Origin of the sequence: Dyella ginsengisoli LA-4, from assembly GCF_000334915.1 — a bacterium.
Classification (GTDB): domain Bacteria; phylum Pseudomonadota; class Gammaproteobacteria; order Xanthomonadales; family Rhodanobacteraceae; genus Dyella_A; species Dyella_A ginsengisoli_A.
The window spans coordinates 55,879-112,399 of record NZ_AMSF01000016.1 but is presented as its reverse complement, the minus strand read 5'-3'; the positions used below and the strand labels follow the sequence as shown (position 1 = coordinate 112,399).

The following is a 56,521-nucleotide window of genomic DNA, read 5'->3' as shown; positions in this document are numbered from 1 at the left end:
TGCCGAGTTCGTGGAACGCCATGGTGTTCGACCTCGCGCTGCACGAGTACCTGGGGCAGCTGCAGTTCCGCTACTACAACCTCACCGGCAAGAACCCGCCGCCGCTGCCGCCGCTGTCGCTGGCACCCGTGCCGGCCGCGGCCGCCACGGTGGCGCCGGCCCGGTCGTCATCGGTGCCGGTGCAGGAGTGACGGGAGGGCCACGGCCTTGCGCCGTGGCCCGGTGGTACTCAGGCCGCGTCGCTCAGCGAGGCCAGGTCGATCACGAAGCGGTAGCGCACGTCGCTCCTGAGCATGCGCTCGTAGGCCTCGTTGATCTCCTGGATGCGGATCATCTCCACGTCGGAGACGATGCCGTGCTCGGCGCAGAAATCGAGCATCTCCTGGGTCTCGGCGATGCCGCCGATCAGCGAGCCGGCGATCGAACGGCGGCCGAAGATCACGTTGGCCGCGTGCACCGGCGGATCCATCGGCTCGACCAGGCCCACCAGGCAGTGCGTGCCGTTGAGGGCCAGCGTGGCCAGGTACGGGTTGAGGTCGTGCCTGGTCGGCACGGTGTCGAGGATGAAGTCGAAGCGGCGCGCCACGGCCTTCATCTGCGCCTCGTCGGTGGACAGCACCACGTGGTCGGCACCCAGCCGGCGCGCCTCCTCCTCCTTGCTCGGCGAGCGGGTGAACAGCGTGACCTCGGCGCCGAGCGCCTTGGCGAACTTCAGGCCCATGTGGCCCAGGCCACCCAGGCCGACCACCGCCACCTTGCTGCCCGGGCCGATGTTCCAGTGCTTGAGTGGCGACCAGGTGGTGATGCCGGCGCACAGCAGCGGCGCGGCGGCCTTGGCGTCCAGCCGCGGATCGATGCGCAGCACGAACTTGTCGTTGACCACGATGCGCTCGGAGTAACCGCCAAAGGTCGGCAGGCCGTCCTTTTTGTCGACGCTGTTGTAGGTGGCGACCATGCCCTCGACGCAGTACTGCTCCAGCCCCTGGTGGCAGGCCTCGCAGTGCTGGCACGAGTCGACCATGCAGCCTACGCCGACCAGGTCGCCGGCCTTGAAGCCCTTCACCTCGGCGCCGACCGAGGCGACCCGGCCGATGATCTCGTGGCCGGGCACCATCGGGTACAGGCTGCCGCCCCATTCGTCGCGGGCCTGGTGGATGTCGGAGTGGCAGACACCGCAGTAGAGGATGTCGATCACCACGTCGTCGGAGCGCGGCTCGCGGCGCTCGAAGCTGTGCGGGGCCAGCGGGGTGGTGGCGGACTGGGCGGCAAAGCCACGGATGTTCAGTGCCATGCGGATCTCCTTCGATGGGGGATGGTTCGGAGCAACCGGGAAATTATCGTCGCGGGGTCGGCCGGAGCCGTAGCCGGATCCTGCGCGATCCTTGCCTGTTTCTCCGGAGTCGGCGCGATGGTGCTCGATTCGGCGTGGAGAATTGGGCAAGATCGACGTTCCGATTTGGGTTGAAAAGACAGTGAAAACAGATGACAAGCCCGTGATCCGCCCCGGCCGCATGCATCTGGATCGCGAAGAATTGGCAAGCCGCATTGAACGATTCGCCAGCGCCGACGGAGCCTGCGGGCGGTTCCATCCGCGGCTGGCCTTCTTCCGGTCCGAGGCGCCGGAGCCGCGGCTGTCGATGGTCTACGACCCGGCGCTGGTGCTGGTCGCGCAGGGTGCCAAGCAGGTGATCCTCGGCGACGAGGTGCATCGTTACGACGAGTCGAACTACCTGCTAAGTGCCTTCGACCTGCCGGCGCACTGCCAGGTGGTGGAGGCTTCGCCCGGACGTCCGTACCTGTGCGTGAAGCTGTGCCTGGACATGGACCGCCTGCGCGAGTTGCTGGCCACGGCGCCGGCGGCGCTGCCCGGGCCGTCCGGGCGGGGCCTGGCGGTGAGTCCGCTCGATCCCGGCCTGCTCGACGCCGTGCTGCGGCTGGTGCGCCTGCTCGACGAACCCGCCGACCTGGCCGTGCTCGGGCCGCTGGTCGAGCGCGAGATCCTGTACCGGCTGCTGACCGGGCCGCAGGGCCAGCGCCTGCGCGAGCGGGCGGTGGCGGGCAGCCGCAGCCAGCAGGTCGCGCGGGCGATCGACTGGCTGCGCCGGCACTATCACCAGCCGCTGCGCATCGGCGAACTGGCCGCCGAGGTGGCGATGAGCACCTCCTCGCTGCACCACCATTTCCGCGCCGTCACCGCGATGAGTCCGCTGCAGTACCAGAAGCAGCTGCGCCTGCAGGAGGCGCGCCGGCTGCTGATGTCCGAGGCCGGGGATGTGGCGTCGGTGGCACATCGCGTGGGTTACGAGAGCCCGTCGCAGTTCAGCCGCGAATACAGCCGCCAGTTCGGCGCGCCGCCGTCACGCGATGTCGAGCAGCTGCGTCGCAGTTTCGGCCGGGCCGTCGCCACGGGCTGATCCGGCTCAGCCCTCGCGCATCACCATCAGGCGCAGCTCGGTCATGTCCTCGATGGCGTAGCGCACGCCCTCGCGGCCGAGACCTGAGAGTTTCACGCCGCCGTACGGCATGTTGTCGACGCGGAAGCTGGGCACGTCGTTGACCACCACGCCGCCTTGCTCCAGCTCATCCCAGGCGCGCATGGCGTGGTCGAGGCGGTTGGTGAAGATGCCGGCCTGCAGGCCGAAGTCGGAGTCGTCGACCATCGCCACTGCCTCGTCGAGCGTGCGGAACGGGGCGAGCAGGGCGAACGGGCCGAACGCTTCCAGCCGGTTGACCTTCGCCTCGGGCGGCACGTCCTCCATCAGCGTGGCCTCGAGCATCGCGCCGTCGCGCCGGCCGCCGCACAGCAGCTTCGCGCCGGCCTGGCGGGCCTCGGCGATCCAGCCGTGCAGGCGCTCGGCGGCGGCCTCGTCGATCATCGGTCCGAGGAACACGTCCTTTTTCTTCGGGTCACCCGCCTTGAGCTTCTTCACCGCGGCGACGAGCTTGCGCTTCAGCGCCTCGTAGACATCCACGTGCGCATAGATGCGCTGCACGCTGATGCAGCTCTGGCCGGACTGGTAGAACGCACCGAACACCAGCCGCTCGACCACGTGGTCGAGCCTGTCGCCCTGGTCGGCGTCGACGATGCAGGCGGCGTTGCCGCCCAGCTCCAGCGTGACCTTCTTGCGGCCGGCGCGCGCCTTCAGCTCCCAGCCGATCTGGCCGCCGGTGAAGGACAGCAGCTTGAAGCGCTCGTCCTCCACCAGCGGCCCGGCGTGGGCGCCGTCCAGCGGCAGGATCGAGAACGCGCCCTTCGGCAGGTCGGTCTCGGCCAGCACCTCGCCGATGATCAGCGCGCCGATCGGGGTTTTCTCCGAGGGCTTGAGCACGAACGGACAGCCGGCCGCGATCGCCGGGGCGACCTTGTGCGCGACCAGGTTGAGCGGGAAGTTGAACGGGGTGATGAAACTCACCGGCCCCAGCGGCACGCGACGCGTGTAGCCGTGGTAGCCGTCGAGCCGGGCGGCGATCTCCAGGTTGAGCGTCTCGCCGTTGATGCGCACGGCCTCTTCGGCGGCGATGCGGAACGTCTCGATCAGCCGGGTGACCTCGCCAGCCGCATCGTGGATCGGCTTGCCGGCCTCGATGCACAGCGCCCGGGCGAGCTCGTCCCGGCGCGCCTCGAAGCGTTCGGCGCAGTGCTGCAGCACCGCCTGGCGCTGCCACGGCTTGAACGCGCGCATCGCCGGCGCGGCCTTCACCGCAGCGGCGATCGCCTTCTCGGTGGCGCGGGCGTCGGGCACCGCCACGCGGGTGGCGAGCCGGCCGCTGAACTTGTCGCGGACCTCGAGCGTCTGCTTCGACGTCTGCGGACGGTTGGCGAGGTAGTAGGGATAAGACTTGGCGAGCATCGAGGTCTCCGGTGCGGACCGGTGGGGGAAGCCGACAGTGTCGTGCGTCCGGCGTGGTGCGGACGTGGATGCGCCGGTCAGTCGCCGGCGCGGGCGGCCAGTTCGCCCTCCGCCAGCCGGATGCGCAGCGCATCGCCGGGCTCGACCTGGGCCGGCGAGCGCAGCACCTTGCCGCGGGCGTCGAAGGCGATGGCGTAGCCGCGTTCCAGCGTGGCCAGCGGACTGACCGCATGCAGCGCGCGGGCGACCTGGGCGAGAGTGAGCCGCTTGCGCTCGAGCATGCGGGCAATGGCGCGGCGCAGACGCGGGTCGAGCTCGTCGAGCCTGCGGTGGAGCAGGGCGAGGCGGTGGCGTGGATGCTGCGCCAGCAGCCGGGCGAGCAGTTGTTCCAGCCGGCGTTCGCGGCGCGTGCTGCCGGCGCTCAGCGCCGCGTGCAGGCGGCGGTGCAGGTTCGTCAGCCGATCGCGGTCGCGGGCCAGTCGCGCCTGCGGCCGCTGCGCCTGCAGGCGCGCGAACAGCTGGTCGACGCGCTGGTCGAGGGTCTGCAGCTTGCGCCGTTCGACAGTGACCAGGCGCTGCTCGAGCAGGCGCAGCTGCCGCGCCATCTGGGCCGCGTCGGGCACCAGCAGTTCGGCCGCGGCCGAGGGCGTGGGGGCACGCAGGTCGGCGACGAAGTCGGCGATGCTGAAGTCGACCTCGTGGCCCACCGCGCTGACCACCGGCACCGCGCTGGCATGCACGGCGCGGGCGACGGCCTCGTCGTTGAACGCCCAGAGGTCTTCCAGCGAACCGCCGCCGCGGGTCAGCAGCAGGGCGTCGTAGCGGCCGCTGGCGGACGCCTTGCGCAGCATCGCCTCGATTGCCGGCGGTGCTTCCTTGCCCTGCACCGGCACCGGCAGCACGTCGACCTCGACCAGCGGCCAGCGCCGGCTGAGCACGCTCAGCACGTCGCGGATCGCCGCACCGGTGGCCGAGGTGATCACGCCGAGCCGGCGGATGTAGCGGGGCAGCGGCCGTTTGCGCGCGGCGTCGAACAGGCCCTCGGCATCGAGCCTGGCCTTGAGCTGGTCGAACGCGCGACGCAGCGCGCCTTCGCCGGAGGGCTCCATCGCCTCGGCGACCAGCTGGAACTCGCCGCGCGGCTCGTACAGGCCCACCTTCGCCCGCACCAGCACCTGCATGCCGTCCATCGGCTTGAAGGTAAGCCGGCTGCTTTTCATCTTGAACATGGCGCAGCGCACCTGGGCGCCGGCGTCCTTGAGCGTGAAGTACAGGTGCCCGGACGCGGGGCGGGCGACGTTGGACAGCTCGCCCTCGATCCACACCATCGGCAGCGCGTCTTCCAGCAGCCCGCGGACCAGCCGGTTCAGCGTGCTGGGGGTGAGGATGCGGCGCGGGGCGCCGGCGTCGGGTGCCGGGCCTCCGGGGAAGGGATCGAACGTGGACATGAGCGGCGCAGGTTAGCACGAAGGTTACGCAGGACATGTGCTTGCAGCCGGTCATGCATGCCAGTCCTCAGGCATGCGATGTAACTTCATGAATAAAGTCGTAAAAATGACGATTTCTAGTCGTCGATTTCCGACGCGCCCCGGTCCAGATGCGCCCGGCGGCTGCGCCAGGCCCGCACGCCGAGGTTCAGTGCGAACCAGGCGGCGAGCAGTGCCAGCGGCCAGGCCAGCATGGCCGGCCACAGAGCTCCGACGACGGCCAGCAGCGCCAGCACCGCGGTACCGGTGAGCAACGGGCCGGTATCCGTATCGCCGAGCACGCGACGGTCGGTCAGCACGGCGCCGACCGAGTTGGCCAGCCGCAGGGCGCTGGCGGCGGCCCGCCCGGAGCTGCCGCGTCCGCCGCGCGGCGGACGGGACGGTCGCGTGCGCGGCGGCGCCTCGTCGCTCGGCTGTACCCGTTCACCGCGACGACGGGGCCGCGGCGCGAGGACGATCTCGGTGGCATTGGCCAGGTCCTTCTCGTACTGCCCGGCGAGCTGGGCGGCGAACTCCTCGTCCTCCACCGCGACGTCGATCTCGCGGTTGCCCAGCCAACTGGCCATGTTGAGGTTGGACGAGCCGACACGCGCCCACTGGCCGTCGGCGACCGCGGTCTTGGCATGGATCATCGAGCCGTTCCACTCGAACACCCGCACGCCGGCCTTGAGCAGCGGCCGGTAACCGGAGCGTGACAAGCCGGCGACCACCGGAATGTCGCTGCTGCCCGGCACCAGCAGGCGCACGTCCACGCCGTCGCGGGCGGCGGCGGCGAGCGCCTGCACGTAGGGCGCCACGCCGACGAAGTAGGCGTCGGTCAGCCACAGTGTGCGGCGGGCCATCGCAGCGATCTGCTGGTCCAGCCGGTACAGCCCGGCGGTGGACGGCTCGGTGGCGATCACCCGCAGCGCTACCCGGCCTACGGCCTCGCTCGACACCGGCGACCAGGCGGGCAGGGTGCCCCCGGTGCCGGACCAGCTGCGGGTGAAGGCCGCCTCCACCTCGGCTACTGCCGGTCCGCGCAGCGATACGCCGGTGTCGCGCCAGGGCGCCACGCCGCGGGCGGCATCGCCCAGCCATTTTTCGCTGATGCATACGCCGGACAGGAAGCCCAGCTCGCCATCGACCACCAGCACCTTGCGGTGGTCGCGGCTGACCCAGCCGAACGGCTTGCCCAGCTGGGGCGGGTTGTACGTGCGCACCTGGCCGCCGGCCTCGCGCAGGGGTTTCCAGAACGCCGGCCCGGACTGGTTGAGGCATCCCATCCAGTCGTACAGCACGGCGACGAACACGCCCGAGAGCGCCCGTTCGACCAGCGCATCGCGGAACGCCCGGCCGATCGCGTCGTCGCGGATGATGTAGTTCTCCAGCAGCACCCGCGAACGCGCCTGGCGGATCGCCGCCAGCCAGCGCTGGTAGTGCACCGCGGCGTCGATCAGCAGCTCCACGGCATTGCCTGCCACCAGCGGCGCACCGGCTGCTCGGCTCAATGCCTGTGCGGCCAGCAGACGGTCGGGGCGGGTGGTTTCGAACGGGGAGGAGGCCATGCCGGCAGTCTAGGGCATGCTCCGCAATTCGGGCTTCTGGCATGATCCGGCCATGCCTCTCCAGCAACGCTTCACGGACACTTCCGCCTGTGCCCAGGTGATTGCCGACCGGCTCGGTCCCGACCTGCGCGTCGCGGCGCCGCTGGGTCTGGGCAAGCCGCACGGCCTGCTCAATGCGCTCTACGCCCTGATCAAGGCGCAGCCGGCGCGTTCGCTCACCCTCTATACCGCGTTGTCGCTGACCCGCCCGCGGCCCAGGCCCGGACTGGAGGCGCGCTTCCTCGAACCGTTCCTGGCGCGCCATTTCGGTGAGGACTGCGTCGACCCCGAATACGCGCTGGACCAGGCGCGCGACGCGCTGCCTGCGAACGTGGCAGTGCACGAGTTCTACATGCAGTCGGGCGTCATGCTGCATTCGGGCAGCGCCCAGCGCAGCTACATCAGCCAGAACTACACCCACGTGGCGCGCGACCTCGCCGTGCAGGACATCAACCTGCTGGTGCAACTGGTGGCGCGTCGCGAGACGCCCGACGGCGTGCGCTACAGCCTGTCGTGCAATCCCGATCTCACGCTGGATTTCCTCGAGCGCGCGGTAGCTTCAGGCAAGCCGCGGCCACTGTGCGTGGCGGTGGTCCATCCGGACCTGCCGTACCTGTCCGGGCATGCCGAGGTGCCGCAGGACTACTTCGACATCGAACTGGCGCCGCGGCACGCCGCGCCGCTTTTCGCACTGCCGCGACAGCCGGTGTCGGTGGCCGAGTATGCGTTGGGGCTGCATGCCAGCGCGCTGGTCAGGGACGGTGGCTGCCTGCAGATCGGCATCGGCGCGCTGTCCGATGCGCTGGTGCAATCGCTGCTGCTGCGCCAGCGTCACAACCTGGCCTGGCGCGCCGCGCTGGAGGCGCTGGATACCGGCTACGTCAGCCATACGCTGGCGCTGCAGATCGGTGGCATGGAGCCGCTCCGGCAGGGACTGTACGGCGCCAGCGAGATGGTGATGGATGGCTTCATGCACCTGCAGCGTGGCGGCATTCTCAAGCGCCGTTCGTGGGACAACCTGGCACTGGAGCGGGCCGCGGTAGCTGGCCGGCTGCCGGACGACGCGCCGGGTGGGCATTACCTGCGCGGCGCGTTCTTCCTTGGTTCGCGGGAGCTCTACCGCTGGCTCGACGAGACCGAGGCAGCCGATCCCGATGCGATCGACATGTGCCGGGTCTCCAACGTCAACCAGCTGTACGGCGACCACCAGGTGCTAGCCGCACTGCAGCGACGCGGCGCGCGCTTCTTCAACACCTGCATGATGGCCACGCTCACCGGGGCGGCCGTGTCCGATGGGCTGGAGGACGGCCACGTGGTCAGCGGCGTGGGCGGTCAGTACAACTTCGTGGCGATGGCGCACGAGCTGGCGGACGGGCGCTCGATCCTGCTGCTGCGCTCCACCCGCGACGGCCCGCACGGAGTCGAGACCAACATCCGCTTCAACTACGGCAACACCACGATTCCGCGGCACCTTCGCGACCTGTTCGTCACCGAGTACGGGGTGGCCGACCTGCGCGGCAAGACCGACGAAGAGTGCATCGAGGCGATGCTTTCGGTGTGCGATGCCCGTTTCGTCGACGCGCTGGCCGCCGAGGCCAAGGCCCACGGGAAGCTGCGCGCGGACTTCGCGATTCCCGACGCCTGGCGGAGTCATCGACCCGAGGCGCTGGCCGAGGCGCTGGCACCGCTCAAAGCCAGGGGACTGGCGCCGACCTTTCCGTTCGGCAGCGACTTCACCGAGGTGGAGCAGCGCCTGTTGCCGGCGCTGGGTTGGCTGCAGCGGGGCAGCCGGACCTGGCGCGGGCGGCTGGCCATCGCGCGCGCCTGGCTGCAGCCGGGAGCGGCCGTCGATGGCGAAGTCGAGGCCCTGGCGCGAATGGGCTTCGGGCAGGCGGCAACGCTGTCCGATCGTGTTCAGCGTCGCCTGCTGCAGGCCGCGTTGCGACAAGCCACGCGCTGATCCTGCTGGGGTGCGCGCGGGCGCATCGGGTATCCTTGCAGGCTTCCGCCGCGCCCTCGCGGCCACGTGTCCAAGCCCTCCCCATGAGCGAATCTTTCCAGCCCGCCCCGCGTCCCGCCGAAGCCGAACCGCGCCGCCCCAGCGTCGGCGTGCAGATCGGCAAGGTCACCGTCGGTGGCGGCGCGCCGATCGTCGTGCAGTCGATGACCAACACCGACACCGAGGATGCGGCCAGCACCGCCAAGCAGATCGCCGAGCTGGCCCGCGCCGGCTCGGAACTGGTGCGCATCACGGTCAACACGCCGGCGGCCGCTGCGGCGGTGCCGCGCATCGTCGAGCGGCTGCAGATGATGGGCGTCGATGTGCCGATCATCGGTGACTTCCACTACAACGGCCACCAGTTGCTGGAAGCCGAGCCGGCCTGCGCCGAGCTGCTGGCGAAGTACCGCATCAACCCCGGCAACGTCGGTTTCGGCAAGAAGAAGGACGCGCAGTTCGGCGCGATCATCGAGAAGGCCATCGAGTACGGCAAGCCGGTGCGCATCGGTGCCAACTGGGGCTCGCTGGACCAGGCCATGGTCGCCATGCTGATGGACGAGAACGCGAAGCGCGCGCAGCCGTGGGACGCTGCCCACGTGGCGCGCGAGGCGCTGATCCGCTCGGCGCTGGACTCGGCCGCCAAGGCCGAGGAAATCGGCCTGCCGCGCGAGCGCATCATCCTGTCGGCCAAGGTCTCCGGCGTGCAGGAGCTGATCGCGGTGTACCGCGACCTCGCCGCGCGCGGCAACTACGCGCTGCACCTGGGCCTGACCGAGGCCGGCATGGGTTCGAAGGGCATCACCGCCTCGGCTGCGGCGCTCGCCGTGCTGTTGCAGGAAGGCATCGGCGACACCATCCGCATCTCGCTCACACCGGAGCCCGGCGGCGCGCGCACCGGCGAGGTGATCGTGGCGCAGGAGCTGCTGCAGACCATGGGCCTGCGCGCGTTCACGCCGCTGGTCACCGCCTGTCCGGGCTGCGGCCGCACCACCAGCGAGTTCTTCCAGGAACTGGCCAAGACCGTGCAGGCCCACGTGCGCGAGCAGATGCCGCTGTGGCGGGTGAAGTACGACGGCGTGGAGAACCTCACCCTGGCGGTGATGGGCTGCGTGGTGAACGGGCCGGGCGAATCCAAGCACGCCAATCTCGGCATCTCCCTGCCGGGCAACGGCGAGGCGCCGGCGGCACCGGTGTTCATCGACGGCGAGAAGGCAATGACGCTGCGCGGCGACAACATCGCCAGCGAGTTCATCGGCATCCTCGACGACTACGTCGAAACCCACTACGCCAGCCGCGAGGCCTGAGCGGATGAGGGACGCGGAGGAGGCGATCCTGCGCGTCTGGCACGACAGCGCCGCGCCGTGGTCGCGGGCGGTCCGCGAGGGGCGCATCGCCAGCCGGCGCCGGGTCACCGACGCGGCCGTGCTGGCCGCGATCCATGCCCGTGCGCCCCGCAGCGTGATCGACCTGGGCTGTGGCGAGGGCTGGCTGAGTCGCGCGCTGGCCGGGCAGGGCATCGACGTACTCGGTGTCGACATGGTGCCAGCGCTGGTCGACGCCGCAAGCACGGCCGGGGCCGGGCGCTATCGCGTGATGGACTATGCGGCGGTCGCGGCCGGCGGACTGGGCGAGCGGGCCGACCTGGTGGTCTGCAATTTCTCGCTGCTTGGCGATGCTTCGGTGGACGCACTGCTGCGCGGCATGCCGGCCCTGCTGGCGCCGGGCGGTGCGCTGGTGATCCAGACCCTGCACCCGTGGAGCGCCGGCGGAGAGGCCCCGTATCGCGACGGCTGGCGCGAGGGCTCGTGGGCCGGCTGCGGCGAGGGCTTCGGCGCGGCGGCGCCGTGGTACTTCCGCACCTTGGCCGGCTGGCAGCGAAGCTTCCGCCTGGCGGGCCTGGCGCTCTGCGAAGTGGCCGAACCGCTGGATCCGGAGACCGGACGACCGGCCTCGATCCTGTTCACCCTGCAGGTGCCGGGCTGAGCTGTGCCAGCTCGGTCGCCGTCAATGGACTGACGTCAAGCCACGCCGCAGGATCCATCCGCTGCAGCACGAGCGGGCGCAGCGCTGTGATGAACTCCGCCCGCGGCATTTCCTCCGCACCCAGGCCGAGCAGGTGCGGGTTGCTGACCTGGGCATCCAGCAGCGGGCATCCCCATGCGTGCAGCAGTCGCGCCAGTGCCAGCAGCGCGACCTTGGAGCCGCCGCTCTCGCGGCTGAACATCGATTCCCCGCTGAACAGGCGTCCCGAGGCCACGCCGTAGATCCCGCCGACCAGACGGTTGCCGTCCCATACCTCCACGCTGTGCGCGTCGCCGCGGGCGTGCAGCGTCGCGTAGGCCTGGATCATCTCTTCGCTGATCCAGGTGCCGGGTTGTCCGTCGCGAGGTGCCGCGCAGCACCGCATCACGCCGGCGAAATCCCGGTCGACGGTGACACGCCAGCCGCAGCGCAGGAGCAGGCGGCGCAACGACCGGTTCGGCTGGCGCAGGCGCTCGGTGCGGAACACGCAGCGCGGGTCGGGTGACCACCACAGGATCGGTTCGCCCTCGTTGAACCAGGGAAAGACACCCTGTGCATAGGCCGCACGCAGGCGCTCCGGCGAGAGGTCGCCGCCGAACGCGAGCAGGCCCGGCGGATCGGCCAGCGCCTGCGACGGGTCGGGGAAGCGTTGCGGTGGCCAATGGTCGAGCAGCGGCAGGCGGATCATGCGCCGGGCTCCGGGGCGCGATCGCGGGCGTAGGGGCTGTGTGCGTGCAGTTCCTCCGCGTAGGCCCGCACCGAGGCGGTCTCGTGCACCAGTGCGTCGTGCACCGCGCGACGGAACTGCGGATGTGCCAGGTAATGGCGCGAGTGGGTGAAGGTCGGCAGGAAGCCGCGCGCCAGCTTGTGCTCGCCCTGGGCGCCGGGTTCGAAGCAGGTCAGGCCCCGCGCGATCGCGTGTTCGATGCCCTGGTAGTAGCAGAGCTCGAAATGGAGGCCCGGTACGTCCACCGCGCTGCCCCAATAGCGGCCGTAGAGCGTGCTCTGGCTCTGGATCAGCAAGGCCATGGCAACGATCCGCTCCGCGTCGTACGCCAGTGCGAGCTGCACCGCGTCGCCGAGAGTCTGGCCCAGCGCAAGGAAGAAGGCGCGGGTCAGCGCGGCGTGGTTGCCCTTGGCATCGAACGTGGCCTCGTACAGCGCGTGGACGTGCCGCCACTCGTCCGGCGACAGGCCAGCGCCGCTGCGGCGCTCGATGCGCAGGCCGCTGCGCGCCACCTGGGCGCGCTCCTGGCGGATGTTCTTGCGCTTCTTGTGGTTGAGCGAGGCGAGGAAGGCATCGAAGTCGGCGTAGCCGTGGTTGTGCCAGTGGAACTGCACGTCGGTGCGTGCCAGCCATACCTCATCGAAGGCAGGCAGGTCGTCCTCGGTGAGGAAGTTCGCGTGCAACGATGACAGCCCCAACCGGTCGACCTCGCCGCGCATCGCGGTGACCAGCGCCCGCCGCAGCGTCGGCGACCGTGCATCGCGTCCGGCCAGCAGCCGTGACCCGGATACCGGGGAGTAGGGCACCGCATTGAGCAGCTTGGGGTAGTACTCGCCGCCGGCCCGTTCCCACGCGCTGGCCCAGCTCCAGTCGAACACGAACTCCCCGTGCGAGTTGCCTTTCAGATACAGCGGCGCGACGGCGACCAGCCGATCGCCGTCATAAAGTCCCAGATGATGCGGCGCCCAGCCCCAGTCCTCGCGGATGCAGCCGGTGCGCTCCAGGGCGTGCAGGAAAGCATGCGAGAGGAAGGGACTGCCGTCCGGTCGCAGTGCGTCCCAGTCCGCGGCCGGAATCTCGTCGATCCGCGCATGGAATCGCGCTTGCAGCGCAGTGGCCGGTCCGCTCATGTCGCGTTTCGCCAGGCGGCGAGTTCGTGCAGCCGGTCCCGGTCTTCTTCCAGCGCGAGTTTCGCGTCGGCGAGCTGCAGTGCGCGCGAGGCCTGGGCACGCGCGGCATCGCGCAGGGCCGGGTTGCCCAGTGCGGCCAGCGTTGCCAGCGACTTGTGCAGGCGGATGGCGACTTCCAGCATGCCGGCGCTGTCGCGCGCCAGCGGCGTGAAGACGTCTTCGAGAAGCTCACGCGGATCGAGTGCGCGCAGTCTCACCCGCGGGTGGCGCGGTGCGGGCCGCGGCCGATGGCCGTCGCCGGCGGCGTGCCGCGCGGCTGACGCCCAGTCGCACAGCAGGCGGGTCACGGTGCCGAGCACGTCGATCGCGGTGCCCGGATCGTTCACCGCCGGCGAGAGCGCCCGCTGCGCGACCTCGGTCAGCACTACCAGACCAAAGCGCGGGTCCTGTTCGAAATCGCGCTGGTCGGTGATCACGAAGGCATCGAGAAACTGCTCGTGCACGCCGGGTTCCGGCCGCGGAGACAGGCGCGCGAGCGGCGCTTCGGGCGTGGCGAAGTGGCCGGCCACGGCCTCCACCCACACCGTCAGACCATGCTCATCGGCCAGAGATTGCAGCGTTGCCAGGTCGACGTGGGCGACGTAACCGACCTGTCCGCCGTGCAGCACGAAGGCGTCCGCGGGAGGCGGCTCCCAGTCGGCGGCGGACAGGTGGGGCGCTGCGGCGCGTTCGAGCAGCGCGTGCCGCGCGGCACGCTCGACGCGGTCGATGGTCTCGGCCACCCGGCCCAGCTTCGAGAGCTGCTCGATCCAGCGCAGCAGGGTTACCACGATGACCACGATCATCACGATCGTCACGCCGAACAGCACCACCCGGCCGCTGTCGCCGTAGATGCCGGTGCTGAGCGCGATCAGGCCGACCACGCTGAACAGGAACACGCCGATGAAGGTGGCCAGCGCACGCTGGGCGATGGAGTCTTCCACCAGCAGGATCGCGGCGCGCGGCGTGGCGCTGCTGCCGGCCGTGCTGTAGGCGGCCACCATGGTGGACAGCGAGAAGGTGGTCACCGCCAGCATGCTGGAGGCGAGGATGCCGAGGATGTTGCCCACCGCCGAGGCGCCGATGCGGGCCGCTACGCCTTCCGGCAACCATGGGCGCAGGACAGTACCGAGCAGGGCGGTGGCGACGCCGACCAGCGCGTAGAGCGCAGCACGGAACCAGAGCCGGCGGGTCATCCGCAGCAGCACCAGTCGCAGGCGGGCGCTCAGGGCCGGCATGGGCACTCCTCGAGAAAGCGGGTCAGGCGGCGACCACGATACCGGTCTGGCGTCGACCGGTCGTCATCGCCGCCATCGATGCATCAACCGGCAACGGCCTGCTGCTCGAGCCAGCGCTCGGCGTCCAGCGCGGCCATGCAGCCGAAGCCGGCCGAAGTGATGGCCTGGCGGTAGACATGGTCGGCCACGTCGCCGGCGGCGAACACGCCCGGCACCGAGGTCATCGTGGCCATGCCGTTCTGGCCGCTGTGGGTCTTGATGTAACCGTCGTGCATGTCCAGCTGGCCCTGGAAAATGCCGGTGTTCGGGGTGTGGCCGATCGCCACGAAGAAGCCGGTCGCCTCGATGTCGCGGGTGGCACCGCCGTCGACTGCCTTCACCCGCACGCCGGTGACGCCGGAGTCGTCGCCCAGCACCTCGTCGATGGTGTGACTCCACACCAGCTCGATCTTGCCGGTCGCCGCCTTGGCGAACAGCTTGTCCTGCATGATCTTCTCGGCGCGCAGCGTGTCGCGGCGGTGCACCAGATAGACCTTGCGGGCGATGTTGGACAGGTACAGCGCCTCTTCCACGGCAGTGTTGCCGCCGCCGACCACCACCACGTCCTGCTCGCGGAAGAAGAAGCCGTCGCAGGTGGCGCAGGCGGACACGCCCTTGCCCTTGAACTTCTCCTCCGAGGCGATGCCCAGGTACTTGGCAGTGGCGCCGGTGGCGATGATCAGGGCGTCGGCGGTGTATTCGCCGGAGTCGCCCTTGAGGGTGAACGGCCGCTTCGACAGGTCCACCTGGTGGATGTGGTCGAACACCATCTCGGTGTTGAAGCGCTCGGCGTGCTCGGCCATGCGCTGCATCAGCATCGGGCCCTGCAGGCCTTCCACGTCGCCGGGCCAGTTGTCCACCTCGGTGGTGGTCATCAGCTGGCCACCCTGCTGCAGGCCGGTGATCAGGGTCGGCTTGAGGTTCGCGCGGGCGGCATACACGGCAGCGGTGTAGCCGGCGGGGCCGGAGCCGAGGATCAGCAGGCGGCTGTGCTTGGGGGTTTCGGACATGTGATAATCCCTAGGTTTGCTGAACGGCTTTGATCGCTTTCGGCACGGTGGCCAGCGTCGTCAGAAGCTACCGGCACGGGAGGTGGCGGCAGGTTCCCTCAGGTCCGCAAGGATGGGGAACCGGGCAGCCCGATTCAAGCGTCATGCAGATGGCTTTCCCAACCCACGCCGGCGCTGCTTGGCGCCGACGCCACGAACTCCACAGGACTGCTTCCCCATGCGTATCGGTATCCCTTCCGAAACCAAGACCCTCGAAGGTCGCGTCGCCCTGGTCCCCGCTGCTGCCGCCGACCTGGTGCGCCGCGGCCACGAGGTTTTCATCCAGGCGGGTGCCGGCGAGAAGAGCGGCTTCTCCGATGAGGCTTACACCAGCCAGGGCGTCACGGTGGTTCCCGACGCGGCCGCGCTCTACGAGAAGGGCGAGCTGATCGTCAAGGTGAAGGAGCCGATCGCCGGTGACCTGGCCCTGCTGAAGAAGCACCACCTGCTGTTCTGCTACCTGCACCTGGCCGCGGAGCCGGAGCTGACCAAGAGCCTGCTCGACATCGGCCTGACCGGCGTGGCGTTCGAGTCGGTGGAAGAGAACGGCGGCCTGCCGCTGCTGCTGCCGATGTCGGTGATCGCCGGCCGCATCGCCACCCAGATCGGCACCACGCTGCTGCATCGCCCGCAGGGCGGCAAGGGCAAGCTGCTGGGCGGCATGGCTTCGACCTCGCGCGGCAAGGTGGTCGTGCTCGGCGGCGGTGCCGCAGGCAAGGCCGCTGCCTCGCTGGCCGCGGCCGCCGGCGCCCGCGTGGTGGTGTTCGACAAGCGCCAGGATCGCCTGGCCGAGATGATGGAGCTGGGTGCGAACGTCACCTCGCTGTATGCCTACGAATCCTCGGTGGCCGAGGAAGTGCGTGACGCCGACCTGGTGGTCGGTGCCGTGCTGATTCCCAGCGCCAAGGCGCCGCGCGTGGTCACCGAAGACATGGTCAAGACCATGGAGAAGGGCAGCGTGCTGGTCGACATCTCGATCGACCAGGGCGGCTGCTTCGAGACCTCGCGCCCGACCACCTGGAAGGAGCCGACCTACGACGTGCACGGCGTCACCCACTTCTGCGTGACCAACATGCCGGGTGCGGTGCCGCAGACCTCGTCGCTGGCGATCTCGGCGGCGATCCTGCCGTACGTGCAGCGCCTGGCGGCCGGCAACGAGTGGCGCGAGTTCGCGCCGCTGAAGGCCGGCATCAACGTCGACGGCGGCAAGCTGGTGCATCCGGCGCTGCAGTAAGCCCTCCGGCAGCGCCCGCCATCGGGCGCTGCGCAGCACCCCCGTAGGAGCCCGCTCGCGGGCGATGCATTTGCCTGGATGTCGATCCAAAGCGCAGAGCATCGCCCGCGAGCGGGCTCCTACGTTTGGTTCGCGTGTTCCCCGGCACGGTTGTGCTCCCGTACGTTCCTCCAGACGCAGCCGGCTGTGTAGACTTGGGCGAATGCCTCATCCCAGGAAGTCCTCACCGGTGGCGCGTAGCGCGAACGTCAAGAAAGCCAAGAATCCCCCGCCGGCCCTCAGTGACGAACTCAAGCGTCGTCTGCGCGAGGCCGGTGCCCTGTTGCTGCTGCCACTGGCGCTGTACCTGCTGGTCTGCCTGTTCAGTTACAACGAGCAGGACCCGAGCTGGGGGCATGTCGGCACGCTCGAGCATGCGCGCAACTTCGGCGGCGCCATCGGCGCCAACATCGCCAATCTGCTGCGCTACATCTTCGGCCTCGTGTCGTACGCGTTTCCGCTGCTGCTGTTGATACTCGGCGTGCAGGTGCTCCGTCACCGCGGCGAGCGCAACGTGCATCCGTGGGAGCCGTCGTTGCGGCTGATCGGCTTCGTGTTCTTCTTCATCACCCTGCCGGCGCTGTTCGCGATCAATGCCAACCGGCCGGATACGGTGATGCCGCAGGGTGTGGGCGGCATCACCGGCCAGTGGCTGGGCAACGCGCTGCTCGGCGCGCTCGGCTCCACCGGTGCGCCGCTGCTGCTGCTGGCACTGTTCCTGGTGGCGGTGACACTGGCCACCGGCTTGTCCTGGTTTCGACTGATGGACTGGACCGGCCAGGCGACCTTGCGCGTGGCCGGCTGGCTCGGCGGCAAGATGCGCAAGGCGCCGGAGGTGATGGCCGCGCGCCAGGCCCGCGTCGAGCGCGAGGTGGTGAAGAAGTCCGAGGCGGTCAAGCAGGCCAGGCGCGAGCCGGTGCGCATCGAGGCGCCGCCGACCCCGGTGGCCAAGAGTGACCGCGCCCGCCAGGAAACCCAGATCCCGCTGTTCGTCGGCGCCGCCCAGCCGGGCGAGCTGCCGCCGCTGTCGCTGCTCGACGAAGCGCCGCCGCAGGGGCCGGGCTATTCGGAAGAGACGCTCGAGGTGCTCTCGCGCCAGGTGGAGCTCAAGCTGAAGGACTTCCGCATCGAGGCCAAGGTGGTCGGCGTCTATCCGGGGCCGGTGATCACCCGCTTCGAGCTGGAGCCGGCCGCCGGCGTGCGCGGCTCGCAGGTGTCCAGCCTGGACAAGGACATCGCCCGCGGCCTGTCGGTGGTCAGCGTGCGCGTGGTCGACGTGATCCCCGGCAAGAACGTGATCGGCCTGGAGATCCCCAACGCCAAGAAGCAGATCGTCTACCTGTCCGAGATCCTGCGCTCGGACAAGTACGACGCGATGAAGTCGCCGCTCACCCTGGCGCTGGGCAAGGACATCGGCGGTCGTCCCACCGTCGCCGACCTGGCCAAGATGCCGCACCTGCTGGTGGCCGGTACCACCGGTTCGGGCAAGTCCGTCGCGGTCAACGCGATGGTGCTCAGCCTGCTGTACAAGGCCAGCCCGAAAGACGTGCGGATGATCATGATCGACCCGAAGATGCTGGAGCTCAGCGTCTACGAGGGCATCCCGCACCTGCTGGCCCCGGTGGTGACCGACATGAAGGAGGCGGCCAACGCACTGCGCTGGTGCGTCGCCGAGATGGAGCGCCGCTACAAGCTGATGGCCGCGGTCGGCGTGCGCAACCTCGCCGGCTTCAACAAGAAGGTGACCGAGGCCGACAAGGCCGGCCAGCCGCTGCTGGACCCGCTGTTCCGGCCGAACCCGGAGATGCCCAACCTGGCGGCCGAGCCGCTGGAGCCGCTGCCGTACATCGTCGTGATCATCGACGAGTTCGCCGACATGATGATGATCGTCGGCAAGAAGGTGGAGGAGCTGATCGCCCGCCTGGCGCAGAAGGCCCGCGCGGCCGGCGTGCACCTGGTGCTGGCCACGCAGCGCCCGTCGGTGGACGTGATCACCGGCCTGATCAAGGCCAACATCCCGACCCGCATCGCGTTCCAGGTGTCGAGCAAGATCGACTCGCGCACGATCCTGGACCAGTCCGGTGCCGAGGCGCTGCTCGGCCACGGCGACATGCTCTACCTCCCGCCCGGCACGGCTGCGCCGGAGCGCGTGCATGGCGCCTTCGTCGACGACCACGAGGTGCACCAGGTGGTGGCCTGGCTCAAATCGCAGGGCGAGCCGCAGTACGTCGAGGGCGTGCTGGAGGAGGTGCAGGCCACCGCCGACGGCAAGTTCATCAACGAGTCCGGCCTGCCGCAGGACGGGGAGGAGGGCGGCGACGCCGACACCCAGCTGTACGACAAGGCGGTGGCCATCGTCACGCAGACCCGGCGCGCCTCGATCTCCGGCGTGCAGCGCCACCTGCGCATCGGCTACAACCGGGCCGCGCGCCTGATCGAGCAGATGGAAGCCGACGGCGTGGTCAGCGCGCCGCAGCACAACGGCAACCGCGAGGTGCTGGCGCCACCACCCCCGAAGTAACCCGCCCTTGGTAGGAGCCCGCTCGCGGGCGATGCTCTGGCCTTTTGCTTCATTGGCAGATCGGGAGCAGGAGCATCGCCCGCGAGCGGGCTCCTACAATCGCGATTAAGCTCCCGCTCCGCACACTTTCACGTACCGCCCCCACGCCCAGGTTCCCATGAAGCGTTTCGTCTCCCTCTTCTTCGCCATCCTGGCCCTGTCGCTGGCCGGCTTCGCCCACGCGGCGACCGACACGGCGCGCGCCCGGCTCGACGCCTTCGCGCACGACCTGCACTCGCTCACCGGCCGCTTCACCCAGACCCTGACCGATCCCAACGGCCGCGACGGCAAGACCAGCTCCGGCACCCTGGCGCTGGAGGCGCCGCGGCAGTTCCGCTGGGACACGCTGGCGCCCTACAAGCAGACCATCGTCGCCGACGGCAGCCGCGTGTGGCTGTACGACCCGGAGCTGGAGCAGGTTACCGTGCGCACCCAGAGCAGCGCCGAGTCGCACAGTCCGCTGACCGTGCTCACCAACGTCAAGCGGATGGACCAGGAGTTCACCGTGACCGAGGAGGGCGCGCATGACGGACTGCTGTGGCTGCGCCTCACCTCGAAGGCGAAGGACCCTCAGTTCGACCATGCGGAGCTCGGCTTCGGCGAAGATGGCCTGGACGAAATGGTGTTCCGCGACCAGCTCGGCGCCACCACGCAGATCCGGTTCTCCGACTGGAAGCGCAATGCGAACATCCCGGACAGCACCTTCAACTTCACCCCGCCGCCGGGCGCCGACGTGATCGGCGACGCGCCGGTGCTCACCACCCAGCCGATCAAGGACTGAAGCTCCCATCATGCTGCGACAGCTGCCGCGTTGGGCCTGGATCGGCGGCGGACTGCTGGCGCTGGTCGCCGGCTGCATCAATTCGGTCGGCTACCTGTGCTTCCGCCACCAGCCGATCACCCACCTGACCGGCACCAGCACCGAGCTGGGCCTCGCCGTGGCCCACCTTGACCTGGGCGAGATCGCGCACTGGGGACTGGCGATCCTGTCGTTCCTGGGTGGCGCCGTGGCCAGCGGTTTCATCGTGCAGCAGCGCACGTTGCAGTTGGGCCGCCGCTACGGCGCCGTGCTGATGATGGAGTCGCTGCTGCTGTTCGCGGCCACTCCGTTGATCGCCGCGCATCACGACCTGGGGATCTACCTCGCCTCTGCCGCCTGCGGGTTGCAGAACGCCATGGTCAGCACCTACAGCGGTGCCACGTTCCGCACCACCCATGTCTCGGGCATCTTCACCGACCTGGGTATCTATCTCGGCCAGCGCCTTCGCGGACTCGAGGTGGACACGCTGCGCATCCACGTCTGCGTGCTGGTGGCCAGTCATTTCATCGTCGGCGCGGTACTCGGGACGCTTGGCTTTGCGCGCATGGGCGAGCGCGTGCTGTTGATTCCGGCGACGCTCACCGGCGTGGTCGGGCTCGGTTATGCGGTCTACCGGCATTACGCGATGATGCGCGACGATTCCCCCAGCCGGCCGAACTGACCACTCAGTCCCCGGCCAGCACCACGCAGTTGCGGCCGCGACGCTTTGCTTCGTAGAGCGCTGCGTCGGCGCGTGAAAGCCATTGCTCCATGCTCTCCTGGCGATGGATGGCGGCCACGCCGATGCTGGTGGTGACCCGGATGCTGCGCCCTTCGTGACGGACCTCGGTGCGGGCAAGCGCCTCGCGGATGCGCCCGGTGGCCCGCATCGCTTCGGTCGCCGTGCAGTCGGGCAGGCAGATCACCAGCTCCTCGCCGCCGTAACGGCCCACCAGGTCGCCCGGGCGGCAGTGGCTGAGGATGATGTCGGTGATCGCGCGGATCACCGCATCCCCGGCGAGGTGGCCGTAGCCGTCGTTGATTTCCTTGAAGCGGTCCAGGTCGAGCACTGCGAGGCATGCCTGGCCTTCGGCGGAGAGTGCGCGTACGCCTTCGGCCAGGGCCAGGAAGCGGCGGCGGTTGTAGACCCCGGTCAGCTCGTCGGTACCGGCCAGCTTGTCCAGCCGCGCGTTGGCTTCCTGCAGGTCACGGGTGCGCTCGTCGATCTGCTGCTGCAGCCGCTTGGCCTGCCGCCGCAGATAGATCGTGCGCAGGTGGACCAGCGCGAACACCGCGGCGATGCCGGCCAATATGACCAGGGTGCGCAGCCAGACCGTCTCGTACCAGCGTGGCTGCACCACGACCCGCAGGTCGGACTCCACCGTGGTCGGGAACATGCCCCGCGTGGTGGCGCGCAAGCGAAGCGAGTACTGGCCGTGCGGCAGGTTGGTGTAGACGGCATTGGGGGATGAGCCGACCGGGATGTCGGTCCATCCGTCGTCGAAGCCTTCCATGCGGTAGCTGTAGCGCGTTTCCAGCGGGGCACGGTAATCCAGCACGGCGAAGCTCAGCTGCAGTCCGCGATGGCCATCGTCGATGGTCAGGGTGTCGCCGGATCGGGGTAGTGCGCCGGGAGGCAGGTCCTTCCCGCCAACCCGGGCCGAGGTGACCGACGGAGGCGGAACCTCGACCGGCTGCTCCTTCTCCGCGTGCCTGCGTACCAGGGTGAGGCCGCCCTGGCCACCGAACAGCAGCGATCCGTCCGGGGCCCGCGCGGTGGCGAGATAGATGTAACTGGGGATGTGCAGCCCGTCGCGTGCGCCCAGGTTGCGTACCTCGCCGGTAGCGACATCGATCATGGCAACGCCGTTGGACAGGCTGGTCCAGAGATGGCCCCGGTCGTCCGGCAGCACCGCATTGACCTTGTCGCTGGACAGCCCCGCGTCGGTGTCGAAGACGCGGAACCGCGGTTGCGCGCCCAGCTGTCCGCCCGGCAGTTCGGCGACGCCGCCGAAAGTGGCCAGCCAGAGGTTGCCATTGGCGTCCTTGGCGATCGAACCGATGTAGTCGTGCGGAAGGCTGCCCTGGTTGCCGGGTTGCTGGCCGATGTTGCGAAAGCCCCGGTCGTCGCTGACCCGGTCCGCCACGCTGATGCCGGCGGTGGTGGCGTACCAGATCTTGCCGTCCACCCGGGCGATGTAGCGCACCGTGTCGCTGGCCAGCGAGCTCGGATCGGCCGGATCGTGGCGGAAGTGTTCCAGCTGGCCGGTGGTCGGGTCGTACCGGTACACGCCGTCGTAGGTGCCCATCAGCAGGACCCCGTCCACATTGGTCACGCTCAGGACCGGGTGCGTGGCCAACGGCGGCAGTACATCGTTGGTGACCTGCAGGGTGTCCGGGTCGATCCTGGCCAGCCCCAGGGTGCCGACCCAGATGGTGCCGTCCGGCGTCTCGGTGAACGCAAGCACGTCGCGGTGGCTCTGCGCGCCGCCCATGATCAGGTGTCGCAGGCTGCCCTGTTTGAGGTCGATGAGGTCGATGTGGCCGTTGCCGAGTCCCAGCCAGATCCGCCCGCGGCTGTCGACCAGCATGCCCTGCACGTTGCTCTCGGACAGACCGAACCGGGCCAGCGGCGAGGGCAGCAGCGAACACACCATCTGCGCCTGGGTGTTGGTGTGGGCCGCGCCGAGATCGGTGGCGACCCACATGTTGCCGGCCCTGTCGAAGAGCAGGTCGCGGATCGAGTCTCCCTGCAGCGAGGAGGCCACCGCCGGATCGTGGGACACCCGGCGTGCCGCCGGTTGTCCGGCCCGGTAGATCAGCACCCCTTCGCCGTCGGTGCCGATCCACTCCTCGCCCGCTGCCGATTGCGCGAAGTGACGCACGGTGGGGAAGTTGCGCCGTTGCGGCGACGGGCTGAAGCCCGGCACCGCGTGCCAGCTGCCGTCACGGTTCCGGTACACCGCGCCGGCCTGGCCGCTGCCGACCCAGAGACGACCGTCCCGGTCCTGGTGCAGAGCCCAGACTTGGTTGTGCAGCACGGCGGAGACGGTCGGATCCGCGGCATCCACCCGCACGAAGGACGAGGCGCCGGCGCGTCGCACGAACAGGCCACGGTCGTTGCCCAGCCACAGGTCGCCCTGGTCGTCCTGCAGCACGCTGAAGTTGCGCGGTGCCGGTTCGCTGCCGATCGGCACCACGGTGATCCTGCCCGATGCCACGTCGAGGTGGTCGATGCCGCGGTCGGTGGCGATCCACACGCCACCGTGACCGTCACTGGCCAGGTCGTAGATCTTCGGATCGGAGATGCCGCCGGGGCCGGTCGGGTAGTTCAGGAACCGGCCGGTCGCGGCCTGGAAGCGGGCCAGGCCGCCGGCGTTGGTGCCGACCAGCATGTCGCCCCCCGGCAAGGCCAGCAGGGTGCGCACATAGGCGTCATGCAGGCGATCCGGCGCGCGGCCGCCATCGAACACCTGCATGCGGAAGCCGTCGTAGCGGACCAGGCCACCCATCGTGCCGATCCACACCAGCCCGCGCGTGTCCTGCGCGAGCGCGGTGGTCACCGAGTGGGGCAGGCCATCGCTGGTGCCGACGCGCTCGAACCATGGAGTGAGGAATGGCGCCCAAGGATCAGGGTCCTGGGCGTGCAATGGCGAAGTCGCCCCGACCCAGAACAGCACCAGCAACAGCCATGACCACCCACGACGGGTGTGCCCCCAACGCGTACTCATGCCCCCGTCAGGCCTCCCGCCCCGGAGGGCACGACGACCTGGGTATCAACCGGGCAGATGGATGGATGCGCGACGATCCGGGCATGGGGCCGGTCCGAGGGAAAAGGGACTCTCTGCCGAATGATACCGGGTGGCCCGATCTTGTGTCGGGTGTCGCCGGTGGCATGCGTCGGGGGACGGGCTGGGCCGGGCCTTGCCTTATCATCGCTGGATGTCGCATTCCCCCCTGACCCCCGACGGCAGCCTGTTTGCCGAGCCCGAAGCGCTCAAGCCGCTGGCCGAGCGCATGCGGCCGCGCAGCCTGGATGAAGTGGTGGGGCAGCCGCGCCTGGTGGGGGCGGGCAAGCCGTTGCGGCGGGCACTGGAGGCGGGGCGGGTCCACTCGATGGTGCTGTGGGGGCCGCCGGGTTGCGGCAAGACCACCCTGGCTTTGCTGGTGGCCCGCTATGCGGATGCGGACTTCCGCGCCATCTCGGCGGTGATGTCCGGCCTGCCCGAGGTGCGCAAGGCGCTGGCCGAGGCGGAGGGCAACTTCGCCCGGGGGCGGCGCACCGTGCTGTTCGTCGACGAGGTGCACCGCTTCAACAAGGCTCAGCAGGATGCCTTCCTGCCGCACATCGAGCGCGGGGTGATCCTGTTCGTCGGCGCAACCACCGAAAATCCCTCGTTCGAGCTGAACTCGGCGCTGCTCTCACGCTGCCGCGTGCACGTGCTTGAGGCGTTGTCTCCGGATGACATCGTGCAGGCGCTGCGACGAGCGCTGGAAGACACCGAACGCGGACTCGGCGGGCAGGAACTGGAGGTTCCCGATGACGCGTTGCGGCTGATCGCCGAGGCGGCCGACGGCGACGTGCGCCGCGCGCTCACCCTGCTGGAGATCGCCGCGGAGCTGGCGGACCACACCGGATCGGAGCCGGGCCGCATCGACCAGGCCACGCTGGAGCAGGTGCTGGCCGACCGCACCCGGCGGTTCGACAAGGGCGGCGAGCAGTTCTACGACCAGATCTCGGCGCTGCACAAATCGGTGCGCTCGTCCGACCCGGATGCCGCGGTGTACTGGCTGTGCCGCATGCTCGACGGCGGCTGCGATCCGCTGTACCTGGCCCGGCGCCTCACCCGGATGGCGGTGGAAGACATCGGCCTGGCCGAGCCGCGCGCCTGGCGCATGGCGCTGGACGCCTGGGATACCTACGAACGGCTGGGCAGCCCGGAGGGCGAGCTGGGCCTGGCCCAACTGGCGATCTGGCTGGCCATCGCGCCGAAGAGCAATGCCGCCTACACCGCCTACAACCAGGCCCGCGCCGTGGTCGCGCAGACCGGCACGCTGGACGTGCCGATGCACCTGCGCAACGCGCCGACCAGGTTGATGAAGGGCCTGGGCTACGGCAAGGGCTACCAGTACGACCACGACGCCGAAGGTGGCATCGCGCTCGACCAGCAACTGCTGCCCGACGCCCTGGTCGGCACCGAGTTCTACCAGCCGGTCGATCGTGGGCTGGAGATCAAGCTGCGCGAAAAGCTCAGTGCGCTGCGCGAGGCACGGCGCAAGGCGCGCGGCGAGGGCTAGCCAGCTCAGCGTGAGGCGTTACCCGCGGCTGGCGTGAACCGCAATGCCTCGAACCAGGCGTTCGCCTGCGAGCGGGTGTTGTCGGTGTCCGCGGCGATGGCGATGCCGGTGATCGCCGGCGGGTCGCGGCCGAAGGCCTTGCGGTAGTCGGCCGCCAGGTCGCGGGTCTCGGCAACCCACTGGCCGGCCTTGGCGTTGCCGCTCTCGATCACGAAGGTGTGCACCGGCGCGTAGAACGGGTTGGGGGCGATGGTGCCGATGGCGTGGTGGTTGTCCCACACGTAGCAGATCGCCACCGCGGGCAGGTTTTCGCCGGTGAGGTGGCGGGCGATCGACAGCGTCATCCGCTGGCCGAAGCTGAGCTGGCGGGTCGGCACGTCGAAGAACACGTAGACCCGCGCGGCGAAGTCGTCGCCCGAACGCCGGGCGAGGTCGCCCTTCGCCACGGTGTGGTCGATCTTCCAGCGCCAGGCCAGCGTGGCGTCGGGCGCGGCGCGGAAGCGGTCGACGATGGCGCCGGCGCTGCGGTCGGCATCGATGTGCACCACGCTGCGACCATCGAGCGTTTCCACCGTCACCGCGGCCGGCGGCTTGTGCCGGGACATGGTGTAGCGCTGCCAGCCGGCGGGCAGGGCTGTGCCGGCCGTTGCGCGGGAGAAATCCAGCGCGCCGGTGTCGGCGAGCGAGGGCAGGGCCAGAGCGAGGAGCAGGGCCGCGAGGGCCGGCCGGAAGCGTCGGTGCATCAGTATTCCACGGTGGTGCGGCGCGCCGGGCGGGCGTCCGTCGGGCGGCGCAGTCTGGCGGACCGGACGTGCAGCCTGTGTTACCGCCGGCCGGCGTTTGCGCGTCCGTGCGGGCGACCGCGATAATTCCACGCCTTGTCCGCCCGAAGGAACCACCATGCTGGACCCCGCCCTGCTGCGCTCGCGCCTGGCTGAAACCGCTGCCCGTCTCCAGGAGACCCGGGGTTACGTGCTGGACGTGTCCGCCGTCGAGGCGCTCGAGAACGAGCGCAAGCGCCTGGCTACCGAGACGCAGGAGCTGCAGAACCTGCGCAACACCCGTTCCAAGGCGATCGGTCAGGCCAAAGCCAAGGGCGAGGACGTGGCGCCGCTGATGGCCGAGGTCGCCGGCATCGGCGACAAACTCAAGGCCAACGAGGCCGCCCTTGCCGAGGTGCAGGCGAAGCTCGCCGACATCGCGCTGGGCATTCCCAACATTCCCGATGCCTCCGTGCCGCTGGGCAAGGACGAGAGCGACAACAAGGAAATACTGCGCTGGGGTACCCCGCGCAGCTTCGACTTCGAGATCAGGGACCACGTCGACCTCGGTGCCCGTCACGGCTGGCTCGATGCCGACGCCGGCGCCAAGCTGTCCGGCGCGCGCTTCACCGTGCTGCGCGGCCAGTTGGCGCACCTGCACCGTGCACTCGCCCAGTTCATGCTCGACCTGCAGACCGGCGAGCACGGCTACCTCGAGTGCAACGTGCCGCTGATCGTCAACGCCGACGCCATGCAGGGCACCGGCCAGCTGCCCAAGTTCGAGGAAGACCTGTTCGCCACGAACGTGGCCGAGACGAAGCGCTACCTCATTCCCACCGCCGAGGTCGCGCTGACCAACCTGGTGCGCGAGTCCATCGTTGAAGCCGCCGAGCTGCCGATGCGCCTCACCGCGCACTCCATGTGCTTCCGCGCCGAGGCCGGCAGCTACGGCCGCGACACCCGCGGGATGATCCGCCAGCACCAGTTCGAGAAGGTCGAGATGGTGCAACTGGCCACGCCCGAACAATCGCATGCGCAGCTGGAGGAGATGGTCGGCCACGCCGAAGCCGTGCTGCAGAAGCTGGGCCTGCCGTATCGCAAGGTACTGCTGTGCACGGGCGACATGGGCTTCACCGCGGTGAAGACCTACGACCTGGAGGTGTGGCTGCCCAGCCAGAACACCTACCGCGAGATCTCCAGCTGCTCGAACTGCGAGGACTTCCAGGCCCGCCGCATGCAGGCGCGCTGGCGCAACCCGGCCACCGGCAAGCCGGAGCTGCTGCACACCCTCAACGGCTCGGGCCTGGCGGTGGGCCGCACCCTCGTCGCGGTGATGGAGAACTACCAGAACGCCGACGGCTCGATCACCGTGCCGGAAGCGCTGCGCCCGTACCTGCGCGGCAAGGACACGCTGGCGTGAACACCCCGTCGCGTCGTTCCTGGGACAAGGTGGAGCTGTTCACCACCTTCAGCCTGCTGATCGTGCTGGCCACCGTGCTGGTCACCCGTCTCAGCTTCGCCGACGTGTGGAAGCTGCCGCCGGTGGACCTGGTGCTCACCTGGATGGCCCTGGCGTTCACCGCGCTGGCATTGTGGCTGGGGCGCACGCGTCGCTGGCTGCGCATCAGCGCTGTTGCCTTTGGCGCCGCCACCCAGCTGGTGCCGATGGTGGTGCGCCAGCCGGTGCTGATCCTGCCGCTGCTCGGCGCGATCGTCCCGGTAGTCATCCTGGCCGTTTCGCTTGCCGTGCTGTCGCGCAAGCGCCCCGAGCCGCGAGTCACGCCACGATCCTGATACCATCACCGCGGCCGCAGCACCTGCGGTCGTGGCACGGGAGCCGGTCTTCAACGCTGGCCCCGGTGCATGCTTCAAGCGGGGAGCGCAATGCAACCCGGACAATCAAACGGAGAGATGGCCGAGCGGTTTAAGGCAGCAGTCTTGAAAACTGCCGTAGGTGAAAGCCTACCGTGGGTTCGAATCCCACTCTCTCCGCCATAACCTATCCCCAGTTGCGTACGAGTTTTTGTCCGCCTTCACCAGGGGCTTGGTGATCGTCTTTCGGGGCACCGGTGCTGACCCTGACATGGCTCAGACGCGCCCCGCAGGGGATGCGCCTACGCGCCTGTCATGACCTCGAAAGGTGCCCGCTCCAAGCTTGGGGAACCGATGTGCAGGTTTCCGATATGCGGATTGAGGCAGTGGTCGATGTGGCTGGTCTGGTAATCGCGCTGCTGCTCGTGGCGTTCGTGCTGGTCTGGCTGGCTGGCTCGACGTTGGGCTTTCTCGCGTAGGCAGTGGCCATTGCGCGGTCGTGGACGAAGTGCCGACGAACAAGTCGGCTCCCCGTCGCCGTGCCGCAGCCTGTCTCACCGGCCTGCAGAACGAAGACTCTGGATGCTGCCTGGCCGGCACGGCCAGGAAGCAAAGTTGGAGTGGATGGCCGGTCGCCGACACGAGGGTGGTTCCGCCTCGTCTCGCGCGAACGTTCCCCGCGCTCCATTTCCCGAACCTCGGGAAACCCCTTGCCTGTGAACTTGTCGCGCCGGTGACGCCGGTGACGCGGAAGCGGTCCTTGCCGTTTGGTCGGGATGTGCGGCGCGGGGCCGATCTGCGGGGGTGGCTGGCGGGATCGGGCCTTCGAGCTCGGCAAGTGCAGTTCGCACTGCGGTTTTGCGGCGGCGGTACCCGAGCGATCGGCGCGGCGGCGAGCAGCGCTGCCGCTGAAGCGACTGAGGCGGTCGCGACGGAGTTTCTCTCGGGGAGCCGAGCTGCTGCTGGCCGGGCAGGCCGGCACGAGTGCGTCGTCCGGGTATCCGGAGCGACTCGACTGGCGTACTGCAAGCCGCTTTTCCGGCGGACGACCGCTGTCATGGCGCTAGGAAAGTTTCCTATCTCAAACAAACGTTTGCCGTGCGTGACGTCATTTTCGCCCGATCCGCCGCCGGGTACACTGTTGCAGTGCATCGTGCCCGCTGTGGGCGCGGGCTGAAGGGGGTTGGATGGATACCGGCCGCGCGGTCCTGATCGTCGATGACGATCCGTCGGTGTTGGAGACCATGCGCGTCCTGCTCGAGGGGCGGGCCGGCTTCCACGTGCTCACCGCGCTGGGTGCGCGCGGTGCGCTGCGCCGGCTTCATTCGCTGGAACGCCTGGATGTGCTGGTCGTGGATGTGGACGTATCCGATGACCGTGGAGCGGCGATCTGTCATGAGGCGCTGCAGCGCCATCCGGACGTGGCGCTGGTGGCGATGTCTTCCGATGGTTCGGGGCGGATGGTCTCGCCGGCATCGGCGGCATTCCTGCCCAAGCCGTTCGGCGCCCGCGAGTTGCTGGCGGCAATCGATGAGGCGAACCGCTGTGCGCTGGCGCGTCGCGAGGGTGTCGGTGCAGAGTGAAGTGGAGTGCTTTCGCATCCGCGCGCGGCTTCTGCCCGTAACCTTGGCTCCCAGGTCAGACGAGTCGCCGGTTTCCCCATGTCCCTTGCCATCGTCTGGTTCCGCCGCGACCTGCGGCTGGCCGACAACCCCGCCCTGCACGCAGCCTGCGCCGCCCATGAACGCGTGCTGCCGGTGTACATCCATGCGCCGCAGGAAGAGCGCGACTGGGCACCCGGCGCGGCCAGTCGCTGGTGGCTGCATCATGCACTGGACGCGCTTCGCACATCGCTGCACGGGCATCACGCCGAACTGCATCTGCGTCAGGGTGACAGCGAGCGGGTTCTGGCCGCACTGATCAAGGCGACCGGGGCCGGGGCGGTTTACTGGAACCGGATGTACGAGCCGGCGGCAATCGAGCGGGATACCCGCATCAAGCAGCGGCTGCGTGAGCAGGGCGTGGCCGCGCAAAGCTTCAACGCGGCGCTGTGGCGCGAGCCCTGGCAGGTGGAAACCAGGACCGGTGACCCGTACCGGGTGTTCACGCCGTTCTGGCGCAACCTTCGCACGCTGATCGACGAGTCCGGGCCGCTGCCGGTGCCGCAGCCCCTGCGCGGCGCGACCGCGGAGGGCGGCGCGACGCTGGAGTCGCTGGAGCTGCTTCCCCGGATCCGCTGGGACGCCGGCCTGGCCGGGGCCTGGACCCCGGGCGAGCGCGGGGCGCAGGAGATGCTGGAGCTGTTCGTCGACGACGCAGTGAACGACTACGCCGAGGGCCGCGATATTCCCTCGCGCCACGGCACGTCGCGACTGTCGCCGCACCTGCATTTTGGCGAGATCTCGCCGCGGCAGATCCAGGCCGGACTGCATCGCCTGCTGGCCGGCCGCTCCGGCAAGCGGCCGGACCTGGAGCCATTCCTGCGCGAGCTGGGCTGGCGCGAGTTCGCCCATCACCTGCTGTACCACTTCCCGGCCACGCATACGGCCAACTTCAATCCGAAGTTCGATGGCTTTCCCTGGGCGGCGTCCGACGAGGCGCTGATCGAGCGCTGGCAGCGGGGACGAACCGGCATCCCGCTGGTGGACGCAGGCATGCGCGAGCTGTGGCACACCGGCTGGATGCACAACCGCGTGCGCATGGTGGTGGCCAGCTTCCTGACCAAGAACCTTCGCCAGCACTGGCACCACGGCGCGCGCTGGTTCTGGGACACGCTGGTGGATGCCGATCTGCCGGCCAATTCGCTGGGCTGGCAGTGGGTCGCCGGCTGCGGCGCCGATGCCGCGCCGTATTTCCGCGTGTTCAACCCGGTCAGCCAGTCGCAGAAGTTCGATCCGAAGGGCGAGTACCTGGCGCGCTGGCTGCCCGAACTCGCCGGCGCGGTGCCAGCCCTGCGGCACGAGCCGTGGAAGGATCCGTCGCTGCTGCGGCGGTCCGGCTATCCGGCGCCGATGGTGGATCTTGGCGAGTCGCGGGCCGCGGCGTTGGCGGCTTACGGGGCGCTGAAGGGACGTTGACGTTACCGGCGGGGACCCTCGCGCGATGCTTCATCGGCTTCTGGCGGGGGGCGCCTGGGGCGCGTTTCGTCCCACCTGCGTGACGTTCACCGAACCGGGAACACGCGGCTAACAGGTGACGGTCCACAGTGGACGGTGCTGGCAGGCGCTGCCTGCCACCCGACGATCCGATTGGCGTTCGAGGATTCCTCCATGACGACCCACACCACTCCGCTTGTCCATTCACGTGAGCCGTTGCGTCGCTGGTTCGGTGGCATACGCCGTCTGTTCGAGCGGCCCGCAGTCCCGGGCTCCGGGCCGTCCGACGCGCCCATGAGCCGGCGGCACATGTTGCTCGCGCTGCAGGAGGCGAAAAAGCGGGCCGAGCGTGTCCGCGTGCTGGAGATCCTGCGGCAGTCGAAGCGCGACGCGCGAAAGGGTTGGCGTCTGTTTCACCACGCCGCCGGGAAGTAGCGCCTGTACCTCGACATGGGCGAGCTGCGGCCCCCGCGTGGGCTTGGGTGAAAGTCCACGCAGCCGGCGCAGGCCCCCGTGAGAGCGCTCAGGTTTCCGCGGTCGATCCACGCTTGAGCAGCATCGCCAGCACCGGCGGCGTCACCATCGCGGTGAGCAGCGACATCGCCACGATGATCGCGTAGACGCGCTCGTTGAACACGCCGGCCGCGAGCCCGAGGCTGGCAATCACCACACCGACCTCGCCGCGCGGCACCATGCCGAAGCCGACGATGGTGGCGCTGCGCTTGCCCAGCGCCAGCGCGCCGAGAAAGCCGCCGGCGAGCTTGGAGATGATCGCAATCACGGTGACGATCGCCAGCATCACCAGTGCATCCACGCTGGCCAGCTCGGACAGGTTCACCTTGGCGCCGGTGATCACGAAGAAGAACGGCGTGAGGAAGGACAGCAGCGGCAGGGTCTTGTGCTCCAGGTCCTCGCGCTGGCGCGTTTCCGAGGCGATCATGCCGGCGAGGAAGGCGCCGATGATCGCAGCCAGGCCGAAGCGCGTGGAGAGCCACGCCAACCCCAGGCAGAGCGCCAGCACCAGGGTCAGCGGTGAGTGCGGGCTGATCGGCTTTTCCAGCCAGCCGGAGCCGCGGCGCATCACCTTGGTGCCGCCCCAGCCGATGATCGCCACGAAGCCGACCGCGCCGGCCAGGGTGAGCAGCAGCGACTGCAGGTTGAGCTCGCCGCCGCCCTGCAACGAGGACACCACGCCGAGCAGCAGCATGGCGAGGATGTCGTCGATCACTGCCGCGCCGAGGATCACCCGGCTCTCCACCCGCGACAGCACGCCCAGTTCCTGCAGCACGCGTGCGGTGATGCCGGCCGAGGTGGCGACGAACGCGGCGGCGACGAACAGCGACTTGATCCAGTCGAAGCCCTCGCCATGCGCCCACAATGCGCCGCAGCCGAACGGCAGGATCACGCCGAGCACGCCGACCAGGAAGGCGCTCTTGCCGACCTTCTTCAGGTCGTCGAGCCGGGTCTCCAGGCCGACGGAGAACAGCAGCAGCACCACACCGACCTCGGCCAGCACGTCCAGCGGCGTCCCGGGCATGATCTGGTCCGGGGTGAGCCAGCCCAGCGCGGACGGGCCGACCACGCAGCCGGCGGCGATCTCGCCGACCACACCGGGCAGTTTCAGCCGTTGCGCGATCTCGGCGCCGATCTGCGCGGCGATGAAGATCACGAACAGGGTCAGCAGGATGTCTGCGGCGTGGTGCATGCGTGGGTCTCTCCCTGGAGTCGCCGCCCATCCTACAGGGCGGCGATGACGGCCATCAGCCCTGGAACACGTGCCCAGCCAGCCACAGGTGCAGCGCGATGCTGGCGATGTAGCCGAGCGCAATCGCCCAGGTCCAGCGCAGGTGGCTCATGAAGGTGTACTGGCCGCGCGAGGCCCCCATCAGCGCCACGCCCGCAGCCGAGCCGACCGACAGCAGGCTGCCGCCGACGCCGGCGGTGAGGGTGACCAGCAGCCACTGCGCCTGGTCCATCGGCGGGTTCATCTTGATCACCGCGAACATGATCGGGATGTTGTCCACCACCGCCGAGGTGACACCCATGATCGCGTTGGCCAGGGTGTATCCCAGGTTGCCGTAGAGCTGGTGCGAGGCCAGCTCCAGATAGCCCAGCGCGGCCAGTCCGCCGACGCAGGCGAACACGCCGTAGAAGAACAGCAGGGTGTCCCACTCGGCGTTGGCGATGATGCGGAAGATCGAATAACTCTGGGGCTCCTCGCCCTGGGCCAGCGCGTAGCGGCGCTGGCGGCGATCGATGCGGGTGGCCACCAGGTTGAGAAAGGCCAGGCCGGTGAGCATGCCGTAGGCGGCCGGCATGCCCAGCCACTGGCGGCCGATCACGGTGATCGCGATGGTCAGCGCGAAGGTCAGGCAGATGCCGATGGCCCCGGGCTTGAGGTGACCGCCGCTGCCGGCGCTGTCCGGCTGTCCCTTGGGCAGGGCGAAGGCCATCAGGATCGCCGGCACCAGCCAGTTCACCAGCGACGGGCCGAACAGCCGGAAGAAGTCGAAGAAGCCGCTCTTGCCGGCCTGCCACACCATCAGCGTGGTGATGTCGCCGAACGCGCTCCAGGCACCGCCGGCATTGGCGGCGACCACCAGGTTGATCATCGCCAGGGTGATGAAACGGTGGTTGCCGCCGGCCACGGCGAGGATCACCGCCGACATCACCAGCGCGGTGGTCAGGTTGTCCAGCACCGGCGAGAGGAAGAATGCGATCAGCCCGGTGATCCAGAACAGCGAGCGATAGCCGAAGCCGCGCCGGATCAGCGCGTCGCGCAGCGCCTCGAACACGTTGCGCTCGCCCATCGCGGTGACGTAGGTCATCGCCACGACCAGGAAGAAGAAGATCTCCGCGTACTCGAGGAACATGCCCTCGAAGGCGGTGGCGGCCGGGGTCACGCCCCGGGCCGGGTCGCCGGTGACCCACGCGATCATCCCCCAGATCAGCGCCGCAGCCAGCATCACCGGCTTGGACTTGGCGATGGCCAGGTGCTCTTCGAAGATCACCGCCAGGTAGGCCAGCACGAACAGCATCAGCGCGACCACGCCGACCGGGTGGTCGGTGAGATGGAAATTCACGTCCCGGGTCTCGGCTGCCGCAGCGGGGGTGCTGGCGAGCAGGGCGGCGAGGGCGAGGGTCCAGCGCATGCGGGCGGTCCTTGGCGAATGGATCAGGCCAGGAAGATTACCAGCCCGCTACAGGCCGGCAGCGCCATCGCGGGGAGGCGCGCCCGGATGATCGGGGCGTAGCCGCAGGAAGATCGTCGCGGCCAGTGCGGTGACGGCGGCCAGCACCAGCACGGTGATGTGGAAGGCGGTCACGTAGGCATGCGCGGCATGAGCCTGCCGCCCCACGAACACCTCCATCAGCAGGGTGGAGAAGGCGATGCCGAAGCTGATCGACAGGTACTGGGTGGTCGAGGCCATCGACGAGGCCATCGACGCATGGCGGATGTCCACGTCGGTGTAGGCCAGCGTGTTCATGGTGGTGTACTGCAGGCCGGTGAAGCAGCCGTAGACGTACACCAGCAGGGCGATCAGCCAGGTCGGCGTGGCTCCATCCACCTGGGAGAACACCGCCAGCATCACCGCCACGGCCGTGGTGTTGGCCAGCAGCAGCCGGCGGTAGCCCAGTCGCAGCAGCAGCCGGTTCACCACCCACTTGGAGCTGATCGAGCCGAGTGCCTGCGGCACCATCATCAGGCCGGCGAGGGTGGGCGACCAACCGCAGCCGACCTGCAGGAACAGCACCAGCAGCAGGAACATGCCGCCGATGCCGAGCCGGGTGAACAGGTTGCCGACCAGCGCCACCGAGAGGCTGCGCACCCGCAACAGGCTGAGGTCGGCCACCGGGTACTCGGTGCGCCGGCTGTGCCACACGTACGTGGCGCCCAGCAGCACGGCGAGCGCAATACATGCTGCCACCAGCAGCCAGTGGTGGATCTGCGCGCCGGCCTGCTCGGAGGCGGTGAGCAGCAGGGCCGAGGCCGCCGCGAACAGCAGGAAACCCGCCGTGTCGAACCGTCGTGCCTGCTCCAGCCGGTATTCGGGCATGTCTCGCTGGTTCATCCACAGCCCGGCCAGGCCGACCGGTACGTTGATGAGGAAGATCAGCCGCCAGCTGGTGAATTCCACCAGCAGGCCGCCGAGCAGCGGGCCCAGCACCGAGCCGAGCAGGCCGAAGGTGGCCACCGTGCTCATGGCCGGTACGTACTCGCGCTTGTCGATGCTTCGCACCAGCACGTAGCGCCCCACCGGCATCAACGAGGCGCCGCCGATGCCCTGGATCACGCGGGCGAAGACCAGCTCGGGCAGGGTCTGTGAGACACCGCAGAGCAGGGAGCCGATGCCGAACACGGCGATCGCGGCGGCGAACACGCGGCGCGTGCCGAAGCGGTCACACAGCCACGGGCTGGCGGGGATCAGCACGGCCAGGGTCAGCACGTAGCTGGTCAGCGCCGTGCGCATGCCCAGTGGCGTCACGCCCAGCGCTCCGGCCATGGCCGGCACCGCGGTGTTGACGATGGTGGAATCCAGCGCCTGCATGAAGAAGGCGGCTGCAACCAGCCACAGCAGCCCGCGATAGCGGACACGCGACGATTCCGCAGCGGTGGCGGCAAGTGCGTCGGTCAGGGGGGCCGCGGACGTGGCGGGAGGCGGGGACATCGCCGGAATTATAGCTGCTATGGCAGGTATCCGATGTGCGCGAGCGGGCGTCGGGCGACGATGGCTTCATGTCGCGGTCAGCTGCCAACGGCGGGTTCGCTACACTGCGCGCCTGCCTCGACACGCCAAGCTTCCGCATGACCGTTCCCCACGACATCGCCGCCCGTGCCGCCGCCCTGCGCGACCAGATCGAGCAGGCAAATTACCAGTACCACGTGCTGGACGACCCGACGATCCCCGACGCCGAGTACGACCGCCTGATGCGGGAACTGGAGGCACTGGAAGCGCAGTACCCGGCGCTGGCCACGCCGGACTCGCCCACGCGCAAGGTCGGGGGCCGTGCTACCGGCGGCTTTGCGGAGGTGCGCCACGCCATCCCGATGCTGTCGCTGGGCAACGCCTTCAGCGAAGAAGGCGAGAACGACCGCGAGCGCTTCCATGAAGTGGCCGAGTTCGAGCGGCGCATCGAGCAGACGCTGGACCGCCGCGACCCGGTGTTTTCGGTGGAGCCGAAGCTGGACGGCCTGGCGATCAGCCTGCGCTACGAGCACGGCGTGTTCGTGCAGGGCGCGACCCGCGGCGACGGCGAGACCGGCGAGGACGTCACCGCCAACCTGCGCACCGTACGAGCCATCCCGCTGCGTCTGCGCGGCACGGACTGGCCCGAGGTGCTGGAGGTGCGCGGCGAGGTGATCATGCTGCGCAGGGATTTCGAGGCCTTCAACGAGCACGCCCGCACGCACGGCGAAAAGACCCTGGCCAACCCGCGTAACGGCGCGGCCGGTTCGCTGCGCCAACTCGATCCGGCGATCACGCAGAAGCGGCGGCTGAGCTTCTTCGCCTATGCCGTCGGCGTGGTCGAGGGCGGCGAGCTGCCGCCGACCCACTCGCAGACGCTGCAGAAGCTGCGCGACTGGGGCTTCCCGGTGTCGCCGGAAGTGTCCACCGCCACCGGCTTCGACGGCTTGATCCGGTACTACCGCGCGATCGGCGCCAAGCGCGATGCGCTGCCCTACGACATCGACGGCGTGGTCTACAAGCTCGACGACTACGACGGCCAGCGCACCATGGGCTTCGTCTCGCGCGCCCCGCGCTGGGCGATCGCGCACAAGTTCCCGGCGCAGGAGCAGATGACCCGGGTCGAGGCGATCGAGATCCAGATCGGCCGCACCGGCGCGGCCACCCCGGTGGCCCGGCTGGCGCCGGTGCAGGTGGCCGGCGTCACGGTGACCAACGCCACGCTGCACAACGCCGACCAGGTGGCGCGGCTCGACGTGCGGGTGGGCGACACGGTGATCGTGCGCCGCGCCGGCGACGTGATTCCCGAAGTGGTCCGCGTGGTCGAGGAGCATCGTCCGGCGCATACCCATCCCTGGCACATGCCGACGCGTTGTCCGGTGTGCGATTCGGCGCTGGTTCGCGAAGAGGGTGCCGCGGCGTACCGCTGCTCCGGCGGGCTGTTCTGCGCGGCGCAGCGCAAGGAGGCACTGATCCATTTCGCCGCGCGGCGCGCGATGGACATCGACGGCCTGGGCGAGCGCTACGTGGACGCGCTGGTCGAGTTCGACATGGTCAAGACCCCGGCCGACCTTTACGCGCTCACGGTGGATGATTTCGTCGACATGAAGCGCCGTGCCGACGAGCGCGACGGCACCGTGCCGGAGACAGTGAGGCAGGGCAGGATCGCCACCAAGTGGGCGGAGAACCTGGTCGAGGCGATCGACGCCAGCCGCAGCACTACGCTGGCGCGCTTCCTGTTCGCGCTCGGCATCATGCACATTGGCGAGAGCACGGCGAAGACGCTGGCGGCCTGGCTGGGGCGGCTGGAGTTCGTGCGCAGCATGCCGGCCCCGGTGCTGCGGGTGCTGCCGGACATCGGCGAGGAGGTAGCCGGTTCCATCGCCGCGTTCTTCGCGCAGGCCGGCAACCAGCAGGTGGTCGATGCGCTGCTGGCCGCCGGCGTGCATTTCACCGACGAGGGCGACCCCTCGCCGAAGCTGCGCGAGCGCCTGGACCTTGGCGTGCTGCTGGACATGGCCAACGTGTCCAAGCTCGGGCCGAAGAGCACGAAGCTGCTGGCTGCGCAGTACGCCACGCTGGCTGCGCTGGAGCAGGCCGGCCCGGCGCACTGGATCGTCGCCGGCATACCGCAGGCTGCGGCGATCAACCTGGAGGCGATGCTGGCCGATCGTCACCGTCGGCACATGATCGTCGAGGCCGAACAGGCGATGACCCGGCTGCTGGCCGCGCTGCCGGCAAAGGCCGCCGTCGAGGCCTCGCCGCTGGAGGGCCAGACCATCGTGCTCACCGGCACGCTGCAATCGCTGAGTCGCGACGAGGCCAAGGATCGTCTCGAAGCGCTGGGAGCCAAGGTGTCCGGCTCGGTGTCGAAGAAGACCAGCTTCGTGGTGGCGGGCGAAGCGGCCGGCTCCAAGCTGGACAAGGCCAACGAGCTGGGCGTGGCGGTGTGGGACGAATCCCAACTGCTTGCGCTGCTGGCCGAGCATGGGGTTGCGCCGTGAGTGAGAAGCGCCCCCTCACCCCAGCCCTGTCCCCCGGCTGCGCCACGGGAGAGGGGGGCAGTGCTTGCGAGCTCTTCGCCCCCTGTTCCCCGGTACAGCCGGGGGACAGGGCTGGGGAGAGGGGGGCTCTTTGATCCATGGAACGCGCCAAGACTCTCCGCCGCAACCAGACTGATGCCGAGCGCAAGCTCTGGACTCGCCTGCGCGCCGCCCAGCTCTGCGCGAAGTTCCGTCGCCAGCATCCGGTGGGTGGCTACTACGCGGACTTCTGCTGCGTCGAGCACTCGCTCATCGTGGAACTGGACGGGAGCCAGCACGATGAGCCTTCCGACGCAAAGCGCACTGCTGACCTGGAGCAGGCAGGCTTTCGCGTGCTGCGGTTCTGGAATGACGACGTGTTGCTGCGGACCGACGACGTGCTTGAGGAGATCGTGAAGGCGCTGAAGCAGGAGCGGCCCCCTCACCCCAGCCCTCTCCCCCGGCGCCGCCGGGGGAGAGGGAGTTTGAGCGGGCGAGCTTTTGGCCCCCTCTCCCCCGGCACAGCCGGGGGAGAGGGCTGGGGTGAGGGGGCATCTTTCACTCTTTCAGCTCACAAACCCCACGTCGCCCTCCACCTGCGCGCCGCCGTCTACCGCCTCATCCGCCTGTTCTTCGACACCCGCGGTGTGCTGGAGGTCGAAACGCCCATCCTTTCGGCCGCAGGCAACACCGATCCGAACATCGAGAGCTTCGTCACCCGCTTCACCGGGCACGTCGACGCCGGGGCGCCGCAGCGCTGGATGCGCACCTCGCCGGAGTTTCCGCTCAAGCGTCTGCTGGCTGCGGGCGTCGGCGACTGCTACGAGCTGGGCAGGGTGTTCCGCAACGGCGAGGCCGGCGGCCGGCACAACCCCGAATTCACCATGCTCGAGTGGTACCGCATCGGCTGGGACCACCATCGGCTGATGGAGGAGACCATCGAGCTGGTGCAGCAGGCCCTGGCCCTGGTGGGGCGACGGGCCGAGGTGGTGATCAGCGGCTATCGGCAGCTGTTCCTCGACGAGCTGGGCATCGATCCGCTGCACGATCCGCTCGAGGCGTTGCAGGTGCCGCTGCGCGAGTCCGGCATCGATCCGGAAGGCCTGGAGCGCGACGACTGGCTGGATCTGCTGATCACCCACAAGCTGCAGCCGGCGTTTCCGTCCGATCGCATCACGGTGATCCACGACTATCCGGCCAGCCAGTGCGCGCTGGCGCGCGTGCGTGACGGCGATCCGCCGCTGGCCGAGCGCTTCGAACTGTATCTGGGTCGTTACGAACTGGCCAACGGCTATCACGAACTGAACGACGCGTCCGAACAGGCCGCGCGATTCGCGCGCGACAACGAACGGCGCCGAGCCCGTGGCCTGCCCGAGGTGCCGATCGACCACCGCCTGCTCGCCGTGCTCGACGCGATGCCGGACTGCGCCGGCGTGGCGTTGGGCATCGAGCGGCTGCTGATGTGCCTGGCCGGCAGCGATGCCATCGCCGATGTGCTGGCGTTTCCGTTCGCCGAAGCCTGAAGGGCCTGGATGCTTCCGGTTCACCGCGGCGGAGAAGCTCTCCGCCGCGGTGATGGGCACTCACTTACGGGCGGTCAAACCGCAGCGCCAGCGCGCGACGCTCGACCAGGCTGATCGCCGGCTGGTCCTGCAGGCGCAGGTCGCGCAGTTCGTACGGCGCGCCGATGCCCGCGATGCTCGACGGGTCGAAGCGCAGCACGAGCCGGCGTTCGCCGGGCTTCAGCCAGGCGGCCGACTGGGCGAACGCGCCCGGCACCAGACGGCCCTGCGCGTCGCGTCCGTAGAGCACGCCGGACACCGCGAAGCGGCTGGCACTGTCCACCGTGACGCCGAGCGCGACGTCGATGCCGTGGCGGCCGGCGCGGCGGGTGTCGGCCGTGCCGTCGAGCTTCGCGTCCGGCGTGGCCACGGCGAATACGCTGGTGGTGTCGCGCCGCACTGCGTGGCCCTGGCCATCGTCGCCGATGGTGAAACTGTGCAGCTCCCACAGGCCGGGCGTACGGCTTGGCTGCACCGGTGCCACGTCGGTGCTGAAGCTGCCGTCCGCATTGGCATGGTAGTCGAGCAGGGTGGTGCTGCCGTCCGGAGCGCGCAGGAAGCCGCCGACCGCCTGCAGCGGCCGCTGGCGGTCGCCGTCCTTCATCGCCACATCCAGGTGCAGGCGCTGGCCCAGCAGCAGGTCGTCGCGGTCGGCCCTGGCGGTCACCGTGAACGGGCTCTTCGGCTCGAACACGTGCACCACGTAGCGACCGCTGGCGTTCGGCGCCTGCAGCGTGACCGGGCCGGCGCCCAGTCCGGGACGCAACTGCATCACCAGCGAGGCGTCCGGCACGGCCATGCCGGCCGCGCGCAACGAGGCCACGTCGCCGACCGTGCTGGCCGCGCGGTCGCCGGCGAGAGTCTGGCCGTTCATGCGGAAGGTCACCGCGCTGGCATCGAGCCGCCCGCCCTTGGGATCGCTGGGGCTGATCCGGATCACCGCTCCGGGAGCGGACAACGGCAGCTCCACGCCGCGTTGCATTTCGGTGGCCGATACGTCGGTCCAGTACTCGCGACTGGTGCGGGCGAACGGTTGCGGCACCGGATTCACCGGGGCGTCGGCGGGCAGCGCCCAGCTCACGCTGACCGGCCGGTGCTCGGCGTGCGGGCGGGGGATGTCCACGCCGGCGAGGGTCGCTGCCGTGGCGGGCATCGGTGCGGGCGCTGCCTGCAGGGCGACCGGCACCATGTCGGTCGGCGTCGCGGGCAGCAGGGCGTGCGTGCCGGCAAAGGCGGAGGTGGCAAAGAGGCCGGCGAGGACGCCGGCGGCAAGGATCCGTCGGTTCATCGCGATCACCCCTTCAGGTCGTTGGCGAGGATGGAAGGCAGGCCGAAGCAGGCGCGCCGGCTCTGGTTGTGGTTCAGCACCTGGCCGCCGCTGGTGCGGGTCTTGTCCTTGAACCAGAGCGTGCCCGCGGCCTGCGCGCTGGAGCACTCGATGAAGCCGTCCGAGCAGCTGCTCAGCCAGTTCTGGGTGATCTCCAGTCCCACGCTCTGCGTATAGCCGCCGCAGTAGGCCTGGCTGGACCACACGGCAGACACCACGTCGGTGCCGACCACGTCGCGGAACGGCACCGGCAGGGCGGGGCGGCCGGAGGTGCCCAGCAGATACTGCTGGTTGTAGACGGCCATCCAGCCGACCTGCTGCTGGCGTACCGCGTCGGTCTTGTAGCCGAGCAGCCAGCCCAGCGCGCTCTCGAACACGTTGCCGGCGATCACCGCGTCGGCCAGCGGCGTGCCCGCGCTGGACGGTGCGATCGCATCCACCTTGACGACGCGCTGGATGATCGCCGGATAGCGCGCGTCGTAGGTCGGGTTGGACAGGATCCAGCGCATCACGTTGCCGCCGTTGGAGTGCGTGATCACGATCAGGCGGTCGATGTTGCGGTTCTGGATGAAGCTGGTGAGCTGGCCGGCGAGGCAGCCGGCCGCGCGGTCGTCCCACATGTACTGGTCGAAATCGCAGTTCACCACCAGCAGGTTGTTCGGATCGGCCAATCCCTTGCGGATGCCCTCGACCATGTCCGACTGCCAGTAATTGTTGTAGGCATCGGTCTGCTTCCCCGTGCCGTGCACCAGCGCCACTCCGGTGGCAGCCTGCACCCCCGCGCTGGCCAGCGCCAGCGCCCCCATCAGCATCATGCGTTTCACATTGTCTCTCCCTTGCGAAGCGGCCTTGGCGGCCGCGCGTGGGATCGCCTGCGGACGCAGGCACGGGCGAGACAGACCATCCGTGGCTTGCGGCAGGTCGACCATGGCATGTGGCGCCTCCCCCGAGGGCACCGACTGCCGCCGCGATCACCCCTGACCATGCGGCAGCGAATGGAGGCTAGCAGTGGGATATGACCGCGGTCTTGACGCACAGCGGCAGAAAGGTGCGGCGCGTCACACGCCGGCGCTTCGGGTAAGGTGTCGCGCCTGTTCCGACGCGAGTTCCGCTCCGCATGCGCAGTCCCGTTGCCGCTGGCCCCACGCCTGCCGCCGACCGCCTCGGCCGGTCCGACATCAAGACCCTGGCCCTGGCCGCGCTGGGGGGAGCGCTGGAGTTCTACGACTTCGTGGTGTTCGTGTTCCTCGCGCTGCCGCTGAGCGAGCTGTTCTTCCCACAGGGCACGTCGCCGTGGCTGGCGCAGCTGCAGGTGTACGGCATTTTCGCCGCCGGCTACCTGGCACGACCGCTGGGCGGCATCGTGATAGCTCACTACGGCGACCTGCTGGGGTGCAAGCGGATGTTCGCGCTCAGCGTGTTCCTGATGGCCCTGCCAACTCTGCTGATCGGCCTGCTGCCGGTGTACGCGCAGATCGGCCTGCTGGCACCGGTGCTGCTGCTCGTGCTGCGCGTCTTGCAGGGCATCGCGGTGGGCGGCGAGGTGCCGGGCGCCTGGGTGTTCGTCGCCGAGCACGTGCCGCCCTCGCGGGTCGGCTTTGCCTGCGCCAGCCTGACCTCGGGGCTGACCGTGGGGATCCTGATCGGCTCGCTGCTGACCGCGGCGATCAACCAGCGGCTGGGCCACGCCGAACTGATGGCCTGGGGCTGGCGGCTGCCGTTCCTGCTCGGCGGCGTGTTCGGTTTCGTCGCGGTGTGGCTGCGGCGCTGGCTGCGCGAGACACCGGTGTTCGAGGCGATGCAGGCGCGACGGGCGCTGGCCGACGGGCTGCCGCTGAAGCGCGTGCTGCGCGGACACCCCGGTGCGGTGCTGCGCTCGATGGCGGTGACCTGGACGCTCACCGCGGCGATCGTGGTGGTGATCCTGATGACCCCGACGCTGGTGCAGACCGTGTTCCATCGACCAGCCGCGGAGGCGTTCCTCGGCAACAGCGTCGCGTCGGCGATGCTGGCGGCCGGTTGCCTGGTCTACGGCGTGCTGGCCGACCGGTTCGGCGTGGCGCGGACGCTGGGCGGCGGGGCGGTGGTGCTGGCGCTCGCCGCCCTGGGCCTGTATGCGGACCTGGACCATGGTGCGACGCATTTCCTGCCGCTGTATGCGCTGGCCGGGTTCTGCGTGGGCGTGGTCGGGGTGGTGCCCACGGTGATGGTGCAGGCCTTCCCGCCGGCGGTGCGTTTCAGCGGCCTGTCGTTCTCCTACAACGTGGCGTACGCCGTGTTCGGCGGCATCACGCCGCCGCTGATCAGTGCGCTGCTGAAGGGCCTCGGTCCACTGGCGCCGGCGTATTACGTGGCGCTGGCCGCGCTGGCGGCAATGGGAGTTGCCATGGGGCTGCGGTCGGGCCGCCGCACCGCGGGAAAGCGTCGGGGCTGAAGCCCCTCCCACAAACCGCCACCTCGCCCCTGTAGGAGCGACTTCAGTCGCGATGCTCTTCGGCTAGGCGGCCGTATTTTTCGCGCTTACCTAGAAGTCCAATTCCTGCGCCGCACACAGATAGTCGTTCAGCGGCGCGAGATGGCGATAGATGTCCACCAGCGTGGGCAGCAATTGCGGCGAACAGGCCAGCGCCTCGTCGAAGCCCTGGCCGGCGGCGAAATCCTTGCGCTTGAGGTCGTCGATCAGCTCGTGGGCCGGATCGAAGCCGCGCGGCGGGCGGGTCAGCGACTCGCCCCAGAACTCGAAGCGGTCCCGGAACGCCTTGCTCCGGGTGGCCTTCTTCCACGCGGCGGGGTTGTCGGCGATGAAGGCGCGGATGCGCTTGAGGTCGTCCGGCTCGGGGTGCCACATGCCGCCGCCGGCGAAGCAGTCGCCCGGCTGGATGTGCACGTAGAACGAGGGCGCGGCGATCTGGTGCCGTCGCTCGTGGAAGAACCGCGCGCCCTGCCAGGGCTTGTAGGGCAGCTTGTTGTTCGAGAAGCGCGTGTCGCGGTGGATGCGGAACAGCGAGCCGCCGTTCTTGCGGGCGTCGGCGCGGTAGTGCGGGCTGATCTTCGTCAGCGGCGCCTGCATGTCGGCGATCAGGGCGAGGAAAGGCTCGCGTACGTGCTGCTCGTAGTCCTTCTTGTGGTCGAGGAACCACTCGCGGCTGTTGTTGCGGTCCAGGGCCTTGAGGAAGCGGAAGGTCGCGGGCGAAAAGTAGGTGGTGGGCATCGGCGGATCGGTCAGGCGAGCGGTTGGAGTTCGGCGGCGAGCTGGCGGCCCCAGGCTTCGAGCTGGTCGAGCAGGGGACGTCGCTCCGCCAGCGCGGGATCGTGCCGCATCTGCTCGAGGCGGGTGAAGTAGTCGTCCAGGGTGAGGCCGGTCAGCGGGGTGTGACGGGTCAGCCGGTCGCGCCGGAAGGCTTGCCACCGGTCCTGCTCCTCCACGTTGAGCGTCTGCGGCCAGTTGCGCGCGCGATAGCGGAACAGCAGCTCGGTGTAGCGCGGGTCGCGGAAGGTGATTCCGGCCGTGGCCAGCGCCTCGGCTGGCGTGCCACGCACGTCGGTGAGTCGTCGCTTGTCCGCGTCCGGCAGGAAGCCGTCGTACAGCGCCAGCTCCGGATCCTCCGCCGGCGGCATCGCTGCCGCCTGCTTGAACAGGCGCTGCACCTTGTCACGCAGTCCGGTGGCGTCGCGCAGGGTGACTGCGTGGCCGAGGCAGCGATCGACGTCGAGCTGCAGGCGATCCAGGTCCGCGCCCTTGAGCACCGACAGCGGTGCCAGTGCCGGCGCGCGGTTGGCGCGCACGGTGCGCAGCGCGATGCGCTCGACGCCCTCGGGCAGGTCGGCGCGGGCGGTGAACACGCGATCGGCGATGTCCTCCACGTCCAGCGCGATCAGCTCTTCGGGATCGTGGCGCAGGTCGTAGACGATCACCTCGCCCGGACGGGCCGGGTGCAATGCCAGCGGGGCGATCAGGGTCAGGCAGTGCTGGCTGGCCGGGTAGCGCGAGGACACGTGAACCAGCGGCGTCATGCCGGCCACGTCGAGCAGTTCGAACACGCGCTGCTTGCGGCGCAGGGCGAAGTGCCAGTCCCACAGCCTGGGTTGCCGCACGCGGATGAGGCGGGCCAGGTCGATCAGCGCGTGCACGTCCGACAGCGCGTCGTGCGCCCGTTCCTGCTGCAGGTGGTTGGCCTGGGCCAGGTGTTCCAGCTTGAAGCTGGGCGATCCGTCCTCGCGGGTCGGCCAAGCGATGCCTTCCGGACGCAGTGCCTCGCACATGCGCACCAGGTCGATCAGGTCCCAGCGCGAATTGCCGTTTTCCCACTCGCGGCCGTAGGGATCGTAGAAGTTGCGGTACAGCAGCTGCCGCGTGACCTCGTCGTCGAAGCGCAGCGAGTTGTAGCCCACGCCGCAGGTGCCCGGTTCGGCCAGCTGCTCGTGCACGCGGGCGGCGAATTCGGCCTCGATCACGCCCTCGCGCTCGGCCTGCTGCGGCGTGATGCCGGTGATCAGGCAGGCCTCGGGGTGGGGCAGGGCATCGCTGGGCGGTTTGCCGAAGAACATCACCGGCTCGCCGACGATTTCCAGTTCCATGGTGGTGCGGATGCCGGCGAACTGCACCGGCCGGTCCCGCCGGCTGTCCGCGCCGAAGGTTTCGTAGTCATGCCAGAAGAAGGTCTGCATCCGGAGATCATCGCATGGGGCGGCGTGTGGCATGCCTGCTGCTAGAATCCGCAGCCCGGGAGGGCACATGAGCCAAGACAACGACAACCTGATCTGGATCGATCTGGAAATGACCGGCCTCGACACGGATGCCGACTCCATCCTGGAGATCGCCACCGTCGTCACCGACAAGGATCTCAACATCCTCGCCGAAGGGCCGGTGTTCGCCATCCGCCACGAGCTCGATCGGCTCGAAGCGATGGACAGCTGGAACCGCAACCAGCACAGCCGCTCCGGACTCTGGCAGCAGGTGCTCGAATCCAACGCCGACCACGCCAAGGCCGAACAGGCGACGGTGGAATTCCTCAAGGCCTGGGTGCCGGCCGGCAAGTCGCCGATGTGCGGCAACTCGATCTGCCAGGATCGCCGCTTCCTGCACCGCCAGATGCCGCAGCTGGAGCGCTACTTCCACTACCGCAACCTCGACGTGTCCACGCTCAAGGAGCTGGCCCGGCGCTGGGCGCCGTCCGTGGGCAAGGGGTTCAGCAAGGACTCGGCGCACACCGCGCTGTCGGACATCCGCGACTCCATCGACGAGCTGCGCTACTACCGCCAGCACATGGGCGCGCTGGGCGGCGCGGGCTGAAGCCGGCCATGTCCGCCGCCGACCTGTTCGCCACCGTGCTCGACTGCAGCGGCCGTCCGCTCACGCTGGACCGGCCGCGCGTGGTCGGCATCCTCAACGTCACGCCCGATTCGTTTTCCGACGGCGGCCTCTACGCCAATCTCGATGCCGCCGTGGCGCACGGCCTGGCGATGGTGGCGCAGGGCGCCGACATGCTCGATGTCGGCGGCGAATCGACCCGGCCGGGTGCGGCCGACGTGTCGGAGCAGGACGAACTGGCGCGCGTGTTGCCGGTGATCGAGGCGCTGGCTGCGCGCACCGACAAGCCGATCTCGATCGACACTTCCAAGCCTGCGGTGATGCGTGCCGCGGTAGCCGCCGGCGCCGGCATGATCAACGATGTGTATGCGCTGCGCCGCGAGGGGGCACTCGATGCCGCCTCCGCGCTGGGCGTGCCGGTGTGCATCATGCACATGCAGGGCGAGCCGCGCGGCATGCAGGACGATCCCCATTACGACGACGTGGTCGGCGAGGTGCACCGCTTCCTCGCCGATCGCCTGTTCGCCTGCGAACTGTCGGGCATCGACAAGCGCAAGGTACTGGTCGATCCGGGCTTCGGCTTCGGCAAGACGCTGGAACACAACCTCGAGCTGCTGCGCGACCTGCAGCGCTTCACCGACCTGGGCAGCGGCGTGTACGCCGGGCTCTCGCGCAAGTCGATGATCGGCACGATCACCGGGCGCACCGCACCGGCGGACCGCGCTGCCGGTTCGGTCGCCGCGGCGCTCATCGCCGTGCAGCAGGGCGCAAAGCTGGTGCGCGTGCACGACGTGCAGGCCACCGTCGATGCGCTGGCGGTATGGCACGCCGTGGATGCGAACCGCCCGGCGCGGCGCAGGGAGCCGGCCCCGTCGATGCCGCGCTGGCCGGACGACGAGTGATCTTCCCCCACCGCCGGGCGATGACGGCCCGACATCACTTCCAGGCTTCAAGGACATCTGCATGACCCAGCGCAAGTACTTCGGTACCGACGGCATCCGTGGCCGGGCCGGACAGTGGCCGATCAGCGCCGACTTCATGCTGCGCCTCGGCCGCGCCGCAGGAACGGTACTCGCCGCCCGCGCCAAGCCGAGCATCCCCGGCGGACAGGTGCCGAAGCATCCGGCGGTGGTGATCGGCAAGGACACGCGCATCTCCGGCTACATGTTCGAATCCGCGCTCGAGGCGGGGCTGGTGGCCGCCGGTGTGGACGTGCGGCTGCTGGGCCCGCTGCCGACCCCGGCGGTAGCCTTCCTCACCCGCTCGCTGCGCGCCGTGGCCGGCATCGTTATCAGCGCCTCGCACAACCCGTTCGACGACAACGGCATCAAGTTCTTCTCCGCCACCGGCGAGAAGCTGCCCGACGAGGTGGAACTGGCGATCGAGGCCGAGCTGGAGCGCGAGTTCACCACCGTGCCGTCGGATCAATTGGGCAAGGCGACCCGCATCGACAACGCCGTGGCCCGCTACGCGGAATCCTGCAAGGCGACGGTGCCGGAAGAGCTCAGCCTGCACGGCATGAAGATCGTGCTCGACTGCGCGCATGGCGCGACCTACCAGGTCGCACCGAAGGTGTTCGCCGAGCTCGGTGCCGAGGTCTTCACCATCGGCGATGCCCCGGACGGCTTCAACATCAACCGTGATGTCGGTTCCACGCATCCCGGAGCGCTGCAGAAGGCGGTGGTCGAGCGGGAGGCGGATCTGGGCATCGCCTTCGACGGCGACGGCGACCGCGTGTTGATGGTGGACCGCACCGGTGCGCTCGCGGACGGCGACGACATCCTCTACGTGCTCGCCCGCGCCTGGCAGGCCAAGGGCGAGCTGAAGGGGCCGGTGGTCGGCACTCTGATGAGCAACTACGGGCTGGAGAAGGCGCTCGCCGCGATGGGTGTGCCGCTGGTGCGCGCCAACGTGGGCGATCGCTACGTGCTGCAGCAGCTGCGCGCGCACGATGGCGTGCTCGGCGGTGAAACCTCCGGCCACGTGCTGTGCCTGGACCGCGCCACCACCGGCGACGGCATCGTCGCCGCGCTCGCCGTGCTCGAGGCGCTGGCCGAGTCGGGCCAGGATCTGGTGCAGGCCCGCGCCGGGCTGGCGAAGTTGCCCCAGGTAATGCTCAACGTGCGCTTCAGCGGCAACGCCAAGGCCGTGCTGGACGATGCGGAGGTGGCGGCGGCCGTCGACGCAGCCCAGCAGCAGATGGCGGGCCGCGGCCGGGTGTTCCTGCGCGCATCGGGCACCGAGCCGGTGGTGCGCATCACCGTCGAGGGCGCCGATGCCGATGAAGTGAAGGCTTTGGCACAGAGCCTGGCAGACGTCGTAAAATCCGTCGCCGAACGCTCGTGAGCCTGCTCTAGCTGTATCCAGGTCGCCATGGAATGGCCCGACGTGCCCCGCCCGATGCGGTGGCGGATGAAATCGACCGCACGCCAACCTGGAGTCAGACAAAGTGAAGAACGTTCCCACCCTCGACATCCGCCGCTACGACACCGACCGCGACGCCTTCGTCGCCGAGCTGGGCGCCGCCTACCGTGAATTCGGCTTCTGCTGCATCAGCGGCCACGGCATCGATCCGGCACTGGTCGACGGTGCCTACGATGCCTTCAAGCGCTTCTTCGCGCTGCCGGCCGAAACCAAGATGAAGTATCACGTGCCCGGGTCCGGCGGCGCGCGCGGCTACACCCCGTTCAAGGTGGAAACGGCCAAGGACAGCAGTTACCCGGACCTCAAGGAGTTCTGGCACGTCGGGCGCGAGATTCCGCGCGATTCGAAGTTCGCCGACGTGATGCCGCCGAACCTGTGGCCGGAGGAAGTGCCTAACTTCAAGGCATACGGCTACGGCCTGTTCGAGGCGCTCGACCAGCTCGGCACCCGCGTGCTCCGCGCGCTGGCCCTGCACATCGGCCTGCCGGAGAACTACTTCGAGGACAAGACCGACCAGGGCAATTCGATCCTGCGGCCCATTCATTACCCGCCGATCACCGAGGACAACATCCCCAACGTGCGCGCCGGTGCCCACGAGGACATCAACTTCATCACCCTGCTGGTGGGGGCGAGCGCCGAAGGGCTGGAGGTGCTGACCCGCGAGGGCCAGTGGCTGCCGATCACCACCCGGGGCGACGCCATCGTGGTGAACATCGGCGACATGCTGCAGCGGCTGACCAACCACGTGTACCCGTCCACCACGCATCGGGTGGTGAACCCGCAGAACGACAACGCGCGCAAGCCGCGCTACTCGGTGCCGTTCTTCCTGCATCCGAATCCGGACGTGGTGCTCGACCCGGTGCCGCAGTGCGTGACGCCGGACAACCCGAGCCGTTACGACACCTCGATGACCTCGCACGAGTACCTGATGCAGCGCCTGCGCGAGATCAAGCTGATCTGAGCCTTCCGCTTCCGCGTGGTGCCGGCGCGACGGGGAGCACAGGCTCCCCGTTGCGCATTCAGGCCATCCAGAAAAACAGCGCGGTCATGCGCTTGGAGGCTGCGTCCTCCATGCCCCAGTAGCTGCTGGCGCTGTGGATGATGTTGGGCTTGTACAGCAGCAGGCGGTTGTAGCGGTGCGGCACGCGCACGTCCTCGACGAAGGCCGTGGGTGCGACGAAACGATTGCCCAGCGCGTCCACCAGGTTGCGGTGCGGCGGCATCACCATGTTGCCGGCCAGCTGGCCGTTGGGCATCCGCTGGCGGAAAAAGCTGGTGCCGCAGCGTTCCGGCACGTCGGGGTTGAGGTAGATCACCGCGGCGTAGCGGCACAGGTTGAGCGAATCGGTGTGCGGCTTGACCGCGCCTTCCAGCGACCCCACCACCTGCACCACGTTGTGGTTGAGCTTGAGGCCGTCCTCGGTCTGCCCCACCCACAGGCGTTTGGCGTCCGTGAGCTGGCGGACCCGCGCCTCCAGTGCCTCCAGCTCGGCCGGCAGCAGTGCTTCATTCGCGCGCATGCCCGGCCACACCTCGCCCGTGGTCGGATAGCCATACTCCCAGTCGGTCTTCGCCAGGCAGCGCTGGCGGACCTCGTCCGGGTTCGGCAGCACGTCGTCCACCACCCAGTAGTCGCGCCCTTCGGTCGGCTTCCGGTAGGGCAGCGGCTGCATCGCAGGGTACTTGGGAAACAGGGACATGCTGGGATCTCGCGATGATGGTCCAGGCTGTGCACGTTAGCGCATGGACCTCAGTCGTGCCGGTTGCGGTAGCGTGCGGATTCGCGGTGGGACAGCCACAGGGCGAGACGATCGGGCAGCAGTTCGGTGATGGTCTTGATGACGCGGTTGACGCGCCCCGGCACGTACACCACCGCGCCGCGCTCGACGGCATCGATACCCTGGCGCGCGACCTCCTCGGCGGAGAGCCACATGAAGCGGGGCATCGCATTCATCTTCTGGCGGGTACCTGTGACGTCGTGAAACTCCGACCAGGTGAAGCCTGGGCAGAGCGCGCAGACATGTACTCCGGCATCGCGGTTCTCCAGCGCCAGCGACTGCGAAAGCTTGATCAGATAGGCCTTGGAGGCGCCGTACAGCGTGTGGCCAGCCGTGCCGGGAACGAAACCGGCCAGCGAGGCCACGTTGATCACGCGCCCATGCCCCCGCGCGCGCATGCCGGGAAGCAGCCGCCAGGCCAGTTCGGTGGGTGCGGTCATCATCACCTGGACGAAGGCGGCATGCGCCTGCCAGGGGTTGTCCACCAGGGTACCGGGCAGGCCGTAGCCGGCGTTGTTGATCAGCCAGTCGACGGCATAGCCTTCCGCCTCCAATGCATTGCACAGGCGCTGCGGAGCCGATGGATCGGCGAGGTCGGCGGCAAGCATCATGGAGCGTGTGCCGTGCCGCTCCCGTAGTGCCTCGGCCAGGGCACGCAGGCGATCCTCGCGGCGGGCGACAAGCACCAGGTCATGACCACGGGCAGCCAGCGCCCGGGCAAAGGCCGCTCCGATGCCTGCGGAGGCTCCGGTGACGAGGCTGCAGGGTCGTTTGTCGGACATGACGGAGTTCCTTGCGGGCAGGCGCTCATCTTCGCGGGTGTCGGCATTGGCTGCCAGCGCAATTGTCCGAGAACCGGGCCATCGCTAAGCTCGCGCTTTTTTGCGGGATATCCCATGCGCAAGAAGCTGGTCGCAGGCAACTGGAAGATGCATGGCAGCCGTTCCATGGCGAGCTCGCTCGTCGCCGAACTGGCTGCCCATCAGACACCGGAGGTGGATGTGCTGGTGATCCCGCCGTTTCCCTATCTGCCGCTGGTCACCGATGCCTGTGCCCGGGCCGGGATCGGTCTGGGCGGACAGGATGTGAGCGAGCATGAGGGGCAGGGCGCCTACACCGGCGAAGTATCGGCGGCCATGCTCGCCGACGTTGGCGCCAACTGGGTGCTGGTCGGTCACTCGGAGCGCCGCCAGTACCACGATGAGAGCGATGCCCTGGTCGCCCGCAAATTCGCAGCCGCCCTGGGGGCCGGGCTGACGCCGATTCTCTGCGTAGGTGAATCGCTGGTCCAGCGCGAAGCAGGCGAGACCGAGCAGGTGGTGCAGCGTCAGGTCAAGGCGGTCCTCGACCTGGTAGGCATCGTACCGTTCGATACTGCGGTGATCGCCTACGAACCGGTATGGGCGATCGGCACCGGCCACACCGCCACGCCGGAGCAGGCCCAGCATGTGCACGCGCTGATTCGTAGCCAACTGTCCCGCGAGGATGCTATGATTGCGGGTCTGACTCGGCTGCTTTACGGCGGCAGCGTCAAGCCTGGAAACGCTGCGCAACTGTTCGCGCAGCCGGATGTCGACGGAGGCCTGGTAGGCGGTGCCTGCCTGCAGTCCGGCGATTTCCTCGGCATCTGCGAAGCCGCTCGTTGAGCGCAACGGAATCCAAAAAAGTCATGTTCGTCATTTTCAGCGTGTTCTACATCCTGGTGGCCGCGGCGATGATCGTGCTGATCCTCATGCAGCGCGGCGCGGGTGCCGATGCGGGCTCGGGGTTCGGTGGCGGCGCTTCGGCCACCGTGTTCGGTGCGCGTGGCTCGTCCAACTTCATGAGTCGCGCGACGGCGGTGCTGGCAGGCCTGTTTTTCCTGCTGAGCCTTGGCATGGGCATGTACCTGAGCCACAGCGGCACGCCGAAGGCATCGGACAACGATCTTGGTGTGATGGCAGGGCTTGCCAAGTCGGCTCCGGCCTCCCAAAATGCGCAGCCCGCCGCGGCGGTCAACAGCGACGTGCCGCAGGCCGCCAAGCCCGCCAGCACGAGCGACGTCCCCGCGGCAGCGCCCGCTCCGGCGGCTAGCAGCAAGAAGTAATACACCTGCCCAGGTGGCGGAATTGGTAGACGCACTACCTTGAGGTGGTAGCGCCGAGAGGCGTGGGGGTTCGAGTCCCCCCTTGGGCACCAATAACAACGGGTTTGCAGAACAGTGTCACGCCCGAATTGAAAGCCGCCGCAAGGCGGCTTTTTTGTTGGTCTCTGTTTTTGTGGTCGCAGCATGCATCTGCCGAAAGTTGTTGCTAGTCTTTTCCCGCGGCTGCACAGGGGCAGCTGTGGAGAGACACGATGCAAACGATGCATGTGGGCTCAGCGCTTTGGCGTGGGCTCCGCTTGTTTGCAGGGATGCTGGCGGGTGAAAGAGCCCGTTCGACCGCGCCTGAGGCGTTGGCGGCAAGGAGCGACCTGGTTTCCTGGTGTTCCGAGGCCCGCACGCGACGAGGGGACGAACTGGCACGTAGCCAGTCCCTCCAATCCTTTCCCGAAAGCTAGCTATCCGCCCGCCCCGGTGGCGGTGGGTGGGTCATTGTGCGACCGCCTCCACTTTTCGCCCGCCTTCCGGTGGATACCGTACGCGGTCAGTAGGCGTGCTCCTACGGCATCGACCCACACTGCAATGGCAAGCTATTTTTCGTTCGTCGGTTGCGACGAACGCCTTGATGCCGGCCCGCCTGCATCTTCGATAGCGGAACGGACGATTCCGTTGGCAAGCGGACATGCTTCGCCGGCTGCTGGCGTGCAGCGGAATTTGCGCGCAAGATGATTCAATACCCAAGGAGGGTAGCGTAGTGATCAATGTTGTCTTGGTGGATGATCACGAGCTGGTTCGCACCGGCTTCCGGATGATCCTGCAACAACAACCGGATATCCGCATTCGCGGTGAGGCGGGAAGTGCGGAGGAGGGCCTGCGCCTGATCCGTACACTGGCGCCCGATATCGCACTGGTGGATGTCCATATGCCGGGCATGAGCGGCATCGAGCTTACCGAGCGTGTGGTTCGGTCCAAGTTGCATACCCATATCGTCATCGTGACCGTGGTTGACGATGCCCGGTTCCCGAAGCGCCTGCTCGATGCCGGGGCACTCGGCTATCTCACCAAGGGGTGTACCGCCGAAGAGCTGCTGGCGGCGGTTCGCCAGGTGGCCAGCGGCCGACGCTACCTTGCGCCGGCCGTGGCGCAGCAGTTGGCGCTGGCCACGTTGGATGGCAGCGACTCTCCGTTTGACACGCTCTCCAGTCGCGAGCTCGAAGTGGCAATGATGCTGGTTCGCGGCAAGCCGCTGACGCTGATCGGCGAGCAACTCAATCTCAGCCCGAAGACAGTGTCGACCTACAAGCAGCGCCTGATGGAAAAGCTCAATGTCGACCATGTGATCAGCCTGGCCCATCTGATGGCCGTACACGGATTGATCGATACGCAGGCCCAGCACGCCAACGCCTGATCGGCGGCGAGACGTGCGCAAAACAAAAGCCGGGCATCAGCCCGGCTTTTGTTTGTCGGAGACTCCGGCTTCCGCCGGAGTCCTGTCAGCCCTGTCCGGTGCTGCCATCCGGCTTGTGATGCTCCTCGCCTTCTTTCTTCATTTCCGAAGGGGGAGTGGAGGCCTGCTCGTCCGCTTGCGATTCGAGTTCCGGTTGCTCGGCGACGGCCGGCTCGATCGCTTCCTGGTCCATGGCCGCTGACGTCACGCTGGCCTGCACCAGCAGGTCACCCTGCGCGGGAGGGGCGACGGCGGCTGCCGGCTCTGCTGCCGGGCTGGCTGCAGGTGCGGATGCCGAAGCGTCGGTATGTGCAGTCGCCACAGGCGGCACCGTCTCGCTGGGTAGTCCGGCATCTTCAGCCACGGATACCACGTCGTCCGGCCTTTCCCCGGAGTCGGCTGGCACCGCTGCCGGCGCGGGTGTCTCCATCGCGGTTGCCGGCGCTTCTGCCTCTACCGCATCGCCAGTCAAGGTGGATTCGCTTTCGGCAGGTTCGGACGACGCCGGTGGAATGGGCGGCAGGGTGGGCAGGTTGAACGACGTCACTGCTGACGGCGCCAACGTCGTCACTGGCGGAGCAGCGGCAACGGACTCGCCTTCATTCGAACTTTCCGTGCCCGTCTGGCTGGGAGCCTGCGTCACCGCGTCGGTCAACGAGCTGACGACAACTGCCGCTGCGGCCGCGGCCAGACCTGCTTCGGCCGGCCGTGCCTGCGGTGTGGCGTCCTCGGCGCCGTCGTGCCGATCGTCGCGATCTTCGTCATCCAGACCGTCGGCCTGCTGCGCAGCATCGGCCGTGGTACCGGTAGCGCTCTCGTCGTGGCGACGGCGGCGGCGCCCACCGCGGCGGCCTCGACGGCGGCGCGGGGTGCTTCCGTCGGTGGCCTCGGCGCTGCCTTCCGGGGAAGGTTGGGCCGACACGGCAACAGGATCGGCGGCAGCTGCGGCCAGCTTCTGCTGCTCCTCGACCGGGGCTTCATTCGTGGCAGGGGCCTGCAGCGGCTGTTGCCGCGCAGCGGCAGGTGCCTGACGCTCCTGGCGGCTTCCTGCTTGTTGGACGTTTGCCACCTCGGCCTTCGCGTTCGCCGCTTCGGTCCTTGGCTGCTGCTGGCGAGGCTGGGAGGCCTTGTCCTGGCGCGGGGTAGTGCCGGTGGATGCCTTCTCCTGGCGGGTCCGGCCTCCTTGATCCTGCTCGCCACCGCGCTGCCGGTTGCCCTTCTGCTGCTGGGAGCCGCCGCCGCGACCAGACGGCTGGGCCGACTCGCGGCGATTGCCCTTGTTGCCCTGCGGCGCACCGCCCTGGCCCTGCTGGGCCGGACGATTGCGCTCGTCGCGACGCTGTCCCTGGCGGCGGCTGGCAGTGCGCTCGTTGCTGTCCGGTTCCGGGGTGGCGGGCGCGTCCGCGGGGCCACGGAACCAGCCGAGCAGCCGGGACAGCAGGCCGCCGGAAGGGGCGGGCGCCGGTGCAGCCGTCTGGCGACGCGGCGCCTTGGGGGAGGCAACAGGTGCTGCAGCGACCGGGGCGGTCTCCTCCCGGACTGGAGCCGGCGTGGATGGCACCACCCCGCTGACTGCGGGCTGCTCGCTGCTGCCCAAGGCCTGGCCCATCTTCGGGATCGGCGAGGCCTCGACGGCCGTCAGGCGCTCGTAGCTGGGCTTGCTGTGCTCACCCATCTCCGCTTCCTTGATCCGCTGGATCTCGATGTGCGGGGTCTGCAGCTTGCGGTCGGCGACGATGACCACGTGCACCTTGTTGCGCAGTTCGATCTCCACGACGCTGGCGCGCTTTTCGTTGAGCAGGAAGTTGGCGACCGTCGGCGGCGCCTGCACCAGCACCTGGCCGGTGTTGTCCTTCATCGCGTGCTCTTCGATCAGGCGCAGGGTCGACAGCGAGAGCGACTCGACGCTGCGGATATGGCCGTGGCCTTCGCAGCGCGGGCAGACGATCTGGGTCGCTTCGCCCAGGCTCGGCCGCAGGCGCTGGCGCGACATCTCCAGCAGACCGAAGCGCGAGATGCGGCCGACCTGCACGCGGGCGCGATCGAGCTTCAGGGCGTCCTTCAGTTTCTCCTCGACTTCGCGCTGGTGGCGCGGGCTGTCCATGTCGATGAAGTCGATGACGATCAGGCCGCCGGCGTCGCGGATGCGCAGCTGGCGGGCGATCTCCACCGCGGCTTCGCAATTGGTGTTGAAGGCGGTTTCCTCGATGTCGCCGCCCTTGGTCGACTTGGCCGAGTTGATGTCGATCGCGGTCAGTGCCTCGGTCTGGTCGATCACGATCGAGCCACCGGAGGGCAGGCGCACCTGGCGATCGAACGCACTCTCGATCTGCGTCTCGATCTGGTAGCGCGAGAACAGCGGGGTGTCGTCCTTGTACAGCTTGAGCTTGCGCAGGGCGTTGGGCATGACCTGCTGCATGAACTCGCGCGCGTCGTTGAACAGCGATTCCTCGTCGATGAGGATCTCGCCGATATCGTTGCGCAGGTAGTCGCGCAGGGCGCGGATGAACAGCTTCGATTCCTGGTAGATCAGGAACGGCGCCTTCTGCTTGGCGGCGGCCTCGGAGATCGATCGCCACAGGGTAAGCAGGTAGTCCAGGTCCCACTGCAGCTC

44 protein-coding genes, 2 tRNA genes and 2 pseudogenes (2 of these 48 running past the window's edge) are annotated in these 56,521 nt (G+C 68.9%); 28 read left to right on the top strand and 20 right to left on the bottom strand.

What is annotated here, in order from left to right:
- On the top strand, positions 1-191 hold the final stretch of the coding sequence (locus tag C693_RS21095) for a YdcF family protein (protein ID WP_017461101.1). 634 nt of this gene lie to the left of the window's left edge; 191 of the gene's 825 nt are visible here — the last part of the coding sequence; its start codon lies beyond the left edge, outside the window; the stop codon is at positions 189-191.
- A gap of 38 nt (positions 192-229) precedes the next feature.
- Here the strand turns inward: C693_RS21095 and C693_RS0104695 are convergent, their stop codons facing one another.
- Positions 230-1,291, bottom strand: coding sequence for an NAD(P)-dependent alcohol dehydrogenase (locus C693_RS0104695; RefSeq protein WP_017461100.1), 1,062 nt, complete (start codon positions 1,289-1,291; stop codon positions 230-232).
- A 241-nt stretch (positions 1,292-1,532) separates the two neighbouring features.
- Between C693_RS0104695 and C693_RS0104690 the strand changes: the two genes are divergently transcribed.
- Positions 1,533-2,414 (top strand): AraC family transcriptional regulator, encoded by an 882-nt coding sequence (locus tag C693_RS0104690; protein ID WP_241762632.1) that lies wholly within the window; start codon positions 1,533-1,535, stop codon positions 2,412-2,414.
- Positions 2,415-2,420: 6 nt separating this feature from the next.
- Here C693_RS0104690 and C693_RS0104685 read toward each other — a convergent pair whose 3' ends face one another.
- The 3 genes from C693_RS0104685 to C693_RS0104675 form a co-directional block, all read right to left on the bottom strand.
- A complete protein-coding gene (locus tag C693_RS0104685) occupies positions 2,421-3,851 on the bottom strand; it encodes an aldehyde dehydrogenase family protein (protein WP_017461098.1) in 1,431 nt (476 codons plus the stop codon).
- A 77-nt stretch (positions 3,852-3,928) separates the two neighbouring features.
- A complete protein-coding gene (xseA, locus tag C693_RS0104680; RefSeq protein WP_017461097.1) occupies positions 3,929-5,299 on the bottom strand; it encodes an exodeoxyribonuclease VII large subunit in 1,371 nt (456 codons plus the stop codon).
- Between the two features lie 116 nt (positions 5,300-5,415).
- Entirely contained in the window at positions 5,416-6,885 is a 1,470-nt protein-coding gene (locus C693_RS0104675; protein WP_017461096.1) for a phospholipase D-like domain-containing protein, read from the bottom strand.
- Between the two features lie 52 nt (positions 6,886-6,937).
- Here C693_RS0104675 and C693_RS0104670 point away from each other — a divergent pair, with 52 nt between their 5' ends.
- The 3 genes from C693_RS0104670 (at position 6,938) to C693_RS0104660 (ending at position 10,906) form a co-directional block, all read left to right on the top strand.
- Positions 6,938-8,884 carry an acetyl-CoA hydrolase/transferase C-terminal domain-containing protein gene (locus tag C693_RS0104670; RefSeq protein ID WP_026107184.1) on the top strand — a complete coding sequence of 649 codons (1,947 nt, stop codon included), beginning with the start codon at positions 6,938-6,940 and terminating at the stop codon, positions 8,882-8,884.
- An 83-nt stretch (positions 8,885-8,967) separates the two neighbouring features.
- A complete protein-coding gene (gene ispG / locus C693_RS0104665; RefSeq protein ID WP_017461094.1) occupies positions 8,968-10,227 on the top strand; it encodes a flavodoxin-dependent (E)-4-hydroxy-3-methylbut-2-enyl-diphosphate synthase in 1,260 nt (419 codons plus the stop codon).
- A gap of 4 nt (positions 10,228-10,231) precedes the next feature.
- Positions 10,232-10,906 carry a class I SAM-dependent methyltransferase gene (locus tag C693_RS0104660; protein WP_017461093.1) on the top strand — a complete coding sequence of 225 codons (675 nt, stop codon included), beginning with the start codon at positions 10,232-10,234 and terminating at the stop codon, positions 10,904-10,906.
- Here the strand turns inward: C693_RS0104660 and aat are convergent.
- The 4 genes from aat to trxB all read right to left on the bottom strand — a co-directional run bounded on the left by aat (position 10,884) and on the right by trxB (position 15,128).
- A complete protein-coding gene (aat, locus tag C693_RS21090; protein ID WP_017461092.1) occupies positions 10,884-11,633 on the bottom strand; it encodes a leucyl/phenylalanyl-tRNA--protein transferase in 750 nt (249 codons plus the stop codon). The two genes, C693_RS0104660 and aat, sit on opposite strands and share 23 nt — an antisense overlap.
- Positions 11,630-12,802, bottom strand: coding sequence for a GNAT family N-acetyltransferase (locus tag C693_RS0104650; protein ID WP_017461091.1), 1,173 nt, complete (start codon positions 12,800-12,802; stop codon positions 11,630-11,632). The genes aat and C693_RS0104650 overlap by 4 nt, the downstream gene beginning before the upstream one ends.
- Positions 12,799-14,079, bottom strand: coding sequence for a DUF2254 domain-containing protein (locus C693_RS0104645; RefSeq protein WP_017461090.1), 1,281 nt, complete (start codon positions 14,077-14,079; stop codon positions 12,799-12,801). Before C693_RS0104645 ends, C693_RS0104650 begins: the two co-directional genes overlap by 4 nt.
- Before the next feature lie 83 nt (positions 14,080-14,162).
- Positions 14,163-15,128, bottom strand: a complete 966-nt coding sequence (gene trxB / locus C693_RS0104640) for a thioredoxin-disulfide reductase (RefSeq protein ID WP_017461089.1) — start codon at positions 15,126-15,128, stop codon at positions 14,163-14,165.
- Between the two features lie 217 nt (positions 15,129-15,345).
- Between trxB and ald the strand changes: the two genes are divergently transcribed.
- The 4 genes from ald to C693_RS0104620 all read left to right on the top strand — a co-directional run bounded on the left by ald (position 15,346) and on the right by C693_RS0104620 (position 20,481).
- The gene (gene ald, locus C693_RS0104635) at positions 15,346-16,401 is read left to right on the top strand and encodes an alanine dehydrogenase (RefSeq protein ID WP_017461088.1); all 1,056 of its coding nucleotides are present in this window, start codon (positions 15,346-15,348) and stop codon (positions 16,399-16,401) included.
- 229 nt (positions 16,402-16,630) lie between these two features.
- Positions 16,631-18,961 (top strand): DNA translocase FtsK, encoded by a 2,331-nt coding sequence (locus C693_RS0104630; protein WP_017461087.1) that lies wholly within the window; start codon positions 16,631-16,633, stop codon positions 18,959-18,961.
- A 157-nt stretch (positions 18,962-19,118) separates the two neighbouring features.
- A complete protein-coding gene (lolA, locus tag C693_RS0104625) occupies positions 19,119-19,781 on the top strand; it encodes an outer membrane lipoprotein chaperone LolA (protein ID WP_017461086.1) in 663 nt (220 codons plus the stop codon).
- 10 nt (positions 19,782-19,791) lie between these two features.
- The gene (locus C693_RS0104620; RefSeq protein WP_017461085.1) at positions 19,792-20,481 is read left to right on the top strand and encodes a YoaK family protein; all 690 of its coding nucleotides are present in this window, start codon (positions 19,792-19,794) and stop codon (positions 20,479-20,481) included.
- Positions 20,482-20,485: 4 nt separating this feature from the next.
- Here C693_RS0104620 and C693_RS0104615 read toward each other — a convergent pair whose 3' ends face one another.
- Positions 20,486-23,530 (bottom strand): ligand-binding sensor domain-containing diguanylate cyclase, encoded by a 3,045-nt coding sequence (locus tag C693_RS0104615; RefSeq protein WP_026107182.1) that lies wholly within the window; start codon positions 23,528-23,530, stop codon positions 20,486-20,488.
- 211 nt (positions 23,531-23,741) lie between these two features.
- Between C693_RS0104615 and C693_RS0104610 the strand changes: the two genes are divergently transcribed.
- A complete protein-coding gene (locus C693_RS0104610; protein WP_017461083.1) occupies positions 23,742-25,097 on the top strand; it encodes a replication-associated recombination protein A in 1,356 nt (451 codons plus the stop codon).
- A gap of 5 nt (positions 25,098-25,102) precedes the next feature.
- Here the strand turns inward: C693_RS0104610 and C693_RS22530 are convergent, their stop codons facing one another.
- A complete protein-coding gene (locus C693_RS22530) occupies positions 25,103-25,840 on the bottom strand; it encodes a DUF3047 domain-containing protein (protein WP_017461082.1) in 738 nt (245 codons plus the stop codon).
- 157 nt (positions 25,841-25,997) lie between these two features.
- Here C693_RS22530 and serS point away from each other — a divergent pair, with 157 nt between their 5' ends.
- From serS to C693_RS0104570, 6 genes are all read left to right on the top strand, one after another.
- Positions 25,998-27,278: a serine--tRNA ligase gene (gene serS, locus C693_RS0104600; RefSeq protein ID WP_017461081.1), complete on the top strand. Its 1,281-nt coding sequence runs from the start codon at positions 25,998-26,000 to the stop codon at positions 27,276-27,278.
- Positions 27,275-27,652, top strand: coding sequence for a hypothetical protein (locus tag C693_RS0104595; RefSeq protein ID WP_017461080.1), 378 nt, complete (start codon positions 27,275-27,277; stop codon positions 27,650-27,652). The genes serS and C693_RS0104595 overlap by 4 nt, the downstream gene beginning before the upstream one ends.
- 111 nt (positions 27,653-27,763) lie before the next feature.
- Positions 27,764-27,853, top strand: a tRNA-Ser gene (locus C693_RS0104590).
- A 1,004-nt stretch (positions 27,854-28,857) separates the two neighbouring features.
- Complete coding sequence (locus C693_RS0104580) at positions 28,858-29,253, top strand: response regulator (RefSeq protein WP_017461078.1); 396 nt, start codon at positions 28,858-28,860, stop codon at positions 29,251-29,253.
- Between the two features lie 78 nt (positions 29,254-29,331).
- Positions 29,332-30,747 carry a cryptochrome/photolyase family protein gene (locus C693_RS0104575; protein WP_017461077.1) on the top strand — a complete coding sequence of 472 codons (1,416 nt, stop codon included), beginning with the start codon at positions 29,332-29,334 and terminating at the stop codon, positions 30,745-30,747.
- Positions 30,748-30,939: 192 nt separating this feature from the next.
- The gene (locus tag C693_RS0104570) at positions 30,940-31,200 is read left to right on the top strand and encodes a hypothetical protein (RefSeq protein WP_017461076.1); all 261 of its coding nucleotides are present in this window, start codon (positions 30,940-30,942) and stop codon (positions 31,198-31,200) included.
- A gap of 88 nt (positions 31,201-31,288) precedes the next feature.
- On the opposite strand, the gene C693_RS0104565 is transcribed toward C693_RS0104570, so the two are convergent.
- Genes C693_RS0104565 through C693_RS0104555 form a run of 3 tightly spaced genes read right to left on the bottom strand, consistent with a single transcriptional unit; the run spans position 31,289 to position 35,435 of the window.
- Positions 31,289-32,470, bottom strand: a complete 1,182-nt coding sequence (locus C693_RS0104565) for a cation:proton antiporter (protein ID WP_017461075.1) — start codon at positions 32,468-32,470, stop codon at positions 31,289-31,291.
- A 55-nt stretch (positions 32,471-32,525) separates the two neighbouring features.
- Positions 32,526-33,917, bottom strand: a complete 1,392-nt coding sequence (gene nhaD / locus C693_RS0104560) for a sodium:proton antiporter NhaD (protein WP_017461074.1) — start codon at positions 33,915-33,917, stop codon at positions 32,526-32,528.
- A gap of 48 nt (positions 33,918-33,965) precedes the next feature.
- Entirely contained in the window at positions 33,966-35,435 is a 1,470-nt protein-coding gene (locus tag C693_RS0104555) for an MFS transporter (protein WP_017461073.1), read from the bottom strand.
- A 137-nt stretch (positions 35,436-35,572) separates the two neighbouring features.
- Between C693_RS0104555 and ligA the strand changes: the two genes are divergently transcribed.
- The 3 genes and pseudogenes from ligA to epmA all read left to right on the top strand — a co-directional run.
- Positions 35,573-37,957: an NAD-dependent DNA ligase LigA gene (gene ligA / locus C693_RS0104550; protein WP_026107180.1), complete on the top strand. Its 2,385-nt coding sequence runs from the start codon at positions 35,573-35,575 to the stop codon at positions 37,955-37,957.
- Between the two features lie 137 nt (positions 37,958-38,094).
- A pseudogene (locus tag C693_RS23970) lies at positions 38,095-38,388 on the top strand (endonuclease domain-containing protein); the annotation flags it as partial.
- A gap of 174 nt (positions 38,389-38,562) precedes the next feature.
- A pseudogene (epmA, locus tag C693_RS0104545) lies at positions 38,563-39,498 on the top strand (EF-P lysine aminoacylase EpmA); the annotation flags it as partial.
- Between the two features lie 64 nt (positions 39,499-39,562).
- On the opposite strand, the gene C693_RS0104540 reads toward epmA, so the two are convergent.
- Together C693_RS0104540 and C693_RS0104535 are read right to left on the bottom strand one after the other, a co-directional pair.
- Entirely contained in the window at positions 39,563-40,825 is a 1,263-nt protein-coding gene (locus tag C693_RS0104540; RefSeq protein ID WP_241762631.1) for a DUF4785 domain-containing protein, read from the bottom strand.
- A gap of 5 nt (positions 40,826-40,830) precedes the next feature.
- Positions 40,831-41,679: a hypothetical protein gene (locus tag C693_RS0104535; protein ID WP_017461069.1), complete on the bottom strand. Its 849-nt coding sequence runs from the start codon at positions 41,677-41,679 to the stop codon at positions 40,831-40,833.
- A gap of 302 nt (positions 41,680-41,981) precedes the next feature.
- On the opposite strand from C693_RS0104535, the gene C693_RS0104530 reads away from it, so the two are divergent.
- Positions 41,982-43,298 carry an MFS transporter gene (locus C693_RS0104530; protein ID WP_017461068.1) on the top strand — a complete coding sequence of 439 codons (1,317 nt, stop codon included), beginning with the start codon at positions 41,982-41,984 and terminating at the stop codon, positions 43,296-43,298.
- Positions 43,299-43,388: 90 nt separating this feature from the next.
- Here C693_RS0104530 and C693_RS0104525 read toward each other — a convergent pair whose 3' ends face one another.
- Both C693_RS0104525 and sbcB read right to left on the bottom strand, forming a co-directional pair.
- The gene (locus C693_RS0104525) at positions 43,389-44,075 is read right to left on the bottom strand and encodes a DUF2461 domain-containing protein (RefSeq protein WP_017461067.1); all 687 of its coding nucleotides are present in this window, start codon (positions 44,073-44,075) and stop codon (positions 43,389-43,391) included.
- Between the two features lie 11 nt (positions 44,076-44,086).
- Complete coding sequence (gene sbcB, locus C693_RS0104520; protein ID WP_017461066.1) at positions 44,087-45,532, bottom strand: exodeoxyribonuclease I; 1,446 nt, start codon at positions 45,530-45,532, stop codon at positions 44,087-44,089.
- Between the two features lie 67 nt (positions 45,533-45,599).
- Between sbcB and orn the strand changes: the two genes are divergently transcribed.
- From orn to C693_RS0104500, 4 genes are all read left to right on the top strand, one after another.
- The gene (orn, locus tag C693_RS0104515; RefSeq protein ID WP_017461065.1) at positions 45,600-46,157 is read left to right on the top strand and encodes an oligoribonuclease; all 558 of its coding nucleotides are present in this window, start codon (positions 45,600-45,602) and stop codon (positions 46,155-46,157) included.
- An 8-nt stretch (positions 46,158-46,165) separates the two neighbouring features.
- Positions 46,166-47,077 carry a dihydropteroate synthase gene (gene folP, locus C693_RS0104510; protein ID WP_017461064.1) on the top strand — a complete coding sequence of 304 codons (912 nt, stop codon included), beginning with the start codon at positions 46,166-46,168 and terminating at the stop codon, positions 47,075-47,077.
- Positions 47,078-47,138: 61 nt separating this feature from the next.
- The gene (glmM, locus tag C693_RS0104505; RefSeq protein ID WP_017461063.1) at positions 47,139-48,521 is read left to right on the top strand and encodes a phosphoglucosamine mutase; all 1,383 of its coding nucleotides are present in this window, start codon (positions 47,139-47,141) and stop codon (positions 48,519-48,521) included.
- A 103-nt stretch (positions 48,522-48,624) separates the two neighbouring features.
- Positions 48,625-49,560 carry an isopenicillin N synthase family dioxygenase gene (locus C693_RS0104500; protein WP_017461062.1) on the top strand — a complete coding sequence of 312 codons (936 nt, stop codon included), beginning with the start codon at positions 48,625-48,627 and terminating at the stop codon, positions 49,558-49,560.
- Between the two features lie 58 nt (positions 49,561-49,618).
- Here C693_RS0104500 and C693_RS0104495 read toward each other — a convergent pair whose 3' ends face one another.
- Positions 49,619-50,299 carry a DUF6445 family protein gene (locus C693_RS0104495; protein ID WP_017461061.1) on the bottom strand — a complete coding sequence of 227 codons (681 nt, stop codon included), beginning with the start codon at positions 50,297-50,299 and terminating at the stop codon, positions 49,619-49,621.
- Positions 50,300-50,349: 50 nt separating this feature from the next.
- Positions 50,350-51,159, bottom strand: coding sequence for an SDR family NAD(P)-dependent oxidoreductase (locus tag C693_RS0104490; protein WP_017461060.1), 810 nt, complete (start codon positions 51,157-51,159; stop codon positions 50,350-50,352).
- Between the two features lie 114 nt (positions 51,160-51,273).
- Between C693_RS0104490 and tpiA the strand changes: the two genes are divergently transcribed.
- From tpiA to C693_RS0104470, 4 genes are all read left to right on the top strand, one after another.
- A complete protein-coding gene (gene tpiA, locus C693_RS0104485; RefSeq protein WP_017461059.1) occupies positions 51,274-52,023 on the top strand; it encodes a triose-phosphate isomerase in 750 nt (249 codons plus the stop codon).
- A gap of 23 nt (positions 52,024-52,046) precedes the next feature.
- The gene (gene secG / locus C693_RS0104480; RefSeq protein ID WP_017461058.1) at positions 52,047-52,463 is read left to right on the top strand and encodes a preprotein translocase subunit SecG; all 417 of its coding nucleotides are present in this window, start codon (positions 52,047-52,049) and stop codon (positions 52,461-52,463) included.
- Between the two features lie 7 nt (positions 52,464-52,470).
- Positions 52,471-52,555: transfer RNA gene (locus C693_RS0104475), tRNA-Leu, on the top strand.
- Positions 52,556-53,214: 659 nt separating this feature from the next.
- The gene (locus C693_RS0104470; RefSeq protein ID WP_026107178.1) at positions 53,215-53,868 is read left to right on the top strand and encodes a response regulator; all 654 of its coding nucleotides are present in this window, start codon (positions 53,215-53,217) and stop codon (positions 53,866-53,868) included.
- An 85-nt stretch (positions 53,869-53,953) separates the two neighbouring features.
- Here C693_RS0104470 and C693_RS0104465 read toward each other — a convergent pair whose 3' ends face one another.
- A protein-coding gene (locus C693_RS0104465) for an Rne/Rng family ribonuclease (protein ID WP_017461055.1) crosses the window boundary here: on the bottom strand, positions 53,954-56,521 show its 3' portion. The gene runs 531 nt beyond the window's last position; the window shows 2,568 of its 3,099 coding nt (coding positions 532-3,099); the start codon falls outside the window, past its right edge — the gene reads right to left on this strand; the stop codon is at positions 53,954-53,956.

What these genes read in the sequence shown, in the direction of transcription:
- ligA (WP_026107180.1), top strand. Translation starts at nt 35,573, where the DNA reads ATGACCGTTCCCCACGACATCGCCGCCCGTGCCGCCGCCCTGCGCGAC.
- C693_RS0104670 (WP_026107184.1), top strand. Translation starts at nt 6,938, where the DNA reads ATGCCTCTCCAGCAACGCTTCACGGACACTTCCGCCTGTGCCCAGGTG.
- nhaD (WP_017461074.1), bottom strand. Translation starts at nt 33,917, where the DNA reads ATGCGCTGGACCCTCGCCCTCGCCGCCCTGCTCGCCAGCACCCCCGCT.
- lolA (WP_017461086.1), top strand. Translation starts at nt 19,119, where the DNA reads ATGAAGCGTTTCGTCTCCCTCTTCTTCGCCATCCTGGCCCTGTCGCTG.
- C693_RS0104580 (WP_017461078.1), top strand. Translation starts at nt 28,858, where the DNA reads ATGGATACCGGCCGCGCGGTCCTGATCGTCGATGACGATCCGTCGGTG.
- C693_RS0104695 (WP_017461100.1), bottom strand. Translation starts at nt 1,291, where the DNA reads ATGGCACTGAACATCCGTGGCTTTGCCGCCCAGTCCGCCACCACCCCG.
- C693_RS0104490 (WP_017461060.1), bottom strand. Translation starts at nt 51,159, where the DNA reads ATGTCCGACAAACGACCCTGCAGCCTCGTCACCGGAGCCTCCGCAGGC.
- C693_RS0104610 (WP_017461083.1), top strand. Translation starts at nt 23,742, where the DNA reads ATGTCGCATTCCCCCCTGACCCCCGACGGCAGCCTGTTTGCCGAGCCC.
- ald (WP_017461088.1), top strand. Translation starts at nt 15,346, where the DNA reads ATGCGTATCGGTATCCCTTCCGAAACCAAGACCCTCGAAGGTCGCGTC.
- C693_RS0104555 (WP_017461073.1), bottom strand. Translation starts at nt 35,435, where the DNA reads ATGTCCCCGCCTCCCGCCACGTCCGCGGCCCCCCTGACCGACGCACTT.
- serS (WP_017461081.1), top strand. Translation starts at nt 25,998, where the DNA reads ATGCTGGACCCCGCCCTGCTGCGCTCGCGCCTGGCTGAAACCGCTGCC.
- C693_RS0104645 (WP_017461090.1), bottom strand. Translation starts at nt 14,079, where the DNA reads ATGCCGGCCCTGAGCGCCCGCCTGCGACTGGTGCTGCTGCGGATGACC.
- glmM (WP_017461063.1), top strand. Translation starts at nt 47,139, where the DNA reads ATGACCCAGCGCAAGTACTTCGGTACCGACGGCATCCGTGGCCGGGCC.
- secG (WP_017461058.1), top strand. Translation starts at nt 52,047, where the DNA reads ATGTTCGTCATTTTCAGCGTGTTCTACATCCTGGTGGCCGCGGCGATG.
- C693_RS0104540 (WP_241762631.1), bottom strand. Translation starts at nt 40,825, where the DNA reads ATGAACCGACGGATCCTTGCCGCCGGCGTCCTCGCCGGCCTCTTTGCC.
- aat (WP_017461092.1), bottom strand. Translation starts at nt 11,633, where the DNA reads ATGATCCGCCTGCCGCTGCTCGACCATTGGCCACCGCAACGCTTCCCC.
- C693_RS0104615 (WP_026107182.1), bottom strand. Translation starts at nt 23,530, where the DNA reads ATGAGTACGCGTTGGGGGCACACCCGTCGTGGGTGGTCATGGCTGTTG.
- C693_RS0104620 (WP_017461085.1), top strand. Translation starts at nt 19,792, where the DNA reads ATGCTGCGACAGCTGCCGCGTTGGGCCTGGATCGGCGGCGGACTGCTG.
- C693_RS0104535 (WP_017461069.1), bottom strand. Translation starts at nt 41,679, where the DNA reads ATGATGCTGATGGGGGCGCTGGCGCTGGCCAGCGCGGGGGTGCAGGCT.
- C693_RS0104530 (WP_017461068.1), top strand. Translation starts at nt 41,982, where the DNA reads ATGCGCAGTCCCGTTGCCGCTGGCCCCACGCCTGCCGCCGACCGCCTC.
- C693_RS0104660 (WP_017461093.1), top strand. Translation starts at nt 10,232, where the DNA reads ATGAGGGACGCGGAGGAGGCGATCCTGCGCGTCTGGCACGACAGCGCC.
- C693_RS0104570 (WP_017461076.1), top strand. Translation starts at nt 30,940, where the DNA reads ATGACGACCCACACCACTCCGCTTGTCCATTCACGTGAGCCGTTGCGT.
- ispG (WP_017461094.1), top strand. Translation starts at nt 8,968, where the DNA reads ATGAGCGAATCTTTCCAGCCCGCCCCGCGTCCCGCCGAAGCCGAACCG.
- sbcB (WP_017461066.1), bottom strand. Translation starts at nt 45,532, where the DNA reads ATGCAGACCTTCTTCTGGCATGACTACGAAACCTTCGGCGCGGACAGC.
- xseA (WP_017461097.1), bottom strand. Translation starts at nt 5,299, where the DNA reads ATGTCCACGTTCGATCCCTTCCCCGGAGGCCCGGCACCCGACGCCGGC.
- C693_RS0104495 (WP_017461061.1), bottom strand. Translation starts at nt 50,299, where the DNA reads ATGTCCCTGTTTCCCAAGTACCCTGCGATGCAGCCGCTGCCCTACCGG.
- C693_RS0104650 (WP_017461091.1), bottom strand. Translation starts at nt 12,802, where the DNA reads ATGAGCGGACCGGCCACTGCGCTGCAAGCGCGATTCCATGCGCGGATC.
- orn (WP_017461065.1), top strand. Translation starts at nt 45,600, where the DNA reads ATGAGCCAAGACAACGACAACCTGATCTGGATCGATCTGGAAATGACC.
- C693_RS0104675 (WP_017461096.1), bottom strand. Translation starts at nt 6,885, where the DNA reads ATGGCCTCCTCCCCGTTCGAAACCACCCGCCCCGACCGTCTGCTGGCC.
- C693_RS0104565 (WP_017461075.1), bottom strand. Translation starts at nt 32,470, where the DNA reads ATGCACCACGCCGCAGACATCCTGCTGACCCTGTTCGTGATCTTCATC.
- C693_RS0104575 (WP_017461077.1), top strand. Translation starts at nt 29,332, where the DNA reads ATGTCCCTTGCCATCGTCTGGTTCCGCCGCGACCTGCGGCTGGCCGAC.
- folP (WP_017461064.1), top strand. Translation starts at nt 46,166, where the DNA reads ATGTCCGCCGCCGACCTGTTCGCCACCGTGCTCGACTGCAGCGGCCGT.
- C693_RS0104525 (WP_017461067.1), bottom strand. Translation starts at nt 44,075, where the DNA reads ATGCCCACCACCTACTTTTCGCCCGCGACCTTCCGCTTCCTCAAGGCC.
- C693_RS0104685 (WP_017461098.1), bottom strand. Translation starts at nt 3,851, where the DNA reads ATGCTCGCCAAGTCTTATCCCTACTACCTCGCCAACCGTCCGCAGACG.
- trxB (WP_017461089.1), bottom strand. Translation starts at nt 15,128, where the DNA reads ATGTCCGAAACCCCCAAGCACAGCCGCCTGCTGATCCTCGGCTCCGGC.
- tpiA (WP_017461059.1), top strand. Translation starts at nt 51,274, where the DNA reads ATGCGCAAGAAGCTGGTCGCAGGCAACTGGAAGATGCATGGCAGCCGT.
- C693_RS22530 (WP_017461082.1), bottom strand. Translation starts at nt 25,840, where the DNA reads ATGCACCGACGCTTCCGGCCGGCCCTCGCGGCCCTGCTCCTCGCTCTG.